The sequence below is a fragment of the Noviherbaspirillum agri genome, assembly GCF_054780595.1.
Window position 1 is genome coordinate 57,546 of record NZ_BAAGWA010000011.1, and the last position, 57,671, is coordinate 115,216.

Genomic DNA, 57,671 nt, shown 5'->3' on the forward strand with positions numbered 1-57,671 from the left:
ACGTCCGAGCCCAGCACCTCTTGCGCGTAGATGATCACCGAGTAATTGATGACGTGGCCGCCGGTGAACGCCAGCAGGCACGACAAGAAGAATGCCCAATGGCGGCCGATCATGCGGCCTCCCGCATCACTGCCGTATCGTCGCAATCCATCATCATCGCTGCTGCACCCTGATCAAGGTTGGCTGGCTATCTTCGATGTGCCAGCTGGGGAAGTTTGAATTCGAGGTATAGAGCGTGCCATCGGCGTCGACTTCAATGTCGCGGGTGAACGTCGTGCGGCGCGGCAGCGGAATCGTGCGCCAGGTTTCGGTCTTGATGTCGAAGCCGAACAGTGCGTCGGACTGGTTGCCGTTCACCCATACGATGCCGCGCTGCTTGTCGACGTTGAGCGAATATGGCGTCTCGCTGCCTTTCGGCTCGACCGGCAGATCGAACAGGGAGAAGGTGCCGGTGGCGGGCGAATAACGGGCAATCTTCGATTCGGCGAAGGCGGCGATCCACAGGTTGCCCTGCGCATCCGTGCGCAGGCGGCGCGGACCGATGAAAGGCGTGGGAATCATCGTGACCTCGCCGCTGGCCGGATCGATCCGGCCAATCTCCTGGGTATGCAGACGCGCAAACCACACCATGCCGTCCGGTGTGATATCGATGCCATAAGGCAGCGGCGTGCCGGTGGCGGCCCAGTCCACCGGCATCCAGTTCGACAAGGGCAAGCCCCAGTTCATCAGCTTGAACATGAAGCCGATCGACGCCACCGTGAGCCGCTCCTTGAGGCTGCGCGTCGGCAGATCGTAGAGGGTGAACTTGCGCGCGGCACGGTCGAACTTCGCCACCTGGTTCGACAAGGCCAGTGTAAACCAGACGTTGTCTTTGGCATCGATGCGCACCGTGTGCGGATAAAAGCCCGCGCCGATTTCATGCTGGGTAAACGTCTTGGAGGCCGGGTCGAACTCGATCAGCCGGCGCTGTGCCGAAGGCGTGATGAAGATGTGCCCGTCACGCGGCGACTCGGCCAGCGAATGCGCATTCGACGTACTGTCATGGCTCGGAAACGTCTTCAACCGCCCGGCAATCAGCCCGTCCGGATCGTCACCCGGCTTGTGCGGAATTTTGTAGACCGTCACGGCATTCGTGGCGGGATTCACCTCGTACAGGCGATCTTGGATGTTGTCGGCAACATATACCAGCCGGTTAGCCGCAATCAGCATATCGTGCGTCTGCGACATCGCATTGCCGAGCGGCCATTCGGTGATCACGGTCTTGTCGAGGCTTCCCTCCCACGATACGCCGCCTGTGATCAGTTCCGGATGCTCGCGCAACCGACGGTAGTCGGCCGAAAGCGTGTCCGGCAGCGTTTTCTGCAGCTCCGTCGGCAAGCGCGAGCCGTAGCGCACCATGCGCTTGATGGTTTCGTTCCAGTCCTGGGGCGACCTTTCCGCGCGGGTGAATGCATTGCCCTGCTGGTGGCAGAAGCCGCACTGCATCTGGAAGTGCTTCTTCGCCGTGGCGTCGCCGACATTGAGCGCGCCCAGCCAGGCATTGGCCGGCTTCGCTTCGGCCAGCTTGAAGGCATCCGTTTCCGGCTCCAGGGTGATACGAACGGCCGCCTGCCCTGCCGGTGCTTCGAACACCGCATCGCGGAAGCCGGGCTTGCGCACGCGGTATCGGGTATCGGCCACGCGATTGGGAATCTCTGCAGTCCCCGAGTTGCCCGTGAATGCCGTGACATCGATATCCACCACCTGCGGCTTGCCGGGTTGCTGGAAGCCGTTGTCGGAAGTGTCCCGTGGCGCACGGTGTGCTACAGCTTGCGTCACCATCGCCGCCGACACAGGCTTGCCGGCCTGGTCGATAACAGTGATGACGGCAGCCGCTGCCGGCAAGGTGATGGTGCTGCACGCTGCCAGTGCAAGCCAATGGCGGATCGTGTTTTTCATAAGTCTTTTTTGGATGATCAGTTATTCAGGGGCTGGGGTGGCGCGGCGCGGCGCTTCATCTGTCGCGCAAAAAACGACGGGATCAGGCGGCTGGTCCACCATGCGAGCTTCGCCAGCGGCGTGGGCAGGCAGAGCCGTTGCCGACGGGACACCGCAGCGAAGATACGTGATGCCATTTCGTCCGCAGGCATCTCACCGCCGGTGGCATTGCGCGGCAGCGTCGCCCGTCCGCCATCTCCGCCGAGCGCGGCATGCTCGATGCCGGTGGCAATGAATGCGGGGCAGACGACGGTAATGTCCACGCCGTCTTCTTCGAGCTCACTGCGCAGGCTGTCGAAAAATCCGTGCAAGGCGTGCTTGCTCGCGCTGTAACCGGTGCGGCCGAACAGCGGCGAAAAACCAGCAATGCTCGAGATGACGACAATCTGTCCCCGGCGTGCGCGTAGCGACCGCAATGCCAGCTGGGTACATTGGACTGCGCCGAAAAAGTTGATGTCCATGACCCGCCGCAGCACCGCCAGATCGGTCTCGCATAGCAGGCTGCGGTGCGCAATGCCGGCGTTATTGATCAACACATCAATCCCGCCCCAATGCGCAATGACCGTTGCGATCGCATGCTGGCAGTCCGTTGCGTCGCTCACATCACAGGTAATGGCGAGCGCGCGATCGGGAGTGCTGAGCAGCAGATTGTTGACCGCCATGCGTGCCGCCGCGCCGTTCACGTCGAGCAGTGCGACACGGGCGCCAGCGACGAGGAACTGTTTGGACAGCGCCAGTCCCAATCCGCCTGCCGCACCGGTGATGACGATGACTTTTCCAGCGTAATCCATGGCGCCTTTCAGTTCTTCCGCGTGGAGCGGCTCTGCAACCAGTAATCGAACACCTCGGCCGAAGTCTTGGCCGGGGTATAACCGAATTCGCTCTTCAGCCGCCGGTTGTCGAGGACGGGTCGATAGCGCAGGAAGTTCACCTGTTCCGGGCCGTATTGCGTGAGGCCGAAAGCCTTGAGGATGCGCAGCGCAAATGCGATCAGCCCTGCCGGCAGCGACACGACTGACTTGGAGAGTCGCTTGGCAAGCTGGTGAATGGACAGCGCGCCATCACCGGCGAGGTTGTAGATGCCGCCCTTCCCGCTCTCGATCGCCCGCAGGAAGGCGCCAACCACGTCCTGGTCCCAGATGAACACGAAGGGACTGTCCGAGCCCTGGATCGCAATCAGCCGCGGCTTCTCGAACAAATCAGTGATCTGATTGCGAACGCTTTCGCCCAGGATGGTGCCGATACGAAAGATGGTCTGCGTCAGTTGCGGATGGTCGCGGCGGTAATCGGCGAGCATCTCTTCCACCAGCCGTTTGTGCCATGAATAGGCAAATTCCTCGTTGCCGCGCAACGGATCCTCTTCGGTCAGCCAGGCCGGATTGTCGGCGTGGTAACCGTAAGCAGCGCCGCTGGAAGAGACGATAATCTGCCGCACGCCAGTCGCGACGCAGGCCTCCAGCACATTGCGCGTGCCGTCCACATCGACGCTGTATTCAAAGGCGCGATTGCTCTTTTTACCAGGGGTGACGATGGAGGCGAGATGAACCACCGTATCGATCGCATGCTGGCGCAGGATATCCGCCAGCCCGCCGTCACGGATATCCGCCTGCAGATAGGTAACGCCAGGGTGCTGCAGCAAAAGCGGTGTCATGCGTACGTCGGTAGCGACGACAGTCCGCGCGGTGCCGGCCATGCGGGCCTCCGACAGGTGCGCAATGAGCTGCCGGCCCAGGTAGCCATCAGCGCCGGTCACGAGTATCGCTTTGCCGTTCATGCGCCCGCCTTTGCTGCCAACGGCGGCTTTTTCATCCAGTAGGTCGACAATGCCATGCCGGCAAAGATGTGCCAGATACCCCACCACGCCGTGACGATTGCCATACCGCCCAGGCCTCCAAAGAAGTTGAAAATCAACACCAGCCCCAGGCCGGAATTCTGGATGCCGGTCTCGAAAGCCACCGCGCGGCTGTCACGCTCCGCAAGCCCAAACAGTTTGGCCAGCCCATAGCCGCTGCCGAGCGCACAGGCGTTGTGCACGAACACGGTGCCGACCACCATCGCACCGTAGGCGAGGAAAAACTTCCAGTTGGCGAGCAGTGCGCCGGTCACGAAGACGGCGAACACGCCGAGCGAGAAAATGCGCATCGGCTTGAGCATGCGCGCCGCCAGTCGCGGCATGCGATGCGAAATGAACAGGCCGGCGACCAAGGGGACGCCAAGCAGAATGCCCACATCGATCAGCATGGCGACCGGGTCGAGCGAGAAATCGCGCATGATGGCGCGCATGCCAGCATCCTGATTGGCCCAGAAAGCGACATTAAGCGGCATCATGAATACCGCGCCCGCCGTCGACAGCGTACTGATTGACACCGACAGCGCCGCATTGCCGCCCGCTCGGTGCGTGAAGAAGTTGGAGATATGGCCGGCGGGGCATGACGACACCAGCAGCATGCCGAGCGCGATCGACGGCATCGGATCGATCAGCTTGATGAGAAGGAAGGTCCCTGCCGGGAACAGGATGTGATGTCCGAACAGCCCGATTGCCAGCGCCTTGGGCGTACGCAGCGCCTGCTTGAAATCCGATAGCTTCAGATCCAGCGCCACGCCAAACATGACCAGCGCCAGGATGAGGTTCAGGCCCAGCAAAGCCTGCGGATTGAAGTTGAGTTGCACCTGGTCGATATGCATCATCGCCGGCACCTCTGGTCGCGAGCCGTCATGTTGTGTCTCCTTGTAGGAATAGTTTTATGCACTGATTGTGCGTGAACTCGGGTGACACAGACAGGTTAATTCCGGACATTTCTCGTCTGTAGTCGATGTGCCAAAACAAGATGCCACACAACGATACGGCCTCGGCTCACCGTTCGAATCGGATCAACTGAGGGGGTTTGAATCGGACATTTGATGCTAGACTGCCCGGCGCAGGCAAGACGCCGCATCGCACAAGCCTGGTCACAACATGGAGAACTGGACTGACATGGAGCGTCAATTTCCGGACATCGATGACCGCATCGAACCCCCGCACAAGATAGCCGCACTGGCAGAACTCCTGCAGGAAGAAGGCGTCGCGGTGCCGAAACTGCTGGCGGGCAGCGGGCTCGAACCCGAGGAACTGTACGCTCCCGCCACGCGCGTGGCATCGCGTCAATTGCTGTCGGTGTACGAGAATGCCCTGCGCCTCTCTCGCGATCCGGGCATCGCCATCAAGGCCGGCAAGCGCATTCGCATTACCCACTTCGGCATGTACGGGTACGCGCTGCTGAGCAGCCCGACCCCACGCGATGCGATCGACTTCGCCATCAAGTACCGTTCGCTGGCCGCCACGCTGCTCGGCCTGCGCTTCGAAGAAACCGAACGCGACGCCTTCTGGGAATTTACGGATGTCCTGTCACTCGGCGCGCACAGCGACCTGTTCCGGTTCGTGCTTGAATTCCAGCTTGGAACGCAACTGTCCGTTCACGGTGACATTTTCGGCCGCCCCGTCACGCCGACGGAGATCTGCGTCACTTATCCCGCACCGCGCCGCGCCCCCGCCTATTCCGACTTGCTGGGTTGCCCGGTGCGCTTCGACCAGGACCGAAACCAACTGCGCTTCAGCAGTGATCTGCTGGAGCAGCAGCTTGCCTTCGCCAACCCGGCCACCGCGGCTGTCGTCCGCGCGACCTGTGACCAACTACTGAGGGAACTGAAGGCCGCCTCCGGCATGGCCGGCAAAGTGTTTGGCATCCTGATGGCGCAACCCGGCCGCTTCCCGGATATCGAGACAGTGGCGCGACAACTGCACATGACTTCCCGCACCTTGCGTCGCAAGCTGACGGACCAGGAGACGTCGTATCAGGCCATTCTCAATAAGGTCCGCAAACAGCTTGCAATGGACTATCTGTGCAAAACCCGGATGAGCGTCGAAGATATCGCCGCGTCACTCGGATTCAGCGACGCGCCAAACTTCCGGCAGGCATTCAAGAAATGGACGGGAACAACGCCCAGCGAATTCCGGGTGCGCTCGTCTTGAATACAGCGGTTCTGTAAAGCCTGATTGCCGATTCTGAAGACTTGCTCGCACTAGGCTGTGTTTGACAAATGTAGCGAGCGGTTCGGAGTGGTGTCGAGGAGCGCACGCGTACGACTGGTACCCGAGCACCGCAGACATCAATCCGGGCCGCGCAGTAGCTTGTCAAACACGACCTAATGCGACGATGCTCTTGCATCGCTGGCTCTTCCTGCAATCTGTTGGGGTTGACCACGAGTGCCTGTTACCGCGACACGGCGATATGGTCACGAATTATTCGGCATGTGGCAGTGCTTTGATGGAGCGAAGGATGTTGCGTGTGATGCCCTGCCGTTTGGGAAGGTCGTCCAATCTGTTCGGCGTGTCGATGTTCAACGCAAAAAACACCGGACCGGCCGGCCACTCTACCCAGCCTACCCACCATCCAATTTTTCCGCTCCAACCGGTCTTGGCCCGCAGTATCCAGTCTCCGCCGGCCTCATTGATCATCACGTCCTTGACGAGACGCTGATGCTCGACACGAAATGGCAATGCATTCCGATAAAGACGGCGCAAGAACGAGATTTGCTCATTGGCAGATATTGCGAGGTCACCTTCGACCCAGAACGGCTCACTGCCCGTAGTGACCGCATTGCCGTATCCGATTTTTCGCAGGTAATCGGCCTCGCGCTTGTCGCCGAGCTGCCGTGCGAATCGTTCGTACACCCAGACAGTGGAATTGCGCATGGCTGAGCGCAGGTTCTGGTCTTCGTTCCATGCTTCTATCGGACGCTTGACGCCATCCCAGGGAATGACCTGGAACTCGTCACGCAGTATCTCCGCGTCCAGCGCAAACAGGCTATGCGGAATCTTGAAGGTCGAAGCCGGCGAGTAGCGACGACCCGCACGCTCTGCATTAAAAACAAACACCACCTCATTCTTCGAGCGTCCATCGACAACAACGATAGTGCCGTGCGCGCCAGCATTGGAGAAGAAACCCGACCAGTCTGAACGCTCCTGCGGCGTTGAGGCAGCGAGTGCACCAGAAGCAAGAAAGATAGACAAGGCGCAAACGATTAACCGGCGTCGATTCATGGCCGCGATTCTATCAAAGCACAGAAAGCGGGCTCGAAGCCTGCTCTCACTGTATGACAGCCCTGCATCGCCACTTGCGGCCACTTGCGGCCACTTGCGGCTACTTGCGGGCATGCGGCCACATTAAGCCGCGACGATTTGTTCGGCTTTCCTTTGCGGAACGGCCGCCTGGCAGGATAATGACGGCCACATCATTTTGAGCGCCATTTTTGGAAATTCCCCATGGAAATCAAGGTCAATTTTCTCGACAAGCTTCGGCTTGAAGCCAAGTTCGATGACTTCACGGTGGTGGCTGACCAGCCTATCCGCTACAAGGGAGATGGCTCGGCGCCTGGTCCCTTCGATTACTTTCTGGCGTCATCGGCCTTGTGTGCGGCTTACTTCGTGAAGTTGTATTGCAACACACGCAACATTCCCACCGAGAACATCCGCCTGTCGCAGAACAATATTGTCGATCCGGAAAACCGTTACAAGCAGATCTTCAAGATCCAGGTCGAACTGCCATCGGATATCTCTGACTACGACCGCCAAGGCATCCTGCGCTCCATCGAGCGTTGCACGGTCAAGAAAGTGGTCCAAACCGGGCCCGAGTTCGTGATTGAAGAGGTAGAGAACCTCGATGCTGATGCGCAGTCGCTGCTGACCTTGAAGCCGGCGCCTGACGCCAGCACCTATATCCTCGGCAAGGACCTGCCACTGGAGCAAACCATCGCCAATATGTCGAGCGTGTTGGCGGACCTGGGCATGAAGATTGAAATCGCTTCGTGGCGCAATATCGTTCCCAACGTGTGGTCGCTGCATATCCGCGATGCGCACTCGCCGATGTGTTTCACCAATGGCAAGGGCGCAACGAAGGAAAGCGCGTTGGCGTCGGCGCTGGGCGAGTACATTGAGCGAATCAATAACAACCATTTCTACGCCGGATCGTATTGGGGCGAAGACATCGCCAATGCGCCGTTTGTCCATTATCCGAACGAACGCTGGTTCAAGCCCGGCCGCAAAGATGCGCTGCCTGCTGAAATCCTCGATGAATACTGCCTGGGCATTTACGACCCCGATGGCGAGTTGCGTGCCTCGCACCTGATCGACACCAACTCCGGCAATATCGAGCGCGGCATCTGCTCGCTGCCGTTCGTGCGGCAGTCCGATGGTGAAGTCGTGTATTTCCCGTCCAACCTGGTCGAAAACCTCTACGGCAGCAATGGCATGAGTGCCGGCAATACGCTGGCCGAAGCGCAAGTGCAATGTCTGTCCGAAATTTTCGAACGCGCGGTAAAACGCGAAATTCTGGAAAACGAAATGGCACTGCCGGATGTGCCGCAGGACGTGCTGGCGAAATACCCGCGCATTCTGGCCGGCATTCAGGGCCTGGAAGAGCAAGGCTTTCCGGTGCTGGTGAAGGATGCGTCGCTGGGTGGCGTCTACCCGGTGATGTGCGTCACCCTGATGAACCCACGGACCGGCGGTGTCTTTGCGTCGTTCGGCGCACATCCGAGCTTCGAGGTGGCACTGGAGCGCAGTCTCACGGAATTGCTGCAGGGGCGCAGTTTTGAAGGCCTGAACGATCTGCCTCAGCCCACCTTTGTCAGCGAAGCCGTGACGGAGCCGAACAACTTTGTTGAACACTTCATTGACTCCAGCGGCGTGGTGTCGTGGCGCTTTTTCAGCGCGAAAGCGCATGTCGATTTTGTCGAGTGGGATTTTTCCGGCCAAGGAGAGAACTCCAATGCCGACGAAGCCGCAACCTTGTTCGGCATTCTTGAAGACATGGACAAAGAGGTGTACATGGCCGTGCATGACCAGCTCGGCGCCACCGCGTGCCGGATTCTGGTGCCCGGCTATTCGGAAGTTTTCCCGATTGAAGACCTGATCTGGGATAACACCAACAAGGCGCTGTTGTTCCGCGAAGATATCCTGAATCTGCATCGCCTGGACGACGCCAGCCTGGAAGCGCTGCTTGATCGTCTCAATAACAATGAGCTCGATGAATACTCCGATATCGCCACGTTGATCGGCATCGAGTTTGACGAGAATACGGAATGGGGACAGCTGACCGTTCTCGAGTTGAAGCTGCTCATCCATCTCGCCCTGCAGCAGCTTGAGGAAGCACACGATCTGGTGGGCGCCTTCTTGCAGTACAACGACAACACGGTCGAGCGCCGGTTGTTTTATCAAGCCTTGAACGTGGTGCTGGAGGTACTGCTCGATGACGAGCTGGAACTGGACGATTACATCGTCAATTTCCGCCGGATGTTTGGCGATGCGCGGATGGACGCGGCGCTCGGCTCAGTGAACGGCAGCGTGCGCTTCTTTGGCTTGACGCCAACCAGCACGAAACTGGAGGGCCTCGACCGGCACCGCCGCCTGATCGACAGCTACAAGAAGCTGCATACGGCGCGGAGCAATGCTGCGGCAAGAGTGGGTTAGAGCCGTTTTGGTCTGACTGGCCGATTGAGGCCGAGGCAGATTGCCTGAGGAACAAGGCGGCGACGCGTCGTAGCACGGCTACGGCAAGGAGCTGCAGCGCCGTGCCGTGGGCAAGGCGGCTAGCATCAACGGTAAAGGCAGGCCGAAGCGGCTCTAGGCTGTGTTTGACAAGTGTAGCGAGCGGCCCGGAGTGGTGTCGAGGAGCGCACGCGTACGACTGGGACGCCGAGCACCGCAGACATCAATCCGGGCCGCGCGGTAGCTTGTCAAACACGGCCTAGTAGTTGGTCGCGCTGGATGCCGAGGTTGCTGTCACTTTTCCGCTAGCCATATCGAAATGGACGTTGAACAAACGCTGCTCGTTCTGTTCGAGATATAGCCAATCCCAGACCTCTTCGTTCTTGAGTTTGAACTGCACGACCGTGCGCGGCTTGCCGAGCAGGCGCCGTACTTCGTCCCGGCTCATGCCGGTCTGCACCCGTGCGAAATTCTCCGGGGTTAGCAACTGCCGGTAATCCTTTAATTTTCCCGACTTGTCGATGATGAATTCCCATGTGCGCGGCCCTTGCGGACCCTTGGGATACTGCAGGCTGCGTGATCCGTCGTCTTCTTCCCACACGGTTTCCGGTTGCCCCATCACGCCGCGTACATCCCCTTCGTCGCTGATGCCCTTGGATAGTTTCGAGAGACCGAACTCCTCCACCGGCCGACCTTCGCGGTCGCAGGAGGACAACGCCATTACGATGAGTAGTGCTGGCAGCCATTTTCTCAGTTTCATCCCGCTCCTCAATTGCCGTTTCCCTGACCGTAACGGTAGGAGCCGCAATGCCCTCCGGCGTTTCTTGCTATCGCGACGGACGTTGACCACCCTCAAAAGAGAACCGTCGCACTGCCGCTGCGCGTCCAGCACCGGCAGCTCAAGGAGATCGCGACTGGTATCTACTCCGAAAACTGATATGTGATGACACGGCAGGCTTCGCCAGCCGCTTTTGGTTGCGTGCTGAGACAAGCGGTCAAATGAGGGCCGGCTGACTATGTTGTATCGCGCGATGTACTGCCGCTGTCGTGCAGAACGTTTCCATAGCGTTCCCTCTCGCAACTTGCAATAAAGTGCCTCACAACTCCTCGACACTAAACATCTAAGCCGTTTTCGCTTTGAGTGTCGCGACTGCATACGCCTGCGCGGCATTCCTGCACGTAGTTCCACCCCACGCATACAACGAGAAATGCCGCGTGCCTTCTTCCCCTATCGAAAGAAGAATCGTGTGTAGGACCGTCTGTCCCGTTGCTGCGATGCATAGCAATTGGACGGAACTATGCCTTCGTTTGAGCCTCCTACAGAGCCATTGACGGTTTAACAATCGCAGTGAAATGCGATGCAGACGTTTTTTGCAGATCGGGAATAGCAGCCTTGCAAATGTAATGACTACAACGACGCACTGCCCTATCCGATAGCAGGGAGCGGCGCTTTTCACGCAACGTAAAAAGGAGATACATCATGGCAATTTCCTCAAAAGACAATTCCGGCATGCTTACAGGTCTTTTTAACGACCGCGATAGTGCCGAGCGCGCATACCAGGCGCTTTCCGATCGCGGCTACACACGGGACGACGTCAACGTCGTCATGTCGGACGACACAAGGACGAAGAGTTTTACCGACAGCGGCCAGCCAACAACTGAACTGGGCAACAAGGCGGCAGAAGGTGCAGGCATAGGCGGCGCAATGGGCGGTACGCTAGGGGCGATCCTTGCGGCGGTTGCAGCCACCGGCACCTCTATTGCATTGCCAGGCCTGGGCCTGGTCATTGCGGGTCCGGTAGCAGCCGCCCTGGCGGGCGCCGGCGCCGGAGCTGCCACGGGCGGGCTGCTTGGCGCGCTTGTCGGGTGGGGTATTCCCGAAGAACGCGTCAAGCACTACGAGAGCGGCATCAAGCAAGGCGGCATCCTGCTTGGCGTTCGACCCCGTTCCGACACGGACGCCGACTACATCGAGCAACAATGGCGCAGCCATAATGGCCAGCAGATCTATCGCCCCGCAAGCATCTCGAACACGACCGCCACCTCGCGTCAAACCGTCGGCACGGCGCAGTCGGTTGGAGCTTCGACGGATGACACGTCTGATTACCGTCGTCACTGGCAAACGGCGTATGGCTCGTCGGGTGGCCGTTATGAAGACTACGACGACGCTTATCGCTACGGATCTACCGTGGCCGGCAGCGGTCGCTATCAAAATTATCAATGGACCGATGCGGAGCCGCAGCTGCGCAGCGATTGGGAAGCCAATCACCCGGGAAGCAGCTGGGAACGCGTGAAGGACGCTGTGCGTTACGGTGCAGAGCGCGTTAGCGGAAAACGTAACCAATAACCGCTACAGAGGGTTGAGGCTCGCGGTGCGTGCCGCGAGCCGGTACCTTCTACGTCTCGCACACGCCAGCGCGCGCTGAGCCCGGACTGACTTGTTCAGCTTTGCAGCAGTACCTAGCACTTCATTCCAATCCGGCGCTGTTTGCGTTTTGGCAGAAGCGATTCAGCAGTCCGAAACGCAGACAACACACGCCACTGCCCAAGGCTGTGTTTGACAAGCGTAGCGAGCGGTTCGGAGTGGTGTCGAGGAGCGCACGCGTACGACTGGTAGGCCGAGCACCGCAGACATCAATCCGGGCCGCGCAGTAGCTTGTCAAACACGGCCTAGCCTTTTCGCCGAAGATTCCCCATCACTGCAGGCGGTAACTGTCATCGCTGTCGCTATATCACCTGGCCGGCAGAATCCGGCTTCGCTGACTTTCGCGTCGCGCGGGTGGCGAGCCGCACCGGGGCAAAACCGCTCGTACCCAGCCAGCGCCACAAGGCTTGCGCATCCTGTCGCTCACCTTGTATGCGCATCTCGCGCGCCTGCAGCACCTCGTCCGGCGTCCTGTCACCCATCCACACTTCGGTCAATGCACGCAGCGTCGATTGCACGATGAGTGTCAGTTCGCGCCCCGGGTCTTCGCGACAGAGGTCGGCAACGCCCTGCTCCACAACGAGCCACCATACCGTTTCGCCGGTGCGTGCATCGGGGAGATGAAAATGAATGATGACAGGCCGAGGCGGGAACTGATCGATGCGCACGTTGCGGCGAACGTCCCACATCAGCAGGCCGGCATCGAGTTCGCTGTCGCGCAGGCGGCTGCCGATCCAGCGCGCGCCCCAGTTACCGAGTGCCATGATGATGGGCCGCAATTCCTCGCCGGCTTCGGTCAGGCTGTATTCCCACACCTTGCCGCAGGCGGCGCGGCGCACCACGCCGATTTCCTCAAGGTGACGCAGGCGCTGCGCGAGCAGGCTGGTGGACATGCGCGGCACGCCGCGGTGCAGGTCGTTAAAGCGCTTGCTGCCGCATAACAGTTCACGCACGACAAGCGGCGTCCATCGTTCGCAAAGTGCCTCTGCACCGCGCGCCACCGTACAGAACTGACCGTAGCTTTCATCCATCGCCAGCACCTCCTGCTGTGCGTTCTGCTGCAATTCTGCCGCACCTCTGCTCCAGCAGCGCCGCAGCGAAAACGCTTCAGATTCTGGACTGGACGTCTATGAGCGTCAAGCGCACTCTGAGCATCACATCGATTGCATCAGAAGGCGATTGCGGGCGACAAGATTGCGACCTTTCAACGCTTTTCTCGCAGCACGATGAGTACAGTTCGCCGCAACAGCAGCAAGGCGATCCATTCACTTTTCTTGTTTCAGGAGACGAACCATGACCACGATGGATGCAGTAAATACGATGACCGCCGATATGGAAGCGCTCAAGGCGCGACTGAAGGCGACCTGGATGTCGGGCGACTACGGGCATTTTGCGAAATACCTCGAACCCGGCGCGCTTGAATTCCTGCAGCGCCTGGAGCTCACGCCGGGTACGCGCATGCTGGACGTCGGTTGCGGTGCCGGGCAGATTGCGATTCCGGCTGCGCGTGCCGGCGTGCAGGTGACCGGGGTGGATATCGCGTCCAATTCCATCGAGCAGGCCCGTGCGCGCGCCAGGGCCGAGGGCCTGCAAGTGCAGTTCGATGAAGGCGATGCGGAAATGCTTCCCTACGCAGACGCGTCCTTCGATGTGGTGGTCAGTCTGATCGGCGCCATGTTTGCGCCGCGCCCGGACGAAGTCGCGGCGGAGCTGGTGCGGGTCTGCGCGCCTGGTGGACGCATCGTGATGGCGAACTGGACGCCGCAGGGACATGTCGGCGAGATGTTCAAGATCATCGGGAAACACGTTCCGCCGCCGTCGCTGATGCCGTCGCCGCTGAAATGGGGCGATGAAGAAACGGTGCGCGCCCGCCTGCATGAGGGCATCGAGAATATCTATTTCCAGAAGCGCATGTACCCGATGCACTATCCGTTCCCGCCGGCGGAAGTCGTGAGCTTCTTCTGCACCTACTACGGCCCGACGGTGCGCGCGACTGCCGCGCTCGACGAAGCCGGCCGGCAGGCACTTCATCAGGAACTCACGCAGCTCTGGGAGCGCCACAACCAGGCGACCGACGGTACCACCCGCGTGGAAGCGGAATATCTGGAGGTCATGGCAATCCGTAGCAACTAGAGTCGAGAACCCATTGACGCGCATGACACCGCGTTCACATCACAGCAACCGGGGCGCTGCAGCACTGCGCCCCTTTTCCTATTGCCTGTTCTCTGACAGCGTGCCGTTCGCCTGCTCAACCTTTCCTTTGCCCTGAAGCCAGACCATCACGACCCAGCAAAGCAGCGCCCATCCTGCACCGACCGCCCAGCCCGCCAGCACGTCGGTCGGCCAGTGCACACCAAGGTAAATCCGGCTGATGCCGACGATAAAGGCAAGCACGCCTGCACAGCACAGCAGGTAGACCTTCACTCGCGGGTCTGCCTGCGTGCGCGCAAGCAGCGCGCCCAGCGTGAGATAGACGATGGCGGAAAGCATGGCATGGCCGCTGGGGAAGCTCAGCGTGTAGACATCGGTACCATGCGGCACAAGGTCCGGGCGCGGCCGGGAGAAGGACCATTTCAGCAAGTTACTGAGCAGTATCCCGCCGACGATCGACAGCACAACCATCCATGCGGCATGGTGCTTTCGGATCAGGAACAGATACCCAACCGCGATTGCAGTGATGGCGGTCAGCACGGCAATCCCGCCCAGCGCGGTGAAATCGCGCATGATCGTCTCCAGCCATTGCGGTCCGATGGGGTCGGACACGTCACTCGGATCGCGGAAGGCGAGCAGCACGAAGGTGTCGAACTTTTCCGTCCCGCCCTCGATCATTTCCTCCGCAATCTTGACAAAGCCAAAGAGAGACACGAGCGCCAAGGCCGCCGCAAACAAGGTGGAGCGTTCCGCAGAAGCAGTCCGCTGGACGAACCCGAGCAGACGGAAAACAACAGTTTTCACTATGCGCAGCATCTGTATCATGTGCCACTTTCGATAGCCGTAGCTGTCAGGTACGGGCCGGTCAGGATTGGTTGGGATGCAGCCGCGATTTTATCAAGCCGGGCATGCGGAAAGAACATGCCTGAAGCCTTGCAGTTCGCATGTTGTTGCCAGCCGGTTAGACTGCTGCATATCGTTCAAGACCAGTCTTCAGAGGAATCCTTCATGTCACTCTCCATCCTGCGCCCCGCAAAAGGCCTGTTGATGTCGCTCTGCCTTGCGACAACCAGCGCCATGGCCCTGTCGCTGGCCGATCTTTCCAACAAGGACGCCAGCAGCGGCCTGAAGGCGGCACTGGTGGCCGGCTCGTCGGCCGCTGTCGCCCGGCTCGGCGTGACCGATGGTTTCCTGAGAAACGAGCAAGTGAAAATCCGGTTGCCGGCGATGCTAGAACAGGCGCGTCCGTACCTTGCGATGACCGGTTACGGCCGGCAGCTCGACGAGCTGGAGCTGGCGATGAACCGCGCGGCGGAGGCCGCCGTGCCGATGGCCAAGCCTCTCCTGCTGAATGCCGTCAAATCCATGTCTGTCGCCGATGCCAAAAGGATCCTGAGCGGTGGTGAAACGTCGGTAACGGAGTTCTTCCGTGAAAAAACAGCAGTCCAGCTGGCAGAGAAGTTTCGCCCGCTGGTGAAGCAAGTGACGGACCGCTCCGACCTTTCCGCCAGATACAACGGCGTGGTGGGCCGGGCTGCAAGCTTCGGGCTTGTGCAGGAACTGCCGACGGTGGAAGGCTATGTCACGCAGCGAGCGCTTGAGGGATTGTTTACGATCATCGCCGAAGAAGAAAAGGCGATTCGCCGCGACCCGCTCGGGACAGGCAGCAAGATCATTGGCAAGGTCTTTGGCGCACTGAACTGACCGGATAGTTTGCGCCGGTTGCCGCGGGGCTTCGCCGGAGAGCGCCGCCCCTGTCGTCCCGACGCTTACTTGAGCCCGAACAGGCTTGCAAAGAAGCCGCGATGCGCTTTTGCCTCGGGCATCGGGACATGCGGCACGTGATGCGCGGGCATTGGCGTCGCCATCGGGGCCGGTGCGGGCGCCGCAGCGTGCTGTGCAGCCGCCTGCTGATGCTCCACGTACCATTTTCCGAAGCGCAGGTCGTGGGTCATGATGTGCCCCACCAGCCACTTATTGAGGAAGCGGCGCAGCTCCTGCACGCGCTCTTCGGTCCAAGGTTCACCATTTCCAAGGAAATCGGCGACATGGCCCGCGAAATCCTCGTGCAGCTTCAGGTGCTGCTCAAATGCGGGATAGCCGCTCTTTTCCATCAGCGCCTGCTCATTGGAGAAATGCACCACCACGTAATCGAGCAATTCCTCCACGGTCTTCTGCACGGAGTCCAGGCTCAGCGCCTTGACCAGCGTGAAGAGGTGCTGGTGCTCCTGGTCCACCTGTTCGATATTGACCTGAAATCCCTTCCTCCATTCGATGACGAACGGGGCATGCGTGGCGGTTGCATCTTGCGTCATGATTTTTCCTTGAGACATGGTAAGTCAGCACTGCAGGAGAGTCGTTGCCGGCGATGCCTTAGGGGAAATCGATGTTGCCGAGCCGCATCGGTAAAGCATCTGGGCAACCGAGTTTACGTTCAGATGATTTCCAGAAACTTTGACGTGGATCAATCTAGCCCTACTACTTGCATGGCTTTTGAAAAGCCGAGAAATTCGCTTGGTTATTTCTTTTGCGCTTGACTGCGCAACGGGCGCGGCGATGGTGTGGCGCAAGGCGCAGGAATGCGGCACTGGCTTCATAATTGCGGCACTGCGCCCTCCTGCAGCGCTCCAACCCTCATCACACGAGACATCACACGAAACAACGAACCATGTCCAACCGTCTTCCCGTCGAGCTTGCCAAGGCATATCGCCTCCTGAATCACGGCCCCACCGTTCTCGTCACCAGCGCGCATGCCGGCGTGCGAAACGTCATGGCCGCCGCCTGGTCCATGCCGCTGGATTTTTCGCCGCCAAAGATTGCTGTCGTCATCGACCGCAATACGATGACGCGGCAACTTGTCGAGGCATCAGGCGAATTTGCGCTGAACATTCCCTCGCGCGACCTGGCAGGCATCACGCTCGCCGCAGGGTCCGAATCCGGGCGCGACGTCGACAAGTTCGCGGCGCATGGAATCGCCACGTTCGCCAGTAAGAAGATCGGCGCGCCCTTGCTCGAAGGCTGCCTGGGATGGCTGGAATGCCGCGTGATCCCGGAACCGCATGTGCAATCGGCCTACGATCTTTTTCTTGGCGAGGTTGTTGCGGCATGGGCCGATCCGGCGGCGTTCAGCAACGGGCACTGGGACGGCAGCCAGGGCGGACGGCGCAGCATCCACTACATCGCCGGCGGCCATTTTTTTGAAACGGGTTCGGCGTTTGAGGTGGAAAAATAAAGGACTGGCGTGCCGGATGCCTTGGAAGACTGGACAGCAGCCCCTCAAGAAGAACCTGTCACCGCTGTCCCGCTGATGCGCTTTATGCCTGTCCGACGGCGAGCTCCCTGTTGCGTCCCCACCGTTGCCGGCACCAGGCTGCGAACTCGGCCGGCGGCAACGGCTGGCTGAACCAGTAGCCCTGTGCCTGGTTGCAGCCCTGCTCCTCCAGGTAGCGCAATGCATTCTCCGACTCGATCCCCTCGCCCACCACATTGAGCTTGAGGCTGCGGCCGAGGGCGATGATCGCTTCGGTCACCGCCCGGCTGGCCTGGTCGCGTTCGATGCGGCGAACGAAGGACTGGTCGACCTTGAGTTTGTCGAGCGGCAGGCTGGACAGGCTGCTGAGGCTGGAATACCCCGTGCCGAAATCATCCAGCGCCACCTTGACGCCGAGCGACTTGATGCGGTTGAGGATGGCGACCGCATCGTCAATGTTTTCCATCACCGCGCTCTCGGTCACTTCGATTTCCAGGCGTGACGGATCGATCCCGGCGTCCGTGATGATCCCGCTCAGCTTGTCGGCAAACGCGGCGTGCCTGAATTGCAGCGGCGACACATTGATGGCGATGGTGAGCTCCAGCCCTTCGCGCTGCCATTGCTCATGCTGGCGGCAGGCTTCCGCCGCAACCCATTCGCCGAGCTCGCTGATGAGACCGGCCGACTCTGCAACGGGAATGAAACGGTCCGGACCGACCGGCTCCCCGCTGCCGTCCGCCAGCCGCACCAGCGCCTCCGCGCCGATCAGCCGTCCGGTCTTGATGTCCACCACCGGCTGGTAGTGCAGCTTCAGGCCGTTGTGGCGCAGCGCATGCTTGAGGCGGAGTTCCAGCGTCAGCGCCTGGTCGGCGCGCTCCTCCAGCTCGGTGGTGTAGAACTGGTAATTCGCCCGGCCGGACTGCTTCGCCTGGTACATGGCGAGATCGGCTGCATGGATCAGTGCGCCGACTTCGGTAGCATGCTCCGGGAAGATGCTGATGCCGATTGACGGCGACACCGACAGCTCCAGCGAATCGATGCGGAACGGCCTGCTGATGGCCTCGACGATGTGCTGCGCCACCGTTGCCGCGCGGTGCCGCCCGGTGTCGAGATGCGGCAGGATCACCACGAACTCGTCTCCGCCGAGGCGACCGACGAGATCCTCGCTGCGCGTGCATGCGCCGAGGCGCCGGGCCACCTCCTGCAGCAGCCGGTCACCGGTTTCATGGCCGTACAGGTCGTTAACCGGCTTGAAGCGGTCGAGGTCGATGAACAGCAGCGCACCGCGGCCATGATTGCGCCTGGCCGCCGCCAGCATGTGGCCACAGTATTCGAAGACCAGGGCGCGGTTCGGCAGGCCGGTCAGGGCATCATGCAGCGCCGCTTCGCGCACGCGTTGCTCGGTCTGCTTGCGTTCGGTGATGTCGCGCGATGTCGCAAACATCAGCCACTCGCCATTCAGTTCCAGCACGGCGGAGGAAATCTCGACGGGAAAAGTCGATCCGTCCTTGCGCCGGTGCACGCCCTCGAAAGGCTGCATCCGGCTGTTCTTGCTGCGATCGAAGGATTGCTGAAAGCGCTCCAGCGGATAAAGCGGGTCGATATCCGGCACGCCCATCTGCAGCAGCTCCGCTTCGCTGTAGCCGAGGCGCTCGCAAAGCAGCTTGTTCGCATACCGGATGCGCCCGTTGCGGTCGATGACCAGATTACCGTCGTTCGCGTTGTCACTGAAGAACTTGAACTTGCGCAGTTCATCCTCGGTCTCGCGCTGCGCCGTAATGTCGGTATTCGTCCCGAACCAGCGAACTACCCGTCCGGCACTGTCGCGTTCCGGCACGGCTCTCGACAGGAACCAGCGGTAGCGGCCGTCCGCGCCCCTGAGCGGGAAGCAGTCCTCCCATCGTTTCCCCGAGGAGAAACAGTCACTGATTTTCGCGACCACGCGCTCCACGTGTTCCGGATGGTGCATCTTCGTCCATCCCCAACCCCGCATCTCGTCGAGCGTGGTCCCGGTGTACTCGAACCAGCGCCGGTTGTACCAGAAGATGCTTCCCTCTCCATCGGCCATCCATGCCAGTTGTGCAACGTTGTCCGCCAAGAGGCGGAAGCGCTGTTCCGACTCGCGCATTTGCAACTCGGCGCGCTTGCGCTCAGTGATGTCCATGACCGTCCCGCGCAATGCAGTCACGCGGCCGGTGCTGTCGCGAATCGCTTCGCACTTGGCATTGACCCAGACGGTATGCCCGGCACCGTGGTTGACCTCCAGCTCGAGGTCGTAGCCGCGCCCTGTGGCAAGCGTCTCCTGCAGCGCGGCGTTGACGCGCTCCCACGAGTCGACAGGCAGCAAGGTTCCGCGCTGCTCCGGAAAGGACGGAACATCGCGGCCGTATATTTCACGCACCGAGTCGGACGTTTCCACGGCGCCGGAATCCATATCCCAGTGCCATGTGCCGAATTTCGCGAGCCGATGCGCCTCAAGCAGCTCATCAGCGCGTGTACGCAGTGCCGCTTCACGCTCTTTCAGCAATTCCGATGCACGTACGATCGCCGAGGCCACCGCTTCCGCTTCCTTGACGTACACCTGTGGCGCCGTCGTCGTCTCACCTTTACCGAGTGCGGAAGCCGATGCAGTGAGAGCGCTGACCGAATAGGCTACTTTCCGGCCCATGTATCTGGAGAGCAGGATGCCCACCACAAACAATGCCGCAACGCCCAGCGCCAGCATGGACATCGTTTGAAGGAACGCGGCCTCGATAATCTGTCGGGGAATCCCGATGGCCACCTTCCAGTTCGTCAGCGGGGAGCGCGTATGAAACGACAGCACCTCGATGCCTTCGCCGGTAGTTGTCGTCAAGGATCCTTCAGGCGAACTCATCATTGACTGATGGAGCCCGGCAGAGGCCTTTTTGCCTATAAATTTCTCGGTAGAATGAGTACGGCTCACAATATTGCCGGCGCTGTCGAAAACGCCAACCACCCAATCGTGCGGCAATCCCTGCAAGCGCAGCAAAGTATTGAAATGCTCCGGCAAAATGCCGACACCCAGCGCATAGGCGACTTTCCCATCAATCATTACCGGAACATCGACGCTCACTACCGGCTGCTTGAGCATGGGGCCGATAAAGATGTCTGACACGGTGGGCTCGGCCGTCTCGAAGACCATTCGTACCTGATCCGGAACAGGGTCCGGCGGCAACGGTTCTCCATAGTCGACCGCAGTGTTGAGGATCTGACGGCCGCGTTCATCCCGAAGTACCGCATTGACGCCAAGTTCGGCCTTTGCAATTGCTGCGCGCGCCCGGGCATGGAACGTGGCAAAGTCGCCCACGGACAGCGAATCGGCAGTGGAAAGCACCTGGGCGACCGACTGCGCCTGCAATAAATGGTTGTCCACCGCCTGCATCAGGGCGCGCGCCGTGAGAATCGTGTTCTGTTCCAGCTGCGCGCGCCCTTGGCGGTATTCATAGACAAACAAGACGCCGGCGCCAAGCAAGCCCGGCAACAGGCTCGCGAGAGCTAAGCCGGTCAGAAATGTCCGCACAGACCAACGTGAGGCTGAGGTCGTCGCTCGCTTCAAAGTGCCGTCCAGGGATGGGAAAGGTGGGGACGCAGGGAATCGCAGGAGTTGGAACTCGATTCGACTGCCTCGCCCCCGAAAGATTCCCATCGGAGAATTCCGGCGGCAACCGATGCGAGTCCCCGTGGCAAAACCATGGGTGTCGAGTGGTGCGAAGAAGCCGTCTACAATGGCGCGTTCCCGTGCCGCGCCATGTACATGGCATTGTCCCGTCAATCTGTTCCTTCTCGATAAAGACCATGACCGACTCCCACTCCCCGACCGCTGTGGCGGCAAGCATCCTTGCTGAACGCCGGAAGGACGGTGCCCAAGGTCCGCGCTTGCCCGAATCTTGCCGACCGAACGACATCGACGATGCGCTTGCCATCCAGAAGGAGGTGACCACGCTGCTCGGTGAGCGCATTGGAGCATGGAAATGCGGCACGCCGTTCGCAGAACGACGAGTGCTGGCACCAATCCACGCCTCGCAGATCCATACCGGGAGCCCATGCCGGGTGCGGGTTCAGCGCGGCGAGGTCCGCATCGAACCGGAACTGGCTTTCATTCTCGGCCGGGACCTGCCCCCGCGCGACGCTCCCTACCTGCCGGAGGAAATCGACGCTGCCATTGTGGTGACGCACCTCGCACTGGAGCTGATCGAAAGTCGCTATGACGATCCGGCCGCCGCCGGTTTTGTCGACAACCTGGCAGACGGACTGCTCAATCAGGGCTTGTTCATCGGTCCGCAGGTCGATGGCGACTTGGCGCGCCACGCTGCTGCCATTCCCCTGTGCGTGCGGCTTGAATCGGGTGAGGAGAAACAGCTGGACGGCCGGCATCCGGACGGGAATCCGCGTGCACCGCTGTACTGGCTGGCCGAATTCCTGCGCGCTCGCAATGAAGGATTGGAGGCCGGTCAGGCGGTAATTACCGGCTCCTACGCCGGCAGCTTCGACGTGCCCGCCGATCAGGACATCGCGATTGAATACGGCGGGCTCGGCACATTGCACGTGCGCTTTTGCAGCTAGCTGCGGCTTCGCTTTACTGGAACGCCACTTCCGCAAAGCTGCGCAACTTCCGGCTGTGCAGCCTGTCGACGCCCTGGCTACGCAGCAGCTCGACCGCCCGGATGCCGATGCGCAGGTGCTGGTCGACCCGCTGCCGGTAAAACTCATTGGCCATGCCGGGCAGCTTGATCTCGCCATGCAGCGGCTTGTCGCTCACGCACAGCAGCGTCCCGTACGGCACGCGGAAGCGGAAACCGTTTGCGGCGATCGTTGCGCTTTCCATGTCGAGCGCGATCGCCCGGCTCTGGCTGAAGCGGCGCTCCGGCGTGCGCTGCGGCAGCAGCTCCCAGTTGCGGTTGTCGGTGCTGGCAACCGTACCCGTTCGCATGATGCGCTTGAGCTCGAATCCCTTGAGCTGCGTGACTTCCGCCACCGCTGCTTCCAGCGCAAGCTGCACCTCGGCCAGTGGCGGGATCGGCACCCACAGCGGCAGGTCTTCGTCGAGCACGTGGTCTTCGCGCACATAGCCGTGCGCCAGCACATAATCGCCAAGCTGCTGCGTATTGCGCAGCCCGGCGCAGTGCCCCAGCATCAGCCAGGCATGCGGGCGCAGCACGGCGATATGGTCGGTGATGGTTTTCGCATTGGCCGGTCCGACGCCGATGTTCACCATCGTGATGCCGCTGCCGTCGGCACGGATCAGGTGGTATCCCGGCATCTGCGGCAAGCGCGGCGGCGGCGTGCCCCGCTCGTCGCCGGGCTGCACGCTCTGCCCGACCCGGCGCGTAATCGCATTCCCCGGCTCGACAAAGGCGATGTAGTGGTCCTCGTCCTGCGGTGCAGCCGGGTCCGGCACGCGGTTCATGATCTCGTGGCCGAGGCGGATGAATTCGTCGATATAGAACTGGTAGTTGGTGAACAGCACGAAGTTCTGGAAATGCTCGGGCGCGGTGCCGGTGTAATGGCGCAGGCGTTGCAATGAATAATCGACGCGCGGCGCGGTGAATAACGAAAGCGGATGCGCCACGCCGGGCGGCGGTTCGTAGGTGCCGTTGGCGATGCCGTCATCCATCGCACCGAGGTCGGGCAGGTCGAACAGGTCGCGCAGCGCGAGCCGTCGCTCGGGTCCCATGTTGCCTTCGATATGGTCGTTCTCGGCGAATGAAAAATGTACCGGAATCGGCTGCGTACTGGTGCCGACCTCGAGCTGCATCTCGTGATGGCGCCCGTGGTTCTTCAGCAGCAGCCTGAACTGTTCCAGATAGTAATTTCCGAACAGGTCCGGCCGCGTGATCGTTGTCTCGTACGTGCCGGGCCCGGCGACAAAGCCATACGAGAGGCGGGAGTCGGCACGCACCACGGTGTCGGTATGTACGCGGACAAAGGGATAGCAGGCCCGCACGCGGCTCGGCAGATCGGTGCCGTTGACGAAGCGCGTAATGTAGTGGCGCAAGTGGCTGATGCTGGCGTCGTAGATGGCCTGTACCTGCGCAAGCGCAGCGGCAGGATCGTCGAAGCGGGCGGGAGCGATGAATTCCGGGGTGATCAATCTTCCCTCCTGAAAACTGGATGCACGGGCGGACAGTCCGCACCGCTCGGGCCATTGTAACGTCCGTCGCATCCGGGGCGCGGCTTGGCAGTCGGTGCGGCGGATGGATGTGGCCATTTTGCATAAGCCCAAACACAAAGGATGCGCACCACCGGGAAGTGGTGTAGATTGCATTGAGGAAATATTCTCTCTACGCGGCCATGAAGAGAACCCTGCCTGTCCAGATTCCAGCCGCAGCTGCGCTGCTCGTCCTTGGTGTTTCCGCCATGATCGGATGGTTTCTGCAGCTGGCGCCGCTTGTCCTGCACCGTCCGAACTCCCTCGCCTTTGTTTTCAGTGCGGCCTTGTGTTTTGCCCTGGCGGGCGTTGCTCTCCTGCTGCCGTCCTTCGCTGCAGCGCGTGCCCCGCAGATGCGGTCCGCCATCGGCTGGGGATTGATTGCGATTGCCATGCTGAGCCTGTTTGGTGCCGCAGTCGGCATGCCGGCGCCGGTCGACCTTCCTTCCCTCCATGCCTGGCTGCATGACATCAACCCGCGCCCCGGCACGATGGCTGTCAACACGGCCATCGTCTTGCTGTTGGCCGGCTTCGTATTTGCCGCAATGGCGAAGGTGGACAGCCGCGCCACCGGCACATCCGTCCTGATGGCGACGTTTGCCGTCCTCATCCTGGGCATCGGCGGCGTCGCCGCCAACGTGCTGGAGCTCGAACTGGTCTATCCGCAGGTCAGCTTCCTGCGGATGGAGCCGCAGTCCGCGGTAGCGACGATCGTGCTGGCCATCGGCTTGTGGAACGCATGGCGCCACGACGACTGGTATCGCTCGCAGCGCTTCTTCAGGGACGACGAGAAAACCGGCTACATGAGCGCCACCATCCTGAGCGCGACCGCCCTCACCGCCGGCGTCGCCGGCTTCGGCATCCAGCAGGACATCCTCAAATCCTCATTGAGCGAGAACCTGATGGCGCGCCTGAAGAACCAGGTGAGCACCTTCCATGCCGGGATCAGCCAGGGAACGCGCCATGCGGACAACATCGCCCGCCAGACAGACGTGATCCGGTACGTCCGGGCAGCAAGGAAGTCGACCGGCTTCGATCGACCACAGGAAGCACGCCATCGACTCGGCGACAACTTGCTTGCCGAAGGCTTCACCAGCGTCACGCTGTACGACAATGCGCACCGCGAGCTGCTGCATGCAGGGCGTCCCCCGCGCCGGGCGCCGCTGGAAAAAAACGTCCTCCCCGCCTTGCCGGCCTGGCTGCGCTGGGATGACGGCCTTTATCTCGGCACGCGTTCACCGGTCCGGGACAACGATCGCGTCATCAGCATGCTGGAGGCGGAGCAGCCGCTGCCGCTGCTTTCCGGGAAGTTCATGCACATCGAAGGTTTCGGCAAGACGGGCGAGATGGGCGTCTGCTTTGCCGATGGAACGGATATCCGCTGCTTCCCGCAGGGGCGCAATCCCAGGATCCACTCTTTCCCCCGGCTAAGCGCAAGCGGAAAGCTGACAGCGATGGGACATGCACTCATGGGACAGTCCGGCATCTTCACCGGCCGGGACTACCGCGGCATCGAGGTGATCGCCGCCTATGCGCCGCTCACCGAAACCGGGCTGGCGATTGTCATCAAGCAGGATGCGCACGAGCTTTATCAGCCGATCCGCACGCAGCTGAACTGGTACCTGCCGCTGCTGGTGCTGCTGGTTGCGGGCGGCGCGTGGATGCTGCGCTCCGAAGTCAAGCCGCTGGTGTCGAAGCTGCTCGACTCGGAGCAGACCGCCCGGGAGCGGGAACTGCACGTGCGTACCGTCGTTGATACCGTCACCGAGGGCATCATCACGATCGACAAGGATGGTGTCATCGAATCCTTCAATCGCGCCGCCTCGCGCATCTTCGGCTACACGCCGGAACAAGCGATCGGCAGGAAGATCACGATGCTGATGCCGCCAGAAATGCGTCCGTTGCACGACGAAGGCATGCAGCGCTACCTGACGACCGGCGAGGCAAGAGTCATCGGCAAGCGCAACCTCGAACTGCCCGGCCTGCACAAGGATGGAACGGTGTTTCCGCTTGAACTGGGCATCAATGAAACCGCCATCAACGGCCGTCGCGTGCTGGTCGGGATCGTGCAGGACAGGACCGAGCGCAAGAAGGCGGAGCAGGCACTGCGCGAGAGCGAAGCCCGCTCGCGCGAGATCACCGAAACCCTCGGCGAAGGCGTCTTCGTCACCGGCCCGCAAGGCGAGATCGTGTTCAGCAATCCCGCCGCGCAGCGCCTCCTCGGCTGGGCCGGCGACGAGCTGCAGGGCAAGCGTGCGCATGCGCTGTTCCACCACACGCGCGCCGATGGCACGCCGTATCCGGGCGAGCTGTGCGAGATCAATCGTGTGGTTTCTTCCGGCAAGAGCTTCCGCGGCCATGACGAGGTGTTCTGGCGTAAGGACGGGACCATGCTGCCGGTGTCGATCAATTCGATGCCGATCATTCGTGATGGCGAGGTGATGGGCGCGGTAGTGGCCTTTCACGACATCATCGAGCGCAAGCGCGCCGAAGCCCGCATGCAGCACCTCGCCAACTTTGACATCCTGACCGACCTGCCCAACCGCGCACTGCTACGCGACCGCATGCGGCAGGCGCTTGCGAGCGCGCAGCGCGAGAAGCACTGCGTCGCGGTGATGTTCATCGATCTCGACAAGTTCAAGCCGGTCAACGACCGCCTCGGCCATGAGGCGGGCGACCAGCTCCTGATGCAGGTTGCGAAGCGCCTGCGTGGATGCCTGCGTGAATCCGATACGGTCGCACGTGTAGGCGGTGACGAGTTCGTCGTGCTGCTGCCGAAGGTGGACGGCGAGGATGACGCACTGCTGGTGGCGTCCAAGATCCTCGACACGCTCAACGCCCCCTTCGTGCTCGCCTCGCACACGGTGGAAATTTCCGGAAGCATCGGTGTCGCGGTCTACCCTGAACATGGCTCCGAAGTGGAGAAACTGATGAAAAGCGCCGACGAGGCGATGTACCACGCGAAGCAAAGCGGCGGCTCGACCATCCGTTCCTTCAGCCAGTTGGCGCTTGTCGATCTCTGAGAGCGGCTTGCTGTTGGCCCGGACTGTTGTTTTGCCTGCTCCGGTTTCCGTGTCGTTTTCGCGCGACATGTCGGCACGCGTCACGCAAGTAGACCGCTTCCTCTAACGGCACGATGATTCCTGCAGTGCACACGGTGCACCACCGGTGACAACTTCTTCGGTGGTGCCGGTCAGGCGGCGCGTGCTCGGTGCTGCCCTTGATGTCTCGTGTGGTTGCGTAAAACCGGGTCCAGCAGACGTCGCACTTCAAGCAGTGCCCCGATCGCTCGAACACGCGCAGTTCTCCTCGCGCAGCGCCGCATTATTTCTTCTTCGGCAATAGCTCATTTCCGTATTGCACATTTCCCAAGTTTCCGTGCGTCATTACTATCCGCCCCACTTCAAGCCCGCCGTTACGCCCTGAAATGCCGCTACCCGATCCGGCTACAGGGCAGGCTCATTCGCCCATCCGGCGGATCAGCAGCAGAGACAAAAGCGCCCGGCACTTCGCATGAGAAGTGACCTGCACGAATTCTTAAATAACGAAAGTGAAATGATGCAATTCCATCCAAACGCAAAACGCGCTGCATGCGCCCTTCTCCTTGCACTGGGCAGCCATGCCCATGCGACCGAGACCGCCGGCTCCAGCTTTCTCAACGGCGTCGAACAGTTCACGATGGTTTCCCTGCCGCCGGCAGGCGTGTACTACCTGCTGCAGGCGGTCGAATACGATGCGGACGAACTGCGTAACAACGATGGCCAGCGCGTCAATATGCCGTTCCGCAAGAAGGTCCAGGCGCTCGCGCCGCGCGTGGTCTGGGTCACGAAGCAGAAGGTGCTCGGCGGCCGGCTCCTGTTCCAGGCCGTTGCCCCGCTGCTGCGCGTCGAAGGCGTGCGCGGCGCGCGCGAGCAGACCAAGTCCGGTCTGGGCGACATCAGCATCGGCGGCGCACTTGCCTACACGCCGTCCGACGAGCTGACCTATGCCGCCGGCATGATCGTCACGGCACCGACCGGCGTCTATGACAAGGACGACCTCGCCAACCCGGGACGCAACTACTGGAGCTTGCGCCCGCGCTTCGCCATGAGCTATGCGGATCCGGAAGGCTTCAACGGCGACATCAGCGTCTCGTACAACTTCAACCGTCGCAACAATGACACCGGCTTTCGCTCCGGCCAGGAAATGCATATCGACTATGCGGCAGGCTGGGGATTCGGCCAGGGCTGGGTGGCCGGCGTCAGCGGCTTTGCCTATCAGCAGACCACCGACGACAACCGCAATGGCACGGACATCGACAACACGCGCGGCCGCGCCTTCGGCTTCGGCCCGGCGATCAAGTACGACGATGGCTACGGCTGGATGGTGACGGCGGCCTACCAGAAGGAATTCAAGGTGAAGAACCGACCGTCCGGCGACACCTTCACGTTCCGCGTGGTGCTGCCCTTCTAACCGACTGGCGGGGATGCCGGATCATTCCCGCCTTCCCGGCAAACGATGAACCATTCCAAAGGACTGACAATGAAATCCTGTAGTTTTGCCAGCCGCCTCGCGTGCGTTATGGCCCTGTTCCTGTGTCTTGGCGCCGGCGCGAACGCCGCGCAGCCCGGTGCGGACATGTTCGAAGAAGCCGTTCTGGTCGCGGGCGAGGAAGTCCGCCTGCAAGGCGGTGGGTTGACCGAAGGCGTCGGCATTTACAAACGTTCCCGCCACCGCATCGCGCTCGGCCTGTATCTCGTGCAGCGCAAGAGCACGCCGGCAGAGGTGATCGCTGCGCCCGGCGCCAAGCGTGTCGCGCTCAAGATGCAGCAGGAGGTGGAAAGCGAACAGCTCAGCCGCAGCTTCCTCAACGGCATCCGCAACAACCTCAACCGCACCGAGCGCCTGAAGATTGCGCCGCAGCTGCTGAAATTCGGCGAGCTGTTCGGCGCGATTCCGGAGTTCCGCAAAGGCGATGTCGTCAACGTCGACTGGATCCCGGGATCAGGGCATACAGTGTTGACCCTGAACGGCAAGAAGATAGGCGATTTCCCGGAGCGCGCGTTTTACGACGCTTTCCTCCTCTGCTTCCTCGGCGAGCGGCCGATCGATCAGAAACTGAAGGGGACATTCCTCGGCGAAGGCCGGGAGTGAGTGGTGAGTGCGGCCTGTGCCGGCGACATCAGCCGGCACAGGCCATCCAGCAAACCGTCACGCAAATTGTCACGCAAAACATCACGCATATTCGCGTGCGCGCAGCCACTTGGTGGCGATGTACTTGACACCCTCGATGACCGGCTCGCCTGCATGTAGCGAGTTCTGGTCCGGGACATGATAGGCATCGGTATTCGTAAAGAATACCGCGCAGCCCTTCTTCGGCTGCACCTGCAGGCCGATTTTGGGAAACGAAGTGCCGCCGCCCTGTTCCACATCACTCAGATACATCACGACCGTACCGAGGCGCTGGCCGCCGCGCTCGAGGTGCTTGCGCGGTCCCGGCAGTGAAGGGTCGAACCAGTCGAAGTGCGGCCGGTATTCGTTGCCCGCTTCATAACGCAGCATCTGCAGCCCTTCGCCGTTTTCGACCGGCCATTGCGTGATGGCTGCAAGCCGCGCCTCGATGCGCTGTACCAGTGCCGATTCTCCCCGCTGCAGCATCGCGCCGCGACTGGTGCGATGCGCATGCACCTGGGTCTTGCCATCGGTATCGGACACCACGGGAGAGCGTTGCAGGCGCTGTTCGCCGTACTGGATCAGCTGGTCGCATTCCTCATGGCTCAACACATTGCCAAGCAGGACAATGCGCGGAAATGCCAGTGTCATCAGCACATCGACCACGCGATCGGGCGTGACGACCGCGTTGGCGCTGGTGTCGACCGCCGGCATGGGCTGCGGCTCGGGCGGTGGTGCCAGATGTGCATAGCTGCTGCTGCGGGCTTCTTCGATCGCCGCCCGCGCGAGCGTCGCCTCGAACTTCCCGTCGCGCACCATGATGGTCGCCATCGCGGCGGGCTCGCAGCCGCGCGCGAGATTATCCGTGATCCAGGCTTGCCATTCCTGCGGCAGCGTAGTCATTGCCGATGTGTTCATGTCGTTGCGTGCATTCGTCAAACAGAATGCGGTTCAGACGCATGAAACAGCGAAATGTTCCACGCAGAAAGCATCATGTGCCCGCGATGGTCAATCGGACAATACTCCCCGGTCGCGGGATGGGGCGGGATGGGGTGGAAGGAGGCGGACCAGCACGGCGAGAAAGACCCATTCCATCCAGCCGGACCAGACGACGTGCGACAGAAAGTGGGCGCCGCGCATCATCTGCGTCCAGCCCATCAGGAGGCCGAGGCCAAGTCCGGCGAACAGGGCGGCGCGCGCCACGCGTGGATGCGTCGCGCGAAACGCAAAATAGAAAGAAAAAATGGCAAAGCCGCCGGAGGCATGCCCGCTTGGAAAGCAGCGGCCCGGCGTGATGTCGGCCGGCAGACTGTCGAACAGCCCCAGGTATGGCGCGTAGCCTCCGTACTCGGCCAGATCCCATGGACAGTGCAGCGGGCTCTGGTGCTTGACGATCGATACCAGCATCGTCGCTCCCGCCATGCCGACGAACAGCCACAGCAGTCGTCGGCGCTGGCACGTCCAGTGCGGCACCAGGAAACTCAGCAGGAACGCGCCGAGCACGGCAGTGCCGACAGCGACCACGGCAAATTTCTCTCCGCCATACAGCACAGATTGCGTAAAGCCGTCGTGCTTGAGCGGAAAGCTATGGCGCACAGCGTCGTAATACGGCGCAATCAGCGTGTGGTCGATCGATGTCTGATTGAACAGCCACCAGATGGCAGGCGCCAGCACCAGGGGCAACACCAGCTCCCAGTGAAACCTCTGCCGGCGCCAGTTACGTATCATCGCAAAGCGCGGTACTGGCCGCTCTTGTACAGCTCGGCCGCTCCCTGGTAATACGCAATCGCCTCCTCCGCCAGCTTCGGGTCGACCTCGGTCGGCGTGGCATTGCGATTGGCATCGATACGGAATGCCGCCACCTGCTGCTTGGGACGCAACACCGTCAGGATGCCGCGCTTGAGGTAGCCGAGCGACTGGTAGTTGCTGATGAACGCGCGCTCTTCCTCGCCCTGCGCGTTCAGGATGTCCTGTCCGAAGAAGCGCGATGAATAGCTGAAGTTCAGCATGCCGAGCAAGGTCGGTCCGACGTCGATCTGACTGGCGAGCCGGTCCACATGGCGCGGTTCGAGATGCCCCGGCGCATACACGATCATCGGGATGTGGTAACGCGCCACGGGCAGCTCGGTCTTGCCCGCACTGGATGCGCAATGGTCGGCCACCACGACAAACACGGTATCGCGGAACCACGGCTTTGTACGCGCAATGTCAAAGAAGCGGCCGAGCGCATAGTCGGTGTATTTCACGCCGCCTTCCCTGCCGGTATGCGACGGGATGTCGATACGGCCGTCGGGATAGGTGTAAGGCCGGTGGTTGGAGGTCGTCATCACATGGGTGAACGATGGGCGACCCGCCTTGTGCGACGTGTCGATTTCCTCGATAACTTGGTCGAACAATGCCTCGTCCGCAACGCCCCAGATGTTTTCGAATGGAATGCGCTCGGACGGGATGGCCATCCGGTCGACGATCCGGTAGCCGTTCCCGCCGAAGAAGGCGTTCATGTTGTCGAAGTAGCCGTAACCGCCATACGCATAGCGGACGTCGTAGCCCTTCTGGCGGAAGACGCTGCCGAGCGTGAACATGTCGCCATTGTCCGGGCGCTTGACGATCGACTGGCCCGGTGTCGGCGGAATCGACAGGGTCAGCGCTTCCAGCCCGCGTACGGTGCGGGTGCCGGTGGCATACAGCTGCGTGAACAGGATGCCGTCATTGGCGAGGCGGTCGAGGTTGGGTGTCAAGCCGCGCCGGTTGCCGAAGCTGCCAAGGAAGTCGGCCGACAGGCTCTCCACCGAGATCAGTACGACGTTCAGGCGTTTCTCCGGTCCTTGCGCAGTGATATGCCGTGGCTCCTCGACGTGGTGCGTTGCAGGCACGACCATGCCGCCCAGTGCCTGGCGCACTCCCTTGCTGGGGAGCGTCTTGTAAAACCGTGAATAATCCAGCTCGTTATCGCGGAAGGCGGCAAAAAAACTGTACAAACCATTGTTTGCCAGTTCCGCATTGAACTGGTTCGCGAACATGGCAGTGCTCATCGCACCGGAGCCTACGGCCCCGGTGGCCACCAGCAGCCCCCACGATGCCGTGTGCTTGAGGCGGGATGTGAGCGCCGGCGCGACAGCGAGCGCGGGAGACCACTTCTTGCGACCAAGCCACCAGATCGCGAGCGTCGCCAGCAGCAGCGCGCCAAGGATCGGGCCGACCGGATAGGATTCGCGGATATTGCCGATGACTTCGGTGGTGTACACCAGGTAATCCACGGCGATGAAGTTGTAGCGCACGCCGAACTCCTGCCAGAACAGCAGCTCGGACACCACATTGAACAGCAGCAGATAAATGGTGACCACCAGCAGCGCATTGAACACGAACCTGGCCACCGGCCGGGTACGCTCCCATTGCGGCATCAGGAGGTACACAGCCACGACCAGCAGCATCGTCCATGCGCCGGCGATCATGTCGTAACCCAGCCCTACCAGGAAGCTGCCCGGCACGGCCGCCCAGTCGACGTCGCCAGCTGCCACAAGGAGCAGGACGACGCGCGTGACAAGCGACGCCAACAGAAAAACGCCGAAGAACAGCAAGGGTACGGTACCGAAATACTGGCTGGCGCGCGCGGCAAATCGGGAGAACTGCTTGGGCATGCGTGCTTCCGGAGGAGTTGAAAGCGTGCAGTATAGAAAGCGGTCTGTGACGAATTTCGGATGAAGTTGTGAAGGATTTGTGAATGTGCCGGAGCCGCTTCAGGAGCGGCTCAAGATGGACGGGAAAAACCGCCGAACGCCCCGCAAACGCGACGGCGCACCCGACTACCGGCTTACTGGAATTCAACCCGGAACCGGGTTCCGTGCCGTGGATCGTGCTGGTCCGAAACGCTCTCGACGTCATAGCGCCAGCCATGCGCCTCGCAGACGCGCTTGACGATCGACAGGCCGAGACCGAGCCCGTCGGGCGTATCCGCAGCCCGGTAGTGGCGCTTGAACACATGGTCCAGGTGTTGGGGCGGGATGCCGATGCCGGTATCGGCCACGATCAGCGCATTGTTGCGGAAACTAACCTGCACGCCGCCTTGGGCGGTATACCGCACTGCGTTGCCGATCAGGTTGTCCAGCAGCAGCTGCAACAGCACCGGATCGGCCATCAGCATCACAGCGGGTGCGACATCGGTTTCGAGCGCGAGCCCCTTGCCTTCGCAGATCGGACGAAAGTGCGCGGCGCATGCCTCCACGGCCTGCCGCAGCTCGACCGGCCGCCGTTCGGCAGGCGTCAGCTCGCGCGCCAGGAACAGGAGCCCGCGCAGGCGCGACTCCATGTCGTCCACCGCCTTGATGATGCGTTGCGCACGTTCCCGGCTGCGGCCGGACAGGCCTTCGTCTTCGGAAAACAGCTCGGCGCTTGTTCGGATGCCGGTCAGGGGCGTGCGCAGCTCATGGCTGACATTGGCCGTGAACTCGCGCTCGCGCGCGAGCAGTTCGCGGTTGCGGCGGCGGTAATCATCCAGCGCGCCGGCGAGCAAGGCGACTTCCCTGTCGAAATCGGGCTCGTTCAGGATCCCCGTGTCGTCCTCCTGCAGGCGCCGCGTCATCTTCTCGAACTGGAAAAGCATGCGCCCGGCAAGCCAGTAGCCCAGCCACAACGACAACAGGCTCAATACCACTAGCCCGAGCACCAGGCTCCATTGCAGGTTTTCCAGCCGCTCCTCATGCTCGGTGACGTCGTACAGCAGGATGAAACGTTCGCCATCATGGTCGCGGATGCCGACATGGAACTCCGTGCCGCCCGTGTACCACTCATAATTGCCGGCACCCATTTGCGCGAAATGGGCAGGCACATCCGGCGCCGTCTGGCCAGGCCCGACGCGGTACAGCTTCAGGTTGCGCGACAAGTCGCGCGTCACCGGCATCGACACCGATGCCGGACTCCTGAGCACTTCGTCGAGCGCCGCGTTGACCACTTCGTCGATCAGGTCCTCTTCGCGCTCTTCGGTCGAGACGAACAGCGCGACCGCCTGGATCAGCACGGCAAAGGTGGAGAGCAGCGTAAAGGTCAGCGCCAGGCGCCAGCGCAGGCTACGCATCGTGATTCACCAGCCGGTATCCGCGCCCATGCACGGTTTCGATCATGCTGCGCCCGTCGGGCAGGGCCATCTCGCGCCGCAATTGCGAGAGGTGGCTGCGCAGCGTGTCGCTGTTGGCCTGCACCTCGCCCCACACCGCCTGCTCCAGCTCTTCCCGAGAAAACAGCCGGCCGGGCTGCGACAGCATCGTTACCAGCAGTTTCAGCGATTTCGGCGACAGCCTGAGCGGCTTGTCCTGCCATGTCGCAAGGCCGCTGAACGGGTCATAGGAGAGCGCCCCGAAGCGCAGCGTGCTGTCGACCACCCTGCCCTGCGCCCGCTTGGCCAATGCCTGCAACCGCGCTTCCACTTCCTTCAGTGCGAACGGCTTGACGAGGTAGTCGTCGGCGCCCGCCTCAAATCCGGCCAGCTTGTCGTCCAGCGTATCGCGCGCGGTGAGCATCAGGATCGGCACGTCGGAGCGCACATCGCGCCGGATCCGCTGCGCCACTGCCAGCCCGTCAATTCCCGGCAGGCCGACGTCGACCACGATGGCGTCGAAGCGCTGTGTCGTCGCAAGATGCAATGCCGTGATGCCGTTCGGCGCGGCATCGACCTCATGCCCCTTGCCGGCAAGGTAGTCGTACAGATTGGCGGCGATATCGGCGTCGTCTTCGACGATCAGGATGTGCATCGGTGGGTCCGGTGGAGCTGCCCCGCGCGGGCAGGCGGAAACAAGCCCGTACTATAAACCCGGATGCTGCCGCATGGAAAGGTGCGGCGACATCCCCGGACGGCGGGCGGATCAGGATGCGAGCAGCGCCTGCCACGGCGATGTCTTGCGCCACTCGAAGACCCATTCCGCAGGGATCACGAGGCTGAGCGCGCCGACGTCCGCCACCAGCGTACCGAGCGCCGCAGGCACCACCGTGATGCCTTCCGTAATCGCCGGCAGGCGGTCTTCGATTTCCTGCATGACCGCTGGCCGCAGCCAGGTGCCATGGTGCATCCAGACGCTGCCGCCGATGACGAACATGCGCGTATCGAGCGTCGCGGCGACGTTGTACAGCGCACGCCCGAGCCAGCGTGCCGCTTCCATGACGACGGCGTACGCCTCCGGGTTGCCGTCGTGCGCCGCCTGGAAGAGTTCGGCGGTACGCATCTTGAGCGGGCGGGAAATATTACGGCCGGAGATCATGCTTTCCAGGTCGCCCCGGTTGCCGCAGCCGCACAGCGCGTCCGAGGTATCGCTCATCAGCATGTGCCCGGCATGACCGGCGTTGCCGTGCTTGCCGCGCAGGATATGGCCATCGACGCATAGTCCAAATCCGATGCCCGTACTCCAGGTCACGTACACGCAATCGTGCTCGTCGCGCACCGCGCCAAAGGTGCGTTCGGCCGCCAGCGCAGCGACACAGTCGTTCTCGATCACGACCTTGGTGAACCGCTCGCGCAAAACCTGCTCCAGCGGGATGGCCTTCCAGTCGTTGGGCAGGTCCGAGGACGTCGCCAGTCCGCCGCAGATATTCGGCGTTGCAAGCCCGAGCAAGCCGTCAATGCGCACGAAAGGCCCGGCGGAAGCCACGCCGACTGTCTTTACCGCTCCGGGTGTCACGCCCGCCTGGCGGCAGGCATCGTCCAGCAAGGCCAGTGCCTGCTCGGGGAGCGCACGCTCCGTCCCTGTCTTGACCGTCGGCTGCGTCAGGCGCACCAGCGGTCCGTGAGGCCCGGCCACGACAGCGGCGATCTTGGTGCCGCCGATATCAAGCCCGGCAATGAATTGCGCTTCCATAACGCCTCATCTCCAAAAAGGGTGGCAAGGGCTTCACCCGCCATGCCGCCAATATGCCTTGTCCCATGCAATCGACAACCTCGACGCGCACTGGATCAGCCCCACCATGCTGTAGGTCTGGGGGAAATTTCCCCATAACTCGCCCGTGTCGGTCGCCACGTCCTCGGCCAGCATGCCGAAGTGATTGCACTTGCCGAGAACATTTTCAAACAGCCCGCGTGCACGGTCCGTTTCGCCCATTTTCGCCAACGCAAGAATCCACCACAGCGTGCAAACGAGGAAGGCTGTTTCCGGACGCCCGAAGTCATCCTCCTCATCGTAGCGTAGCAGGAAGTCGCCGCGACGCAGGTGCTTTTCGATGGTGCGCACGGTGGCGACGAAGCGCGGATCATCCGGCTTGAGGAACTGGAACTCGGCCATCAGCAACAGGCTGGCGTCGACCCTTTTGCCGTGGAAAGTGGAGACGAAGCTTTGCAGGTCGTCGTTCCATGCCGCGGCGCAAATTTCGGCATGCATGCGGTCCGCATGGGTCGACCAGAACTCCTCGCGCTCCGGCAGGCGCAGGCGGCGCGCAATGCAGGCCAGCCGCTGGCAGGCCGCCCAGCACATGATGCTGGAGAAGGTATGCACGCGTTGCGTTCCGCGCAGCTCCCAGATACCGGCATCGCGCACGTTGTAGTTGCGCACTGCCTGTTCGCCCAGTCGCTCGAGGTCGCGAAACATGCGGTGCCCTGCGGGGCGCTCCAGCCGCATATCGAAGAAGGCCTGCGTGCTGGCTAGGATCGCTGCGCCGAACACATCGTTCTGTACCTGGTGATATGCGAGGTTGCCGATACGCACCGGCCCCATGCCACGGTACCCTGCCAGCGCCGGCGCCAAGCGCTCTTCCAGCACCGCCTCGCGCCGAATCCCGTAGACCGGCTGCAAAGGCGCATCGCGCGTGTCGGCAATGATATTCAGGATGTAGTCGAGATAGTGTTCCATCGTGCCCGTGGCACCGAGACTGTTGAGCGCATCGACCACGAAGTAGGCATCCCGCAACCAGCAATAGCGATAGTCCCAGTTGCGGCCGCTGTGGGGCGCTTCGGGAATGGAGGTGGTCACGGCGGCGATGATGGCACCGGTATCGTCAAAGGCATTGAGCTTGAGGGTGATGGCGGCCCGGATCACCACTTCTTGCCACTCGTATGGCACAGCAAGGTTGCGCACCCAGCGATGCCAGTAGGCACGCGTCTTTTCGTAGAATTCGCGCCCGACGTCGTGCGGTGCGCCGTCCACCGTCTCGTCCGGCCCCATGAGCAGGGTCACGCTGTCATGCAAAAAGAAAGGCCGCTCGTCCAGGATCGCGGTCACCGACGCATCGGTCGTGACCCGCATCGACTGCGACATGCCGGTGTACGTGATGTGGTGCGCGCCGCAACGCGTGCCAGCACACTCTGCGCCATAGTCGATGGCAGGCCTGACGCAGATCGTGATGCGCGGCCGGCCGCTGATGCGGCGGACAATGCGCACGAGCATCGTCGGCGCGAACATGCGATCGTGCATGTAAAAGCGCGGCGCGAAATCGATGACTTCAACACCATTGCCCGCGGCATCGTGAATGCGGCTGATCAGGATGGCGGAGTTGCGCTCGTACTCCTGCTCGATGCGCGTGGCGCCGTCCAGTTCGACGGCGATCTCCTCGCATACCGCTGCCTGCTTATCTGTCTTCTCGCCTGCCTTCTCATCCGGCTGCAGCAAGGCGCAGCAAATCGGCTCGCTGTCAAAATAGGGATAGCACCACCAGACGATGGCCGCGCGTCTGTCGATCAGTGCACTGGTCCGTGAATTGCCCACCAACGCGAGATCGAGATTTCTCATGCTCGCTCCATTTCATCGGGTATGCGTTGCATGCCGACATGGCTCGTCATTGCCTGCAACTGCCTGTGCGCCGGGTCAGCTGCTGCCGGCCGTCTCCGGCTGTATCCGGTTGCGGGCGCCGGCCGCACGCAGCCGCCCCACCAGCTCGTCCAGCAGCCACAGGATGTCACCCGGCGTGGGAAGGAAATAGTCGGCCGCACTGTCATCGCCGTGCTCGATGCGCACCGAAAGGATATCCGGACGCCGCAAGCGGAAGACATCTTCGTCGGTCACGTCGTCGCCGACGTAGATCGCATGCCGTGCGTCGCAGGTGCGCATCAGATGCTCGAGCGCACTGCCCTTGTTGCAGGCATCCTGCGCCAGCAGGTTGAACACGTACTTGCCGGCGACCACGCGCGGCCGGGGGGACAGTTGCTCGAACAGGGTCCCAAGCCGGGCTGCTGCCTGCTGCGGGTCCCGGGCCTCGCGGTAGTGCACCGACAGTGAATAGCGCTTGTCTTCGAGCAGAATGCCGTGGGCAAGCTCGGGGGACTTCAGCGCCTCGGCCAGCTGCCGGTGCCAGCCTGCGCACAGCGCCTCATGATAAGCGGCCTGCGCATCCCAGCCGGGAACGCCCTCCAGCCCGTGATTGCCGATGATGAAGTCCGGCGCGAATCCGAGCCGTGGCGAGATGTCGGCGACGGACCGACCCGTGATGATGGCAATCGGCGCGAGCTCCGCCAGCGCCACGAGCCGCTGGCGGATGTCGTCGGGCAGCCTGACCTGCTCTGGCCGGGGCTGGATCGGCGCAAGTGTTCCGTCAAAATCAAAGGCGCACAGCAGTCCGCCTGCAACCGATTCATCCAGGCGCGACTTTCCTTCTGCAGAAAATAGCGACTTCATCCTTCAGACCACCCGTCGCAAGGATTTACGGCTATGGGCGTGGATTTTTGTCATGATTTTCTCCCGTTGCCGCAGGCGCGCGGCGTCGAGCAACATGCGCCCGGCCCAGCGGTAGATATTGAAGTCCTTCACCAGCGAACGCATGCTGCGCATGCGCTCCCGCTGTTCGACTTCCGGCATTGTCAGCGCGCGATAAAGTGCATCGGCGCTCTGCTCGATGTGATAAGGATTGACTATCAGTGCCTCATGGAGTTCCCGCGCTGCACCAGTGAACTGGGACAACACCAGAACGCCATGCTCATCGTCCCGCGCGGCGATGAATTCTTTCGACACAAGGTTCATCCCGTCATGCAGGCTCGTCACCATGCACGCTTCGGCGGCACGGTAATAACGATGCACCTGCTCCGCGTTGTGGTGTTCCGCCTTGAGGATGATCGGCTGGTAATTGCTCTTGCCGAAGCGGTTGTTGATGCGCTGGACCAGCATGCGCACCCGCGTCTCGAAATTCTGGTACTCATCCAGCGACGAGCGGGACGGCGCCGCAATCTGGATCAGCGAGAATTTGCCGATCAGGTTGGGATGCGTCTCCAGCATCCGCTCCACGGCCTGGAAGCGCTCGATGATGCCCTTGGTGTAGTCGAGTCGATCCACGCCGACGGCCAGCAGATGGTCCTGCGGCAAGCCGTGCTCTGCCCGGATCGCGCTGCGGCATTCCGCCACCGATTCCTCGTTCGGATTAGGCTCTGGCCAGGCAATGGAAATCGGGTAATGCTCCACCTGCGTCAGCTTGCTGCCATAGGAAATGGTGGAGGATTCGTATTCGATGCGCGCTTCGAGGTAGCGGTCCACGGTTTCGAGGAAGTTCTTGCAGTGGAACTGCGTATGAAAGCCGAGGATCGTGCTGCCGAGCAGGCCTTCGAGGATTTCCTCGCGCCACGGACAGATACCGAAGGACTCCGGATTGGGCCATGGAATGTGCCAGAAAGTGATGATCGTGGCTTTCGGCAGCGCTTCGCGCACCATGCGCGGCAGCAAGGCAAAGTGATAGTCCTGCACGAGCACGACCGGATCATCGGTATGCGCCTCGGCCACGACCGCGTCCGCAAAGCGCTGGTTGACTGCCACGTACTGTTCCCAGTCGGAGGAGCGGAACACCGGCCGCACATGGGCGATATGGCACAGCGGCCACAGGCCCTCGTTGGCGAATCCGTAGTAGTAACCCGCCTCTTCCTCCTTCGTCAGCCAGACACGGCGCAACGTATAGGAAGGATTCGACGGCGGCACGGGCACACGATCATTGCGGTCGACCACGTCCCTGTCGGCACTGCCGCTGCCGTGTGCGATCCAGGTGCCGGAGCAGGCACGCATCACCGGCTCGACCGCCGTGACAAGGCCGCTCGCCGGGCGCTGCACCTCGACGCCCTTCGGTGTATGCACGTGCAGGTAGGGCTCGCGGTTGGAAACCACCAGCACTTCATCGCCGGCCAGTTCTTCATGCAGCAGCACGCGCAATTTTTCCGGCGTCCACAAGTGCGTCACGTCGTCGCGCGTACGCCGTTCGATGTTGATTTCATGCAGTAAGGCCCGCAAGTCGCTTTCCAGCGGGCGCACTTCGGGCGGCGTCGATTGCTGCTGCGGGCGCGGCCCGATCTCTCCGCGCAGGATGCCCTTGACGGAAGAAATCCAGTCCCGCCAGCTGAGATGGGCAACGAAGACCGTGATCAGCGAAATCACGATCGCCATCATCGTAAACAGCAGGATCACGTACTTCTTCGTATCGGCGCTGCGCCGCTCGATGAAGCTCATGTCATGCACGAGGATCAGCTTTCCAAGTTGCTGCGTGTCGCCCTGCACGATGCTCTCGGCCACATGCAGCGGTCCCTGCGGAAAATTTACCAGCGCCGGTCGTTTTTCCTCCTCCAGCAAGCCCATGCGGCACCCCAGGGAATTGGGATAGGTGGAGGTCTTGAACATGATGTTGCCGTTGGGATCGCAAAAGGCGATCGCATACAGACGTTCGTCACGCAGCGCGCGGTCGAACAGCTGGACGATTCTCTTTTCCGCATTCTGCGGAATGTATTCGCGCAAGGGCTCCTCCAGTGCACTGGCGAGCGATTGCGATCGTGCATCGAGGTCGCGCACAAACCATCGGAGCGTCAGGTTATCCACCAGCGGGACGACCGCATAGGCAAAGAGAGCGAGCACCAGTGCCAACGGCAGCACGAAGCGCAGTGAGAGGCGAAAAAGGCGAAATGGCATGATCCGTTCCGTAATTTATTATCAGAAGACGACATGGGCCGGCGCGGGCGGGCCGCGTACAGCTGATGCCGCGGGGTTAACCGCGGCGGTCGTCACCATGAGGTAGTAGTACAGAACACGTAGCCGGATATCCGGCCGGATCTGACGGCGCATTCGGGCATCCGAATGTGAGAAGAAGGTCTGGGACAAGTTGTGCAACGGTACCGTCATACCGTCCTGAATTCCTTTATGTAGTCAAAAGATCATGAAAATCGTCAATAGTTCCGCCCTTCCTTCATTGGTACTGCCGGGAAATGCTTTAATGCAGCGCCACCCTGTCTGCGGTGCGAACCGGCGCTGGCGGCAGGAGCCGCCAGCCTGACCCAGGCAACTCATGGAATCTATTCGAGGCCGTAACTCTCCTGCAGCAAACGACGCACCAGCACCTCTGTTCCCTCCCGCTTGTCTTCCCCTTCTCCCAGTTCGAATACGACGGTGTGGCGCGAGCCCGCCCAGTCCGTGTTCTTGTCGTCCGTCACGGAAATAACTGCCATCAGCTTTCCTGTTTCCAATTCTTCCAGCATCGCCTCGGCGTGCCATTTTCCAACGTTGTAACTCAATGTCTGCATCGTGTTCTCCAAAATGAACCGGCAGTCCGCCCGCAAGCTTTTGCTGAACAAACCGTCAGCATGCAGCGTGCGTCTGCCATGCGGCGCGCTTGCGCGCCAGGTGCTGCGGTCCGCGCCCGATGCCATGCGACACACAGTCAAGCGTGAGGTGGATGAGGAATGGGAGCGGACACGCGGAATATCCGGATACCGACCGGCGTTTCCGGGTAATTGAAAGCGTGCGGCGCAATGCGCCACGGAGGACATGCCATCCGCGACTTCGCACGCGACGTAGCACTTATTTCACTCCAACAAAGTTGATGCCGCGATGACTGTGCTCAACATCTGCGCACCTTGCCTGCCTTGCATGGGGTGCTTACGCGTGTGCGTACCCGTCACACCTTCCGTGGAAGAAATTTTCCGGAGGACGCCGCCAGGGATGAAGCGTCGCTATTGGCTGCCATAGCGATTGGTTGGCGTGTTTGTCTTGCTTTCGGAGTCGGCTCCCGCATCGGGAGAGCGCCGGCCCGCGCCGGTTGCGCCAGCCGCGCCATCCCCTCCTCCGCTTGCGCTGCTGCCGCTTGACGGGGCACTGCCAGAATCGCCTGATCCGCTCGCATCGCCGACGCTACCGGAACTGCCCGCCGTTGCTCTGTCACCGCTCGTGCCTACGGTTTCGCCCGTTCCCGTGGCGCCGCCGGTCGAGCCGATCCCTTCCCAGCGGGGATTGGCGCTGCTGCTGCCGCTAGTGCCGGTTGCGTCTTCCGGTCCGGATGAAGCGTTATTGCCGCTGGAGGAACCACTGGAGGTGACGGTGCCGTCGCTCTGGCCCGACACACCAGGAGTCGGCGCGCCGCCGGCATTTCCGATGGAGCGCGTCGTCGCGCTGCCGGAGGTTGATCCTGAATCACCTGGATTGACCACGGCTTTGTTCCCGCGCGGTTCGTCGGATTGCATGCTGGAACTGCCGGAAGACGTATCGGATGGCGCGCCCGATGTCGTGCCCGGTAACTGTGCGGAGGCGCCACCCGAGGCGGATGGGCTTTGCGCCATCGACACCGGGACGGTCGTAAGCAAAGACACGAAAACTGCCAATGGAAATCTTTTCATGCTGGCTCCTGAAAAAGGGGACGCGGGGTGCGACTGCCTGACGGCAGAGCCGTGCGTCGTGCCGAGTCGTGGCGGTGGCTCATCTCAGTTCATCTCGATTGCGAAACGGCATTCCGCTTCGCGTCGCAGGAAAACGGTATCGACTGCGCAGGACACAGGTCACTAACAGAGGCAACGATAGCAGGCCGGTAAAAATATCCTGGCTTGCTTTCTCGCACCATGCGCAGGTAAGACATTAGGCAACGTACGCAGGTTCGCTGAATTTCCTGTGGAGATAAATCTGCGTGCCGCTTGATGTTCGTGTGCAAACCCTTTGAGCAATCCCCAAGCGCTCCGCAAAATCCGAAACTTTTCCGACGGCGCTGCCTCGCAAAAGGACTTTTTCATGTCGACAGATGAGTCTCATGAGCACACGGCGCGCATCCGAGGAAGCTGCAGACGAGCCAGGCACTGCCGGCGACGTACCGCAGCGCATCCTCGGTATGTGGGAGGCAGTCGCATTGATTGTCGGCATCGTGATCGGCGCGGGCATCTTCAAGGCGCCGTCCATGGTTGCCGGAATGACTGGCGACCCCGTGTGGATGTTTGGCGCATGGCTGGCCGGCGGCTTGATCTCCCTGGCGGGAGCCCTGTGTTACGCAGAACTTGCTACTGCCTATTCGCACGTTGGCGGTGATTATCACTTCCTGCGGCGTGCTTACGGCAACTCGGTTTCCTTCCTGTTCGGATGGGCGCGCTTTTCCGTGATCACCACCGGCTCCATCGCCCTGCTGGCGTTTGTCTTCGGCGATTACATGGTGCAAGTGCTGCCCCTCTCGACGACCACGGGAAATACCGGCGCCTCGATTTATGCCGGCGCCGCGATCGTCGCGCTATCGTGGATCAACCTGCGCAGCACCCGCAGCGGCACCGTCACCCAGGCGTGGCTGACCGCGCTGGAGATACTCGGCTTGCTGCTCATCGTCGTCGCCGCCCTGTTTGCCGACACGCCGGGCGGCACCGTCACCGCCGTGCAGCACAACCCTGCCGCGGCATCGCTGGGACTGGCGATGGTGTTCGTGCTGCTCACCTATGGCGGCTGGAATGAGGCCGCCTACATCAGTGCCGAGCTGAAGGATGTGCGGCGCGACATGGTCAAGGCGCTGGTCTGGTCCATCACGCTGATCACCTCTCTCTACCTGCTCGTGACCTGGGCATACTGGAGAGGGCTCGGACTGCAGGAAATGGCGGCATCGGAAGCGATCGCCGCCGACCTGCTCGACAAGGCATTCGGCCCTGCAGGCGCACAGGGAATTTCGCTGATGGTGGCCATGTCGGCGCTGACCTCGATCAACGCGACGATGATTGTCGGCGCGCGTTCCAGCTATGCGATCGGCCGCGACTGGCCGCAGCTCGCCGCATTGGGGCGCTGGCATGGCGAGCGCGACACACCGGTGAACGCGCTGCGCGTGCAGTGTGCCGCGGCGCTGCTGCTGGTCGTCGTCGGAAGCTGGACCGGGAGCGGCTTCAAGTCGATGGTGGAATTCACCGCGCCGGTCTTCTGGCTGTTCTTCCTGCTGTCCGGGCTGTCCCTGTTCGTGCTGCGCGTGCGCGAGCCGCATACCGAGCGGCCCTTCAAGGTACCGATGTTCCCGCTGCTGCCGCTGCTGTTCTGCGCGATGTGCGCCTACATGCTCTGGTCCAGTCTTTCCTATGTCCATAGCCAGTCCTTCGGCGGCCTGAACGCCGCCTGGATAGGCGTCGCCGTGCTCGGCGCCGGCGGCGTCCTGTTGTTGCTGCTCCACGCGCACAAGGCCCGCGACGAAAGGCGGCGCCGGGCCGCCGTGCGATCCCTTTCATGAAGGAGAAATCCATGCACCGCTTGAACCCTATGCACCATATTGACCAGCAACGCAAAGTGGTACGTACCGCGTGCCGTAATCCGCGCCAGGCAGCGCAGTCCCTGTCTACGCTGTTTTCCACGATCCTCGCACTCGCAGCGGCGCTGCTCATGGTCGCCAGCGCCTCCGCGCAGGAACGCAAGCCGGACGTGCCCTACGTGCCTACGCCGCAGGACGTGGTGGACCGCATGCTGGAGCTGGCCAAGGTCGGGAAGAACGACGTGGTCTATGACCTTGGCTGCGGCGACGGCCGCATCGTGATCACGGCGGCGAAGGAGCATGGCGCACGTGGCGTCGGCATCGACCTCAATCCCGAGCGGATTGCGGAGGCAAAAGCCAATGCCGAGCGCGCCGGCGTGAATGGAAAGGTGAGCTTCCGGGTCGGGGACTTGTTCACCAGCGATTTCTCGGAAGCCAGCGTCGTGACGCTGTACCTGCTGCCGGACGTCAACCGCGCACTGCGTCCGCAGCTCTGGAAGCAGCTCAAGGTCGGCACGCGCGTGGTATCACACGACTTCGACATGGGCGCGAAATGGCCGCCGGAGAAAACCGAGCGCGTTGCGGGCAAGACGCTCTACTACTGGACGATCACGTCGGCAAACAAGGCCGCTGTGGCATCGAGGTAGGCATTTTTGTCAGCGTTGTCAGTGCAGCTGCAGCCGCCGGTTGTCCTTCAATAGCATCGTCAGCTCCTCCACCGGCACGGCCTGGCTGAACAGGTAGCCCTGCATTTCGTCACAACCGTTCTCGCGCAGGAAGGAGAGCTGCTCCGTGCTGGACACGCCCTCGGCGACCACGCTCATGCCGAGATTGTGTCCCAGCGCGATGACGGCGCGCGCAATGATCGCGTCGTTCGGATCCGCGCCGATATCCTGCACGAAGGACTGGTCTATTTTCAGGCGATCGACCGGGAAGCGCTGCAGGTAACTGAGGCTGGAATACCCGGTGCCGAAGTCGTCGATGGCAAGGCGCAAGCCCATGTCCTTGAGATCCAGCAGCACCTTGATCACCTCTTCCGGATTCTGCATGACGAGGCTTTCCGTCAGCTCCAGCTCCAGCATGCTGGCATCCAGGCCAGACGCGTCCAGTGCCTGCCGCACCAGCGTCACCAGCGGTTTCGGCGCAAACTGGCGCGCGGAGATATTCACGGCAACGCGCAGCGGAGGCAGGCCGGCTTCCTGCAAGGTTCTTGTTTGTGCACATGCCGTATAGAGCACCCACTCGCCGATCGGCACGATCAGCCCGGTCTCCTCGGCAAGCGGAATGAATGTGGCGGGCGAAATGAGGCTGCCATCGCCCGGATACCAGCGCAGCAGCGCCTCCGCACCGACGATCTCGCCGCTGCGCAAGTCCACCTTCGGCTGGTAATGCAAGGCGAACTCGTCCTCTTCCAGCGCCTGCCGCAGGCGCGACTCCAGTGACAGCCTTTCCGTCACCCGCTTGTTCATGGCGGGCGTATAGAACTGGAAGTTGTTCCTGCCGTGCTCCTTGGCCCGATACATCGCAGCGTCGGCATTCTTGAGCAGGGTATCGACATCGCGCCCGTCCTTGGGAAAGAAGCTCAGGCCGATGCTGCAACTGACAAAAAGCTTGTGCCCGTTGATCATCAGGGGGCGATCCACCGTCTTCAGCAGGCGCTCCATCAGGGACGCAATGCTCTTCTCGTCGCGCTGCCCGACCAGCACGAAGGCGAACTCATCGCCGCCGTAACGTGCGATCGTGTCCTGGTCGCGCAGGCAGCCCACCAACCGTTCCGCAACCCGCTTGAGCAATTCGTCGCCGATGTTGTGGCCGAGGCTGTCGTTGATGAACTTGAAGTTGTCCAGATCCATGAAGCCGACCGTCACGAAGGAGCCGTCGCGCCGCGCGGAGGCGATCGCCTGGCGGATCCTGTCCTTGAGCACGTTGCGGTTGGCAAGCGACGTCAATGTGTCGAAATTGGCCTGCCGCTCAAGCTGCTCTTCGTAATGCTTGATTTCCGTGACATCATTCAGCACACCGACAAAATGCGTGACCCTGCCGTCGGGACCGCGCACTGGTGCAATATGCACATCGTTCCAGAACAGCTTGCCATCCTTGCGATAGTTCCTCAGCAGCACAGAGGCTTCGGCACGATCCTGGATTGCCTGCCGCATGGCGACGATCCCGGTTTGCTGGGTATCGTCTGCCTGCAGGAAGCGGCAGTTCCGTCCGAGCGTTTCCCGCAACGAGAAGCCTGTGATCCGCTCGAAAGCAGGGTTGGCATATTCAATGCAGCCCGTCAGGTCGGTGATGATGATCGCATTCACGCTGGCTTGCAGGGCCCGGTTTCGCAGCCGCAGGCTCTCCTCTGCCAGTCGCCGCTCCGTAATGTCGATGCCCATCCCCGAAATGCATGGCCGCCCGTCCAGACGCACCTTCACGCCCGTCAGGTAATAGGGGATCCACTCTCCCCCCTTTGTTTTCAAGTGCACTTCGACATTCGCCTTGCCCTCCGAGAACACCATGCCGATTCTTTTCTCGAGCAAGGATCGCTCGCTTTCCATGGCCATGAAATCCAGCGGATGGGCGCGACTGACCTCGTCGTGGCTGTAGCCGGTAACTTTTTCGAGATTCTTGTTCCAGCGGAGAAACCGCCCGCTGGCGTCGATCACATAAAAGATGCCGGGTAGGCTGTCGATCAAGGCTTGCGAAAAACCGGCCTCCCTTGCCCTTCTTGCGACTTCTGCCGTCAGTGTTGCGTTGACCTGGTTAAGCTCGGCCGTACGTTCCGTGACTCGCTTTTCGAGGTCGCGGTGCGAGATGCGCAACTGTTCCTCCGAACGGTCTCTCTCATGCACAAGACGCTTCAGGGATTTCAGGCTGCGTCGCAGTTCGAGCTGCGCGACTGCCTGGTGCGCCAGCACGCGCAGCGAATCTTTCTGTTCTTCGCTCAGTTCGCGTGGTATGCAGTCGAAGACGGCGAGCGTTCCCAGCACAAATCCATTGCTGGCAACCAGTGGCGCGCCCGCATAAAAGCGCAGGCTTGGTTGGCTCGCCACGAGCGGATCGCTGGCGAAACGTGCATCGGCCTGCAGGTCGGGGACGATGAACAGCTCCGTCCCTTGTATCGTCACATTGCAGAATGACCGCTCGCGCGGCAACTCCTCCAGGTCGATCCCGATCCGGGCCTTGAACCATTGCCGCTTCTCATCGATCAGCGAGAGCGCCGCCATCGGTGTTGCGCACAGGCGTGACGCGAGGACTGCGATATCGTCGAACTGCGATTCGGGTGCCGTGTCCAGGATGTCGTACTGGCGCAGCGTTTCAATGCGCATGCCTTCTTCGGTATCGCCAATCCAGGCCATCAAGTTCGTTCCATTCACGATGCCAAACAATGACGGGTCGCCAGAGCATCACTCAACCCGTTGGTGCCCGGTAGGGCCATTGATCGTGCCGTACGGCACTTGGATTTGCCGCACGCACGCAGAAACGCCGGATATTCATCCACCGGCCGGTCCACGAGTGTTTCGACGCATGCGTTTCCGAAACGTTCGCCGCGAAGAGAATTCACCATCTGCTCAAAACGTTCCGCCGTGCCATTCCCCCTATCACCCTGCACCGGTGCGGTATACACTCAGTCTTGCCGGCGGTGTAACCTGCATGCCGGGCAGCGGCTTGGAAACAACCGCCAACCAACTATCCCACAACAAGAATTCAGCTCTATGGAACGCTACGTCGTCGATACTCAAATTTCCCCCGAAGGTCGCCTGGAAGTTTTGTCCAAGTCGGAAGTGGCCAAGCTGCTCGACACCAGCCAGGGTGGCCTGTATGAAGTCTTTCGCAATTCCTCGCTGGCAGTCTTAAATTGCGGCAATCCGCTGGACGACGGAAAGGAACTGCTCGAACGCTACAAGTCCTTTGAAATCAGCATCATCCAGCGCGAACGCGGCATCAAGCTGGATATACGCGGTGCGCCGGCAAACGCCTTTGTCGACGGCAAGATGATCAAGGGCATCCACGAACATCTGTTTGCGGTGTTGCGCGACGTGATCTTTGTCAGCAACGAAATTACCGGCAATCCGAAATTCGACCAGAGCACTTCCGAAGGGCTGACGGATTCCGTCTTCCACATCCTGCGCAATGCCGGCATCTTGAAGCCGATGCTCAACCCCAATCTCGTGGTCTGCTGGGGCGGCCACTCGATCTCGCGCGAGGAGTACGACTACAGCAAGAAGGTCGGCTACGAGATCGGCCTGCGCGGCATGGACATCTGCACCGGATGCGGTCCCGGCGCGATGAAAGGCCCGATGAAGGGCGCCACCATCGCGCATACCAAGCAACGCATTGGCAACGGCCGCTACCTCGGCCTGACGGAACCCGGCATCATTGCAGCCGAATCACCCAATCCAATCGTCAACGACCTGGTCATCCTGCCGGACATCGAAAAGCGCCTCGAGGCCTTTGTGCGCGCGGGCCATGGCATTGTCGTGTTCCCTGGCGGCGCCGGCACGGCGGAAGAGATCCTGTACATCTTGGGCATCCTGCTGCATCCCGACAATGCGGACATGCCCTTCCCGCTGATTTTCACCGGCCCTGTGCACTCCCAGGAGTACTTCACGCGAATCGACCAGTTCATCGGCGCGACGCTGGGCGAGGAAGCACAACGCCGCTACAAGATCATCATCAATGATCCGCAACGTGTTGCGCAGGAAATGCTGGCGGGGATAAAGCTGGTGCGGGAATTCCGCAAGGATCGCAGCGACGCTTACTACTTCAACTGGCTGCTGAAGATCGACCATGAGTTCCAGCGGCCGTTCCTGCCGACGCATGAAGCGATGCGCAACCTGCATCTGCACAAAAACCAGGAGCGGCATCTGCTCGCCGCCGACCTGCGCCGCGCGTTTTCCGGCGTGGTGGCCGGCAACGTCAAGGATCATGGAATCCGCGCAATCGAAAAGCATGGCCGCTTCGAGATCCACGGCGACCGCAGCGTCATGGAACCGATGGATGAGCTGCTCTCGTCCTTCGTCGCCCAGCATCGCATGAAGCTGCCGGGGACGAAGTACAACCCGTGCTATACCATCGTGACGTAAGCGCGGCGATCAGGCACGCAAGCTGACAGCGTGCGGCCTCATGCCTTTTCCGCTGGCATGTTGGCCGCACCGTACAGCAGCGATTCCACGGCGCGATCAAACACCGGCGCCGCTTCGACCGGAACGACCATGCCGTCGCGCAGCGCCTCGATAAGCGACGCATACGTGTACAGCACGAGCCCGCCATCGCGCTCCTTCTGCTCGCTCCCCTCCTTCTTGAAGAGGTACAGCGAACGATGGGTGCTGGTCCACACCAGCTGCCCCGTCACCGGCTCGGCGTCGTCCGCCCGGAATTCGACCCGTGTGCCCAACAGGTAGGTCTGCGCCAGGAAGTTCCTCTCGGCCGCAGTCGCCGTCACCGCCTTCACGCCCAGCCTCAGATCGGCGGCAACCTCCTTGCGCGCAAAGATGTCCTCGATGACGGAAGCACGCGCTTGCGGAGGCTCGTCGAGCGACCATGATGCCCTGTCCCAGCGGATCGATATTTGCGAGAAGCGCGCGTTCAGTTCGTCGAGCGTAGGCGCTGGCGCACCATTCGCGCCGCCCCCGCCCCGTAACACCGCCGTGTGCAATTCGACCATCTGGTCGAGGATCTGCCTGCACTCTTCTTCCGGCAACTGGATCAGCTGCAGTCCTGCTCGCAGGCGCTTCACCAGATTCGGAAGCAGCTTGATCAGGCCGGCACGTTGCTGCGGGTCTGTTTTTTCCTGCACGCTCCACAGCAGCTCCGGCAGCACCGAGTGGTAGCGCTGATACAGGCTGTGTGCATTGTCCGGAGAAAGCTTCTGTTCCGCGTCGTGCAAGGCTGCATGTACGAGCACATGCGGCCATACGTGGATCACGCAGTCCGAAATGCGCTTGTCGACATTCAGCGAAAGCATGGCATCGCACAAGGCAGTCGTGGCATTCGTCAGCAGCACGCTGAACCGCTCCGCGGCCTCGACAGCATCAATGCCGCGTTTTGTTTCCTTGTCATCCTCGCGAAGATAATTCTCCAGAAACGCTTCGAACTCGCCGAGCGCGGCCGAAAATGCCGCCATGTCCGCATCAAACTCTGCCAGCACTTTGCGCACGATGCGCCCGGCTTCCGCAATCAACACCCTGCCGGCTTCCGCCGCCGGATCAACACCCACGCCAGCCGTACTCATCCGGTTCAACAACCGGCGTGCAGGATGCCTGTCGTCGCGCAGCAGATCCGGTTGCAGAAGGGCTGCCTTCAGCAGCGGAATCTGCAGGCAGCCGAGGTGCAGGCGCAGTTCTGCCGGGATCTGCGGATCGTCCAGGATCAACTCGAACAGCATCGACATGACATCGACAGTCATGCGTTCTTCTACCGTCGCGCTGTCGAGATTGAGCTGTTCTCGAATCTGCGCAGCGTCCCGGAGTTGTGCGGAATCTGTCCCCTGGGCAGACAATGCCTTTTGCATCTCGGACAGTTTCGCCACCAGCGGATTGACCGGTGCTGCCTTTGTAACCGATGTGCCCTGGATTGCTTCGCCGACGGCGGCCGCTCCAAACGGACGCGAGGGCGCGAGCATCTTCCGGATGATTTCATGCAAATTGACGGACCGATTGTTGTCGGCGGGTGTACCGGGATCCCCCCTTGCCGCATCATTCGATGTCGGTCCGCCGACTGCGGCCAGCATCTTTTCCAGACCCGACAGCACGCGGCTGTCCGCATTTCTGGCGCCCGGCACCAGCGTGTCCGGCGGAGCGCCGAAATAGCGCTGATTATGTGCAGCACGCGATCGCTGTGCGAGAAAATCGCCGCGCACACCGGATGCCTCGAACACCTCGCGGATGGAAGAATAGTATGCGGGCAAGTGCTGGATCAGCGCGTTGGCCAGGTGCTGGAACAGCAGCCTGGTTTTCGCCTCATCGCCGGCGGTTTCAAGAATGGCCTCGTACAGGGAACGGGCGAGCAGATAAGGGCGAAACGGGTTCTCGCGTTCGCGCGCTTCGGCATCGCCGTGCATGCGTGCGACGATCACGTTCAGGCGGCCGATCGCCTCTTCATTGGCTTCACGCATGCGCTCGGTCAGGCGACCGACCTCGATCTGGTGATTAACGACTTCGTCATCAATCAAGGACAGTTCGTCGATGGACAGTTTGCGCATGTCGCGCCGCAGATCCACGTACATGGTTTGCATCGCGCGATCGAGATAGCGGCGGTACAGCGTCTGAATGCGCTGCAGGAAAACGTTACCTTCCTGCCGCAGGAAATGCCGGACGGAAGTGAGGGCCGTGTGGTCGGCGCCGGAACGGGCTCGAGCGAGCGCGTCGGCGACCTCTTTGTCTGCATCCTGCACTGCACGTTGTGCTAACGCCAGGAATCCGGATGAGGCACGCTCTTTTGCTATATGGATAAGACGTTGGTATTCCGTATCTGGCATACAAGTGTTTCTTGAGGGATGCGATGCCTATATCTTATGCGCAAACGCCTTCATTGCAGTAGCCCCCAAAGCGCGGAACAGTGCCGGAAGAACACCGGTGTTCTGCATTCCGGCAAGCTCGAAGACCAAACGGGACTTTATTGCAGTGCCACAACGGCCTCATCCGGCCGCCAGCAAGTCCAGTTCGCGCTGTTCCAGATAGCACCATTCTCCCTCGCCAAGGTCGAGCATATCGAGTGTCAGCCCGCCGATTGCAGTGCGGCACAACGCCGAGCAATGGTTGCCGGCAGCGGCGAGCATGCGCTTGACCTGATGGTATTTGCCCTGCTCAAGCACGATCTCGATGCGATGTTCATCGAGCTTGCGGCACGTCTGTGCCGCCAGTGGAGCCGGCTCATCATGCAGCTGGACCCCCGACAGCAGCTTGTCCACCAGTTCATCGGTGACCGGTGCATGGGTCGTCGCGACATACAGTTTCGGCACATGGCGGCGCGGAGACGACTGTGCATGGATGAAGGCGCCGTCGTCGGACAACAGCAGCAGTCCGGTGGTGTCATGGTCGAGACGTCCTACCGGCTGCACGTCGCGCCAGGTGAATTGCTCGGGCAGAAGGCTCAGCACCCCCGGATGGTGGCTGGGCTTGCGTGAACATTCATAGTTGCCGGGCTTGTTCAATGCCAGGTAGACGTGTTCACGGTACAGCCATTCCTCGTCAAAGACCGTGAAGGAAAGGCCGGCGGTCTCGAAACTTGCCCGATAGTCGGTGACGGTTGCGCCGGCAATCGTCACTTCGCCATCGGTAATCAGTTCGCGGCACCATTTCCGTGTGCCAAAGCCCTGCGATTGCAGGATGCGGTCAAGTGTCAGTTTGCTCATGGCGGCACTCTACCAGACAGCAGCAAAGAAAGAAGCATGGAAAACTGCACTTCACGCGCAATAGAGCGTCAGTAGAGCCTCAGTACGGGCATGACATACCTTAACAAGTGCAGAATCGACTGGCGTCAGGATGCCTTTGTCAGACAAACACCGACGTGCTGTAATATCCTGCGCTTTCTGACAATTCCCAAGGTCCGTCATGACGCCTGAGCCCGAACCGCTGATCGACGCCGCGCACGCAGCCTTCCTGCAACAAGGCATTTCGATGTGCGTGGCCGCATGCAGCCAGGACAATATCCCAACCCTGGTGCGCGGAACGGGTTGCAGGATTTCGCCGGATCGCCGGCGCGTCACTGTCTTTGTGTCTGCAATCCAGGCTGCTCCCGTGCTGCAGTGCATCAGGAACAACGGTTCGATTGCCGTGGTGTTCAGTGAGCCGTCAACGCACCGTACGGTCCAGCTCAAGGGAACCGGCGCCGTCATCGGCACGCCCTCAAGCGACGACCTCGTCCTTATCGAGCGCTACTGCGCCGCATTTTCGCGGGAGCTCCAGCCGCTGGGCTTTGCAGCGGCACAGATCCTCACGCTGCTCGCCTTTCCTCCCGAGGAGATCGTCAGCCTGAGCTTTACACCAGCCGCCGCGTTCTCTCAAACTCCGGGACCTAAAGCGGGCGAACCTCTCAAGGGGCATGCATGAACATCAAGCTCGGCGCCATCCGCGAGTGCTTCGAGGGCGTGATCCCCGGGATCATGGCAACCGCCGCCCCCGACGGGACGCCCAATGCCGCCTACCTCTCCCAAGTCCATTTCGTCGACGGCGAGCATGTCGCCCTCTCCTACCAGTTCTTCAACAAGACGCGCCAGAACATGATGGCCAATCCGAGGGCGACCCTGATGGTGACCAGCCCGGTGACCGTCACGCAGTATCGCCTTTCCCTGGAATACCTGCGCACGGAGACCGCCGGTCCGCTGTTCGAAAGCATGAAGGCCAAGCTGGCCGGGATTGCATCGCACACCGGCATGAGCGGCGTTTTCCGTTTGCTGGGCGCCGACGTGTGCCGTGTCCTTGATATCCAGGCGATCCCAGGCAAATCGATGCCCCCCCCGCCCCAGGAGCGCAATCTCCTTGCGGCACTGCGCACGACGGCTGAAAGGCTTGCCGTGTGCGGCGACCTCGACAAGCTCCTGTCTGAAACCCTGGCCTGCCTCGATCGCCAGTTCGGCATCCATCACGCCATGCTCCTGATGCTGGACGCACCAAGCGCCCGGCTCTACACCGTCGCCAGCATCGGCTATGAGCAATCCGGCGTGGGGTCGGAGATCCCGCTGGGGCAAGGCATCATCGGCGTGGCGGCACGGGAGCGTACGCCGATTCGCATCGGTCACATGAATTCCGAGTATGCCTATGGCCGGGCCATCCGCGAAAGCACGGCACACAGCGACTGGGCGAGTGCGCTCGAAACGCAGATCCCCTTCCCGGGCCTTGCCGAATCGCGCAGCCAGCTCGCCGTGCCGATTTCGGTGGCGCAGCGCCTCATCGGTGTGCTCTACGTCGAGAGCCCGCTGGATCTGCGTTTTACCTACGATGACGAAGACGCGCTGGTCAGCCTGGCCGGCCAGCTCGGCATGGCGATGCACCTGCTCCAGCACACCGCCGATATCGGCGACGAGAGTCCGCCCGCCCGTGCATCGATTTCAACGCCCGCCGGCAGTCCCCTGCTCGTGCGGCATTACCCGGAAAACGACAGCGTCTTTCTTGGCGACGACTACCTGATCAAGGGTGTGGCGGGATCCATCTTCTGGACGCTGCTGCGGGATTTTGCGGAGAAGCAGCGCACTGAATTCACGAACCGCGAATTGCGGCTGGACAGCCGTCTTCGCCTCCCCGATGTCAGCGACAATCTCGAAGCGCGCCTCATTCTGCTAAGCAAGCGCCTCATCGAACGGAATGCGCCGGTACGCATTGAAAAAACAGGACGCGGCCGCTTTCGCCTGCGCGTCGACAGGCCGGTGCAACTGCAGGAATCAGCCCGCTGAGGGCGTTTTTACGGTGACGACAGGCATCGTTTTTGTCCGCACTTTCCTAAAACTTCACTTAATTAATCTTAAAAAAACGCTAAGTAAAAAAAGCGCCGGTTTTCGACGGGCGCACCGCAGTAGACTTCGTCCCGATTCGGCACTCCGCACCTGCGTAGGCCCGATCCCAGCCTCTATCCCATTCCGATGAAGGACGATGATGAGCACCCACCATGCAGACAACAGCCCGGCCTCCATGCTCGAATGCATGATGCTGATCCGGGCCTATGAAGAAAGACTTGCGGCCATGCAGGCCGCAGGAAATCTCCCCGGCACGTGTACCGCCGTCGGCCAGGAAGCTTCCGCCGTCGGCGTCATACGCGCGCTGGCTCCCGCCGATCGCATCCTGACCAATCACCGTAGCGCGGGCCACCTCCTCGCGCGTGGCGCCGACCCCGGCCGCATGATGGCCGAAGTGATGGGCCGCAGCACCGGCTACTGCAAGGGCAAGAGCGGCTCCCTTCACATTTCCGCCAAAGACCTTGGCGTCATCCTGACGTCCACAATCGTCGGTGGAGAACTCTCGCTCGCGACCGGCGTCGCCCTGTCGATGTCGATGCTTGAACAGGACGGCATCGTCGCCTGTTTCTTTGGCGACGGCGCCGCGTGCGAAGGCATCTTCCATGAGTCGCTCAACTTGGCTGCGGTCTGGAAGCTGCCGATTCTCTATGTGTGCGAAAACAATCAGTGGCAGGCGTTTGTTCACCGTAAGGAAACGATGGTCGGCGACCACATCAGCGCGTGGGCCGCGCCTTATGGCATCGAGGCGCGCACGGTTGACGGCAACGACGTTGAGGCCGTCCATGCCGCAGCGATTGAAGCCGTCGCCCGTATCCGTGACACCGGCAAGCCCTTCCTACTTGAAACCTATACCTACCGCCTGCGCGGGCACTTCGAGCCGGATGACCAGGCCTACGTCGCCCCCGACGAACTCGCGGCATGGCGCACCAGGGATCCGGTTCTGGCGATGCAGCACAGACTGGTCGAACGAGGAGAAGCAAGCCCGGCGCACATCGTCGAGATGGAGCAACGGGTGGAAGCGGTGATTGAGCGCGCGGTAACGTTTGCCAGCGACTCACCCTTCCCGGCGCTATCCGAATTAACCAGCGATGTCTACGCATAAGGAGCGAAGCCATGCCACAAATGACTGTCAATGAAGCCGTCGGCCAGGCGCTCGCCGAAGAAATGCGCCGCGACCCGAGCGTACTGATATTCGGTGAGGGCGTCGCCACCAAACGCCCCGAGCTTGTGCGGGAGTTCGGCGAACTGCGGGTGCGCAACACGCCGCTGGCCGAGGGCATCATCGCAGGCACCGCGGCTGGCGCAGCCGCGACCGGGCTGCGCCCCGTGATCGACCTGCTTTTCGCCCCGTTCCTCTGCTTTGCCATGGAGGAGATCGTCAATAGCGCCGGCAAGCTGCGTTACATCTCGGGCGGGCAGTTCGAATTCCCGATGGTCGTCATCGCAATGACGGGCAGCGGCTGGGGCGTCGGCGCACAGCATAATCACAACCTCGAGGCCTGGTTCGTGCACAGCCCGGGCCTCAAGGTCGTCATGCCGTCTACTGCTGCAGACTTCAAAGGACTCCTCAAATCGGCCATCCGCGACAACAATCCGGTCCTGTTTTTCGTCGACATGCCGCTTGGCTACGTGCCGGGTGACGTGCCAGAGGGGGAACACAGCATTCCTCTCGGGAAGGCGGCCACCCGACGCGCCGGCGAAGACATCACCCTGATTTCCTACGCCAAGATGGTCGATACCTGCATGCAGGCGGCGGACCGGCTGGCGGACATCGGAGTCGATGCCGAAGTCATCGACCTGCGCTCCCTGAAACCGCTCGACGAGGAAGCGATTCTCGCCTCCGTGCGGAAGACAGGCCGCGTCCTTGTCGTGCACGAGGCAAGCCGGCTCTGCGGCGTCGGTGCGGAGGTTGCGGCCATCGTTGGCGAACACGCGTTTTCCACGCTCAAAGCACCTATCGTCCGTCTCACTGGCCCCGATGCACCGGCGCCTTCCAGCCACGTACTGGAGCAGGCTTTCATGCCTCAACCGGCAACGATCGTCAATGCAGCGCTCAGGATGATGAACCGCGAGGCGGCTGCCCATCAAAAAGCTGAAGCACAAATCGCATAACCACCGTCATAACCAACTTGAAGAGACACATCATGCGTACCTCAAATACCATCTATCCCACCTTCTCCACCGCCGGCATCATCTGGCTCAAGCTGGCGGTGGTCTACCTGATCATCGGCGTCGCCCTGGGTATTGGCATGGGCGCCAGTGAAGACTTCACCTTGCGCCCAGTCCATGCGCACATCAATCTGCTCGGATGGGCAACCATGGCCTTGGCCGGGCTTGTGTACAGCGTCTTTCCGACTGCCGGCACCGCCAGGCTCGCGCGCATCCATTTCTGGGCCACGAATATTTCTCTGCCCGCCATGTCCCTCGCGCTCACCTTCGTCCTGCTCGGATCGCGTCAGCTCATCCCCCTCCTTGCCGTCGCCGAGATCCTTGCAGCGCTTGGCATCCTTGCCTTTGCCGCGAATATCTTCATCAATTTGAGAAAAGACTGATTCGAGCCCGATTACCGATCCGGCATGGATTTGCCGCACGCTGGCTTCCCTCTCCCGCTTGTGGGAGGGGGCCGGGGAAAGGGCACAGTTCAACAAGGCACAGCCGAATCAATAAGAGCCCTGCTTGATACGAGGTTGGCGGCTACAAGCGTCAACCTCGAAATTGAGACCAACTCCATTCCCAAATCCGGGAATCCGCAATGCGTTGCAGCTGCTGCCATACGCTGCCACGTTGTGTTGTCACGCTGCCAAACTCAATGGCCTTCGGTCCTGCGCGAGCCGAATACGCCTTAAAATAGCGGTCGATCGTTCGTCAGCACTACTGACAGCACCCCGCAATCAATCCTCGCTTCACAATCCCTGATTTCAAAATACGTGCTTGGTACGGGATTTGCATCACTATTCTTGATTTCGCTCAATTAATGAGTCGAATGGCCACTGTGGCTTTGATGTGAACTGGACAACGAGCACAACTATGATTCTGCATCGCATGAACTTCTCTGACATGACCCAGACGGTTCCGTCTACCTCGTCCGCAGGCAACGTGCAGGACTTGCGCACTCGCTGCTCCGCTTGCAGCATGCATCAGCTTTGCCTGCCGATGGGACTCGGTGCCTCTGACATGGACAAG

Annotated in this window: 45 protein-coding genes (2 of these 45 cut by a window edge); 19 read left to right on the forward strand and 26 right to left on the reverse strand. The window is 61.4% G+C overall.

All coding sequences use genetic code 11. From position 1 onward, the window contains the following. The 5 genes in view from ACYVIA_RS17050 to ACYVIA_RS17070 are tightly spaced (at most 40 nt apart) and all read right to left on the reverse strand, a layout consistent with a single transcriptional unit that may run on beyond the window. Positions 1–113, reverse strand: the 5' portion of a protein-coding gene (locus ACYVIA_RS17050) for an MFS transporter (RefSeq protein ID WP_460842888.1). It extends 1,081 nt beyond the left edge of the window; 113 of the gene's 1,194 nt are visible here — the first part of the coding sequence; the start codon lies at positions 111–113; the stop codon falls past the left edge of the window. 40 nt (positions 114–153) lie between these two features. Continuing rightward, positions 154–1,938, reverse strand: coding sequence for a Vgb family protein (locus ACYVIA_RS17055; protein ID WP_460842890.1), 1,785 nt, complete (start codon positions 1,936–1,938; stop codon positions 154–156). A 17-nt stretch (positions 1,939–1,955) separates the two neighbouring features. Beyond that, positions 1,956–2,768 (reverse strand): SDR family oxidoreductase, encoded by an 813-nt coding sequence (locus ACYVIA_RS17060; RefSeq protein ID WP_460842891.1) that lies wholly within the window; start codon positions 2,766–2,768, stop codon positions 1,956–1,958. 8 nt (positions 2,769–2,776) lie between these two features. Beyond that, positions 2,777–3,751 (reverse strand): SDR family oxidoreductase, encoded by a 975-nt coding sequence (locus ACYVIA_RS17065; RefSeq protein WP_460842892.1) that lies wholly within the window; start codon positions 3,749–3,751, stop codon positions 2,777–2,779. Further along, positions 3,748–4,665: a bile acid:sodium symporter family protein gene (locus ACYVIA_RS17070; RefSeq protein ID WP_460842894.1), complete on the reverse strand. Its 918-nt coding sequence runs from the start codon at positions 4,663–4,665 to the stop codon at positions 3,748–3,750. Before ACYVIA_RS17070 ends, ACYVIA_RS17065 begins: the two co-directional genes overlap by 4 nt. A 286-nt stretch (positions 4,666–4,951) precedes the next feature. Between ACYVIA_RS17070 and ACYVIA_RS17075 the strand changes: the two genes are divergently transcribed. Further along, positions 4,952–5,986, forward strand: a complete 1,035-nt coding sequence (locus tag ACYVIA_RS17075) for an AraC family transcriptional regulator (protein WP_460842896.1) — start codon at positions 4,952–4,954, stop codon at positions 5,984–5,986. A 270-nt stretch (positions 5,987–6,256) separates the two neighbouring features. Here ACYVIA_RS17075 and blaOXA read toward each other — a convergent pair whose 3' ends face one another. Beyond that, positions 6,257–7,057 carry a class D beta-lactamase gene (gene blaOXA, locus ACYVIA_RS17080; protein WP_460843020.1) on the reverse strand — a complete coding sequence of 267 codons (801 nt, stop codon included), beginning with the start codon at positions 7,055–7,057 and terminating at the stop codon, positions 6,257–6,259. A 222-nt stretch (positions 7,058–7,279) separates the two neighbouring features. Between blaOXA and ACYVIA_RS17085 the strand changes: the two genes are divergently transcribed. Beyond that, entirely contained in the window at positions 7,280–9,484 is a 2,205-nt protein-coding gene (locus tag ACYVIA_RS17085; RefSeq protein WP_460842898.1) for an OsmC domain/YcaO domain-containing protein, read from the forward strand. A gap of 277 nt (positions 9,485–9,761) precedes the next feature. On the opposite strand, the gene ACYVIA_RS17090 is transcribed toward ACYVIA_RS17085, so the two are convergent. Beyond that, positions 9,762–10,262 (reverse strand): outer membrane protein assembly factor BamE, encoded by a 501-nt coding sequence (locus ACYVIA_RS17090; protein WP_460842900.1) that lies wholly within the window; start codon positions 10,260–10,262, stop codon positions 9,762–9,764. 720 nt (positions 10,263–10,982) lie between these two features. Here ACYVIA_RS17090 and ACYVIA_RS17095 point away from each other — a divergent pair. Beyond that, the gene (locus ACYVIA_RS17095) at positions 10,983–11,849 is read left to right on the forward strand and encodes a hypothetical protein (RefSeq protein WP_460842902.1); all 867 of its coding nucleotides are present in this window, start codon (positions 10,983–10,985) and stop codon (positions 11,847–11,849) included. Between the two features lie 380 nt (positions 11,850–12,229). Here ACYVIA_RS17095 and ACYVIA_RS17100 read toward each other — a convergent pair whose 3' ends face one another. Further along, entirely contained in the window at positions 12,230–12,991 is a 762-nt protein-coding gene (locus ACYVIA_RS17100; protein WP_460842904.1) for a winged helix-turn-helix transcriptional regulator, read from the reverse strand. Between the two features lie 229 nt (positions 12,992–13,220). Here ACYVIA_RS17100 and ACYVIA_RS17105 point away from each other — a divergent pair, with 229 nt between their 5' ends. Continuing rightward, positions 13,221–14,060, forward strand: a complete 840-nt coding sequence (locus tag ACYVIA_RS17105; protein ID WP_460842906.1) for a class I SAM-dependent methyltransferase — start codon at positions 13,221–13,223, stop codon at positions 14,058–14,060. A 78-nt stretch (positions 14,061–14,138) separates the two neighbouring features. Here ACYVIA_RS17105 and ACYVIA_RS17110 read toward each other — a convergent pair whose 3' ends face one another. Next, the gene (locus ACYVIA_RS17110) at positions 14,139–14,882 is read right to left on the reverse strand and encodes a phosphatase PAP2 family protein (RefSeq protein WP_460842908.1); all 744 of its coding nucleotides are present in this window, start codon (positions 14,880–14,882) and stop codon (positions 14,139–14,141) included. A gap of 204 nt (positions 14,883–15,086) precedes the next feature. Between ACYVIA_RS17110 and ACYVIA_RS17115 the strand changes: the two genes are divergently transcribed. Continuing rightward, positions 15,087–15,782 carry a DUF4197 domain-containing protein gene (locus ACYVIA_RS17115; RefSeq protein WP_460842909.1) on the forward strand — a complete coding sequence of 232 codons (696 nt, stop codon included), beginning with the start codon at positions 15,087–15,089 and terminating at the stop codon, positions 15,780–15,782. A gap of 65 nt (positions 15,783–15,847) precedes the next feature. On the opposite strand, the gene ACYVIA_RS17120 is transcribed toward ACYVIA_RS17115, so the two are convergent. After that, entirely contained in the window at positions 15,848–16,393 is a 546-nt protein-coding gene (locus ACYVIA_RS17120; protein ID WP_460842911.1) for a bacteriohemerythrin, read from the reverse strand. Positions 16,394–16,746: 353 nt separating this feature from the next. Between ACYVIA_RS17120 and ACYVIA_RS17125 the strand changes: the two genes are divergently transcribed. After that, positions 16,747–17,310 carry a flavin reductase family protein gene (locus tag ACYVIA_RS17125; protein WP_460842913.1) on the forward strand — a complete coding sequence of 188 codons (564 nt, stop codon included), beginning with the start codon at positions 16,747–16,749 and terminating at the stop codon, positions 17,308–17,310. Positions 17,311–17,392: 82 nt separating this feature from the next. Here ACYVIA_RS17125 and ACYVIA_RS17130 read toward each other — a convergent pair whose 3' ends face one another. After that, positions 17,393–20,869 (reverse strand): bifunctional diguanylate cyclase/phosphodiesterase, encoded by a 3,477-nt coding sequence (locus ACYVIA_RS17130; protein ID WP_460842915.1) that lies wholly within the window; start codon positions 20,867–20,869, stop codon positions 17,393–17,395. Between the two features lie 275 nt (positions 20,870–21,144). Here ACYVIA_RS17130 and ACYVIA_RS17135 point away from each other — a divergent pair, with 275 nt between their 5' ends. Continuing rightward, the gene (locus tag ACYVIA_RS17135; RefSeq protein ID WP_460842917.1) at positions 21,145–21,912 is read left to right on the forward strand and encodes a 2-keto-4-pentenoate hydratase; all 768 of its coding nucleotides are present in this window, start codon (positions 21,145–21,147) and stop codon (positions 21,910–21,912) included. A 13-nt stretch (positions 21,913–21,925) separates the two neighbouring features. Here the strand turns inward: ACYVIA_RS17135 and ACYVIA_RS17140 are convergent, their stop codons facing one another. Continuing rightward, positions 21,926–23,440, reverse strand: a complete 1,515-nt coding sequence (locus ACYVIA_RS17140; protein WP_460842918.1) for an AMP nucleosidase — start codon at positions 23,438–23,440, stop codon at positions 21,926–21,928. Positions 23,441–23,640: 200 nt separating this feature from the next. On the opposite strand from ACYVIA_RS17140, the gene ACYVIA_RS17145 reads away from it, so the two are divergent. The 3 genes from ACYVIA_RS17145 (at position 23,641) to ACYVIA_RS17155 (ending at position 28,630) form a co-directional block, all read left to right on the forward strand. Further along, complete coding sequence (locus ACYVIA_RS17145; protein ID WP_460842920.1) at positions 23,641–26,520, forward strand: diguanylate cyclase domain-containing protein; 2,880 nt, start codon at positions 23,641–23,643, stop codon at positions 26,518–26,520. A gap of 532 nt (positions 26,521–27,052) precedes the next feature. After that, the gene (locus ACYVIA_RS17150) at positions 27,053–27,949 is read left to right on the forward strand and encodes a SphA family protein (protein WP_460842922.1); all 897 of its coding nucleotides are present in this window, start codon (positions 27,053–27,055) and stop codon (positions 27,947–27,949) included. A 69-nt stretch (positions 27,950–28,018) separates the two neighbouring features. After that, positions 28,019–28,630 (forward strand): chalcone isomerase family protein, encoded by a 612-nt coding sequence (locus ACYVIA_RS17155; protein WP_460842925.1) that lies wholly within the window; start codon positions 28,019–28,021, stop codon positions 28,628–28,630. An 81-nt stretch (positions 28,631–28,711) separates the two neighbouring features. Here the strand turns inward: ACYVIA_RS17155 and ACYVIA_RS17160 are convergent, their stop codons facing one another. The 11 genes from ACYVIA_RS17160 to ACYVIA_RS17210 all read right to left on the reverse strand — a co-directional run bounded on the left by ACYVIA_RS17160 (position 28,712) and on the right by ACYVIA_RS17210 (position 42,188). Next, positions 28,712–29,566 (reverse strand): 2OG-Fe(II) oxygenase, encoded by an 855-nt coding sequence (locus ACYVIA_RS17160; protein ID WP_460842927.1) that lies wholly within the window; start codon positions 29,564–29,566, stop codon positions 28,712–28,714. Positions 29,567–29,656: 90 nt separating this feature from the next. Continuing rightward, the gene (locus ACYVIA_RS17165; protein WP_460842929.1) at positions 29,657–30,376 is read right to left on the reverse strand and encodes a phosphatase PAP2 family protein; all 720 of its coding nucleotides are present in this window, start codon (positions 30,374–30,376) and stop codon (positions 29,657–29,659) included. Further along, positions 30,373–32,286, reverse strand: coding sequence for an LTA synthase family protein (locus ACYVIA_RS17170; RefSeq protein WP_460842931.1), 1,914 nt, complete (start codon positions 32,284–32,286; stop codon positions 30,373–30,375). Before ACYVIA_RS17170 ends, ACYVIA_RS17165 begins: the two co-directional genes overlap by 4 nt. Before the next feature lie 173 nt (positions 32,287–32,459). Further along, positions 32,460–33,719, reverse strand: coding sequence for a sensor histidine kinase (locus ACYVIA_RS17175; protein WP_460842934.1), 1,260 nt, complete (start codon positions 33,717–33,719; stop codon positions 32,460–32,462). Continuing rightward, entirely contained in the window at positions 33,712–34,392 is a 681-nt protein-coding gene (locus tag ACYVIA_RS17180) for a response regulator transcription factor (protein ID WP_460842936.1), read from the reverse strand. Before ACYVIA_RS17180 ends, ACYVIA_RS17175 begins: the two co-directional genes overlap by 8 nt. Positions 34,393–34,503: 111 nt before the next feature. Continuing rightward, the gene (locus ACYVIA_RS17185) at positions 34,504–35,490 is read right to left on the reverse strand and encodes an ROK family protein (RefSeq protein WP_460842938.1); all 987 of its coding nucleotides are present in this window, start codon (positions 35,488–35,490) and stop codon (positions 34,504–34,506) included. Between the two features lie 33 nt (positions 35,491–35,523). Then, on the reverse strand, positions 35,524–37,350 hold the full coding sequence (locus ACYVIA_RS17190; protein ID WP_460842940.1) for a glycoside hydrolase family 15 protein: 1,827 nt from the start codon (positions 37,348–37,350) through the stop codon (positions 35,524–35,526). Positions 37,351–37,425: 75 nt separating this feature from the next. Continuing rightward, positions 37,426–38,232 carry a trehalose-phosphatase gene (gene otsB / locus ACYVIA_RS17195; RefSeq protein WP_460842942.1) on the reverse strand — a complete coding sequence of 269 codons (807 nt, stop codon included), beginning with the start codon at positions 38,230–38,232 and terminating at the stop codon, positions 37,426–37,428. A gap of 3 nt (positions 38,233–38,235) precedes the next feature. Next, entirely contained in the window at positions 38,236–40,491 is a 2,256-nt protein-coding gene (locus tag ACYVIA_RS17200) for an alpha,alpha-trehalose-phosphate synthase (UDP-forming) (protein ID WP_460842944.1), read from the reverse strand. Between the two features lie 380 nt (positions 40,492–40,871). Then, positions 40,872–41,099, reverse strand: coding sequence for a hypothetical protein (locus ACYVIA_RS17205; protein WP_460842945.1), 228 nt, complete (start codon positions 41,097–41,099; stop codon positions 40,872–40,874). Positions 41,100–41,528: 429 nt separating this feature from the next. Then, complete coding sequence (locus ACYVIA_RS17210) at positions 41,529–42,188, reverse strand: hypothetical protein (protein ID WP_460842946.1); 660 nt, start codon at positions 42,186–42,188, stop codon at positions 41,529–41,531. Between the two features lie 404 nt (positions 42,189–42,592). Between ACYVIA_RS17210 and ACYVIA_RS17215 the strand changes: the two genes are divergently transcribed. Together ACYVIA_RS17215 and ACYVIA_RS17220 are read left to right on the forward strand one after the other, a co-directional pair. After that, on the forward strand, positions 42,593–44,029 hold the full coding sequence (locus ACYVIA_RS17215) for an APC family permease (RefSeq protein ID WP_460842948.1): 1,437 nt from the start codon (positions 42,593–42,595) through the stop codon (positions 44,027–44,029). An 11-nt stretch (positions 44,030–44,040) separates the two neighbouring features. Continuing rightward, positions 44,041–44,694, forward strand: a complete 654-nt coding sequence (locus tag ACYVIA_RS17220) for a class I SAM-dependent methyltransferase (RefSeq protein ID WP_460842950.1) — start codon at positions 44,041–44,043, stop codon at positions 44,692–44,694. 18 nt (positions 44,695–44,712) lie between these two features. On the opposite strand, the gene ACYVIA_RS17225 is transcribed toward ACYVIA_RS17220, so the two are convergent. After that, a complete protein-coding gene (locus ACYVIA_RS17225) occupies positions 44,713–47,394 on the reverse strand; it encodes a sensor domain-containing phosphodiesterase (protein ID WP_460843022.1) in 2,682 nt (893 codons plus the stop codon). Positions 47,395–47,751: 357 nt separating this feature from the next. On the opposite strand from ACYVIA_RS17225, the gene ppnN reads away from it, so the two are divergent. Then, the gene (ppnN, locus tag ACYVIA_RS17230; RefSeq protein ID WP_460842953.1) at positions 47,752–49,122 is read left to right on the forward strand and encodes a nucleotide 5'-monophosphate nucleosidase PpnN; all 1,371 of its coding nucleotides are present in this window, start codon (positions 47,752–47,754) and stop codon (positions 49,120–49,122) included. A 38-nt stretch (positions 49,123–49,160) separates the two neighbouring features. On the opposite strand, the gene ACYVIA_RS17235 is transcribed toward ppnN, so the two are convergent. Continuing rightward, positions 49,161–51,515, reverse strand: a complete 2,355-nt coding sequence (locus ACYVIA_RS17235; RefSeq protein WP_460842954.1) for a DUF1631 family protein — start codon at positions 51,513–51,515, stop codon at positions 49,161–49,163. Positions 51,516–51,674: 159 nt separating this feature from the next. Next, a complete protein-coding gene (locus ACYVIA_RS17240; RefSeq protein WP_460842956.1) occupies positions 51,675–52,391 on the reverse strand; it encodes a pseudouridine synthase in 717 nt (238 codons plus the stop codon). 199 nt (positions 52,392–52,590) lie between these two features. On the opposite strand from ACYVIA_RS17240, the gene ACYVIA_RS17245 reads away from it, so the two are divergent. From ACYVIA_RS17245 to fnr, 6 genes are all read left to right on the forward strand, one after another. Further along, the gene (locus ACYVIA_RS17245; protein ID WP_460842958.1) at positions 52,591–53,088 is read left to right on the forward strand and encodes a pyridoxamine 5'-phosphate oxidase family protein; all 498 of its coding nucleotides are present in this window, start codon (positions 52,591–52,593) and stop codon (positions 53,086–53,088) included. Beyond that, the gene (locus tag ACYVIA_RS17250; RefSeq protein ID WP_460842960.1) at positions 53,085–54,428 is read left to right on the forward strand and encodes a GAF domain-containing protein; all 1,344 of its coding nucleotides are present in this window, start codon (positions 53,085–53,087) and stop codon (positions 54,426–54,428) included. Before ACYVIA_RS17245 ends, ACYVIA_RS17250 begins: the two co-directional genes overlap by 4 nt. Positions 54,429–54,624: 196 nt before the next feature. Further along, a complete protein-coding gene (locus ACYVIA_RS17255; protein WP_460842962.1) occupies positions 54,625–55,590 on the forward strand; it encodes a thiamine pyrophosphate-dependent dehydrogenase E1 component subunit alpha in 966 nt (321 codons plus the stop codon). A gap of 11 nt (positions 55,591–55,601) precedes the next feature. Further along, positions 55,602–56,600: an alpha-ketoacid dehydrogenase subunit beta gene (locus ACYVIA_RS17260; protein WP_460842964.1), complete on the forward strand. Its 999-nt coding sequence runs from the start codon at positions 55,602–55,604 to the stop codon at positions 56,598–56,600. Between the two features lie 32 nt (positions 56,601–56,632). Continuing rightward, positions 56,633–57,040 carry a hypothetical protein gene (locus ACYVIA_RS17265; RefSeq protein ID WP_460842966.1) on the forward strand — a complete coding sequence of 136 codons (408 nt, stop codon included), beginning with the start codon at positions 56,633–56,635 and terminating at the stop codon, positions 57,038–57,040. A gap of 505 nt (positions 57,041–57,545) precedes the next feature. After that, on the forward strand, positions 57,546–57,671 hold the 5' end (the start) of the coding sequence (gene fnr / locus ACYVIA_RS17270) for a fumarate/nitrate reduction transcriptional regulator Fnr (protein ID WP_460843024.1). 630 nt of this gene lie beyond the right edge of the window; 126 of the gene's 756 nt are visible here — the first part of the coding sequence; its start codon is at positions 57,546–57,548; its stop codon lies off the right edge, out of view.

What these genes read in the sequence shown, in the direction of transcription:
- ACYVIA_RS17055 (WP_460842890.1), bottom strand. Translation starts at nt 1,938, where the DNA reads ATGAAAAACACGATCCGCCATTGGCTTGCACTGGCAGCGTGCAGCACC.
- ACYVIA_RS17060 (WP_460842891.1), bottom strand. Translation starts at nt 2,768, where the DNA reads ATGGATTACGCTGGAAAAGTCATCGTCATCACCGGTGCGGCAGGCGGA.
- ACYVIA_RS17065 (WP_460842892.1), bottom strand. Translation starts at nt 3,751, where the DNA reads ATGAACGGCAAAGCGATACTCGTGACCGGCGCTGATGGCTACCTGGGC.
- ACYVIA_RS17070 (WP_460842894.1), bottom strand. Translation starts at nt 4,665, where the DNA reads ATGATGCATATCGACCAGGTGCAACTCAACTTCAATCCGCAGGCTTTG.
- ACYVIA_RS17075 (WP_460842896.1), top strand. Translation starts at nt 4,952, where the DNA reads ATGGAGCGTCAATTTCCGGACATCGATGACCGCATCGAACCCCCGCAC.
- blaOXA (WP_460843020.1), bottom strand. Translation starts at nt 7,057, where the DNA reads ATGAATCGACGCCGGTTAATCGTTTGCGCCTTGTCTATCTTTCTTGCT.
- ACYVIA_RS17085 (WP_460842898.1), top strand. Translation starts at nt 7,280, where the DNA reads ATGGAAATCAAGGTCAATTTTCTCGACAAGCTTCGGCTTGAAGCCAAG.
- ACYVIA_RS17090 (WP_460842900.1), bottom strand. Translation starts at nt 10,262, where the DNA reads ATGAAACTGAGAAAATGGCTGCCAGCACTACTCATCGTAATGGCGTTG.
- ACYVIA_RS17095 (WP_460842902.1), top strand. Translation starts at nt 10,983, where the DNA reads ATGGCAATTTCCTCAAAAGACAATTCCGGCATGCTTACAGGTCTTTTT.
- ACYVIA_RS17105 (WP_460842906.1), top strand. Translation starts at nt 13,221, where the DNA reads ATGACCACGATGGATGCAGTAAATACGATGACCGCCGATATGGAAGCG.
- ACYVIA_RS17115 (WP_460842909.1), top strand. Translation starts at nt 15,087, where the DNA reads ATGTCACTCTCCATCCTGCGCCCCGCAAAAGGCCTGTTGATGTCGCTC.
- ACYVIA_RS17120 (WP_460842911.1), bottom strand. Translation starts at nt 16,393, where the DNA reads ATGACGCAAGATGCAACCGCCACGCATGCCCCGTTCGTCATCGAATGG.
- ACYVIA_RS17125 (WP_460842913.1), top strand. Translation starts at nt 16,747, where the DNA reads ATGTCCAACCGTCTTCCCGTCGAGCTTGCCAAGGCATATCGCCTCCTG.
- ACYVIA_RS17135 (WP_460842917.1), top strand. Translation starts at nt 21,145, where the DNA reads ATGACCGACTCCCACTCCCCGACCGCTGTGGCGGCAAGCATCCTTGCT.
- ACYVIA_RS17145 (WP_460842920.1), top strand. Translation starts at nt 23,641, where the DNA reads ATGAAGAGAACCCTGCCTGTCCAGATTCCAGCCGCAGCTGCGCTGCTC.
- ACYVIA_RS17150 (WP_460842922.1), top strand. Translation starts at nt 27,053, where the DNA reads ATGATGCAATTCCATCCAAACGCAAAACGCGCTGCATGCGCCCTTCTC.
- ACYVIA_RS17155 (WP_460842925.1), top strand. Translation starts at nt 28,019, where the DNA reads ATGAAATCCTGTAGTTTTGCCAGCCGCCTCGCGTGCGTTATGGCCCTG.
- ACYVIA_RS17160 (WP_460842927.1), bottom strand. Translation starts at nt 29,566, where the DNA reads ATGAACACATCGGCAATGACTACGCTGCCGCAGGAATGGCAAGCCTGG.
- ACYVIA_RS17165 (WP_460842929.1), bottom strand. Translation starts at nt 30,376, where the DNA reads ATGATACGTAACTGGCGCCGGCAGAGGTTTCACTGGGAGCTGGTGTTG.
- ACYVIA_RS17170 (WP_460842931.1), bottom strand. Translation starts at nt 32,286, where the DNA reads ATGCCCAAGCAGTTCTCCCGATTTGCCGCGCGCGCCAGCCAGTATTTC.
- ACYVIA_RS17175 (WP_460842934.1), bottom strand. Translation starts at nt 33,719, where the DNA reads ATGCGTAGCCTGCGCTGGCGCCTGGCGCTGACCTTTACGCTGCTCTCC.
- ACYVIA_RS17180 (WP_460842936.1), bottom strand. Translation starts at nt 34,392, where the DNA reads ATGCACATCCTGATCGTCGAAGACGACGCCGATATCGCCGCCAATCTG.
- ACYVIA_RS17185 (WP_460842938.1), bottom strand. Translation starts at nt 35,490, where the DNA reads ATGGAAGCGCAATTCATTGCCGGGCTTGATATCGGCGGCACCAAGATC.
- ACYVIA_RS17190 (WP_460842940.1), bottom strand. Translation starts at nt 37,350, where the DNA reads ATGAGAAATCTCGATCTCGCGTTGGTGGGCAATTCACGGACCAGTGCA.
- otsB (WP_460842942.1), bottom strand. Translation starts at nt 38,232, where the DNA reads ATGAAGTCGCTATTTTCTGCAGAAGGAAAGTCGCGCCTGGATGAATCG.
- ACYVIA_RS17200 (WP_460842944.1), bottom strand. Translation starts at nt 40,491, where the DNA reads ATGCCATTTCGCCTTTTTCGCCTCTCACTGCGCTTCGTGCTGCCGTTG.
- ACYVIA_RS17205 (WP_460842945.1), bottom strand. Translation starts at nt 41,099, where the DNA reads ATGCAGACATTGAGTTACAACGTTGGAAAATGGCACGCCGAGGCGATG.
- ACYVIA_RS17210 (WP_460842946.1), bottom strand. Translation starts at nt 42,188, where the DNA reads ATGAAAAGATTTCCATTGGCAGTTTTCGTGTCTTTGCTTACGACCGTC.
- ACYVIA_RS17215 (WP_460842948.1), top strand. Translation starts at nt 42,593, where the DNA reads ATGAGCACACGGCGCGCATCCGAGGAAGCTGCAGACGAGCCAGGCACT.
- ACYVIA_RS17220 (WP_460842950.1), top strand. Translation starts at nt 44,041, where the DNA reads ATGCACCGCTTGAACCCTATGCACCATATTGACCAGCAACGCAAAGTG.
- ACYVIA_RS17225 (WP_460843022.1), bottom strand. Translation starts at nt 47,394, where the DNA reads ATGGCCTGGATTGGCGATACCGAAGAAGGCATGCGCATTGAAACGCTG.
- ppnN (WP_460842953.1), top strand. Translation starts at nt 47,752, where the DNA reads ATGGAACGCTACGTCGTCGATACTCAAATTTCCCCCGAAGGTCGCCTG.
- ACYVIA_RS17235 (WP_460842954.1), bottom strand. Translation starts at nt 51,515, where the DNA reads ATGCCAGATACGGAATACCAACGTCTTATCCATATAGCAAAAGAGCGT.
- ACYVIA_RS17240 (WP_460842956.1), bottom strand. Translation starts at nt 52,391, where the DNA reads ATGAGCAAACTGACACTTGACCGCATCCTGCAATCGCAGGGCTTTGGC.
- ACYVIA_RS17245 (WP_460842958.1), top strand. Translation starts at nt 52,591, where the DNA reads ATGACGCCTGAGCCCGAACCGCTGATCGACGCCGCGCACGCAGCCTTC.
- ACYVIA_RS17250 (WP_460842960.1), top strand. Translation starts at nt 53,085, where the DNA reads ATGAACATCAAGCTCGGCGCCATCCGCGAGTGCTTCGAGGGCGTGATC.
- ACYVIA_RS17255 (WP_460842962.1), top strand. Translation starts at nt 54,625, where the DNA reads ATGATGAGCACCCACCATGCAGACAACAGCCCGGCCTCCATGCTCGAA.
- ACYVIA_RS17260 (WP_460842964.1), top strand. Translation starts at nt 55,602, where the DNA reads ATGCCACAAATGACTGTCAATGAAGCCGTCGGCCAGGCGCTCGCCGAA.
- ACYVIA_RS17265 (WP_460842966.1), top strand. Translation starts at nt 56,633, where the DNA reads ATGCGTACCTCAAATACCATCTATCCCACCTTCTCCACCGCCGGCATC.